The 55019-nt window shown below is 69.4% G+C and carries 62 protein-coding genes (2 of these 62 only partly in view); 23 read left to right on the plus strand and 39 right to left on the minus strand.

The window, feature by feature from the left end:
• Positions 1-644, minus strand: the start of a protein-coding gene (locus tag BJ964_RS07395) for a sensor histidine kinase (protein WP_188119984.1). 682 nt of this gene lie to the left of the window's left edge; the window shows 644 of its 1326 coding nt (coding positions 1-644); the start codon lies at positions 642-644; its stop codon lies off the left edge, out of view.
• 182 nt (positions 645-826) lie between these two features.
• Between BJ964_RS07395 and phoU the strand changes: the two genes are divergently transcribed.
• Positions 827-1465, plus strand: a complete 639-nt coding sequence (gene phoU / locus BJ964_RS07400; RefSeq protein WP_188119985.1) for a phosphate signaling complex protein PhoU — start codon at positions 827-829, stop codon at positions 1463-1465.
• A 254-nt stretch (positions 1466-1719) separates the two neighbouring features.
• Here the strand turns inward: phoU and BJ964_RS07405 are convergent, their stop codons facing one another.
• Positions 1720-2469, minus strand: coding sequence for a phosphoglyceromutase (locus BJ964_RS07405; RefSeq protein ID WP_188119986.1), 750 nt, complete (start codon positions 2467-2469; stop codon positions 1720-1722).
• Between the two features lie 136 nt (positions 2470-2605).
• Here BJ964_RS07405 and BJ964_RS07410 point away from each other — a divergent pair, with 136 nt between their 5' ends.
• Positions 2606-3847 (plus strand): MDR family MFS transporter, encoded by a 1242-nt coding sequence (locus BJ964_RS07410; RefSeq protein WP_188119987.1) that lies wholly within the window; start codon positions 2606-2608, stop codon positions 3845-3847.
• A gap of 490 nt (positions 3848-4337) precedes the next feature.
• Here the strand turns inward: BJ964_RS07410 and BJ964_RS07415 are convergent, their stop codons facing one another.
• A complete protein-coding gene (locus BJ964_RS07415) occupies positions 4338-4820 on the minus strand; it encodes a type III secretion system chaperone family protein (protein ID WP_188119988.1) in 483 nt (160 codons plus the stop codon).
• Positions 4814-6115 carry a D-inositol-3-phosphate glycosyltransferase gene (gene mshA / locus BJ964_RS07420; protein ID WP_229807094.1) on the minus strand — a complete coding sequence of 434 codons (1302 nt, stop codon included), beginning with the start codon at positions 6113-6115 and terminating at the stop codon, positions 4814-4816. The genes BJ964_RS07415 and mshA overlap by 7 nt, the downstream gene beginning before the upstream one ends.
• Positions 6116-6266: 151 nt before the next feature.
• Between mshA and BJ964_RS07425 the strand changes: the two genes are divergently transcribed.
• Both BJ964_RS07425 and BJ964_RS07430 read left to right on the plus strand, forming a co-directional pair.
• Positions 6267-7022 carry an SDR family oxidoreductase gene (locus BJ964_RS07425; protein ID WP_188126833.1) on the plus strand — a complete coding sequence of 252 codons (756 nt, stop codon included), beginning with the start codon at positions 6267-6269 and terminating at the stop codon, positions 7020-7022.
• Positions 7022-7777, plus strand: a complete 756-nt coding sequence (locus BJ964_RS07430) for a class I SAM-dependent methyltransferase (protein WP_188119990.1) — start codon at positions 7022-7024, stop codon at positions 7775-7777. Before BJ964_RS07425 ends, BJ964_RS07430 begins: the two co-directional genes overlap by 1 nt.
• On the opposite strand, the gene BJ964_RS07435 is transcribed toward BJ964_RS07430, so the two are convergent.
• Together BJ964_RS07435 and BJ964_RS07440 are read right to left on the minus strand one after the other, a co-directional pair.
• Positions 7774-8169 (minus strand): response regulator, encoded by a 396-nt coding sequence (locus BJ964_RS07435; protein ID WP_188119991.1) that lies wholly within the window; start codon positions 8167-8169, stop codon positions 7774-7776. The two genes, BJ964_RS07430 and BJ964_RS07435, sit on opposite strands and share 4 nt — an antisense overlap.
• A gap of 119 nt (positions 8170-8288) precedes the next feature.
• On the minus strand, positions 8289-9533 hold the full coding sequence (locus tag BJ964_RS07440) for a S8 family peptidase (protein ID WP_188119992.1): 1245 nt from the start codon (positions 9531-9533) through the stop codon (positions 8289-8291).
• A 252-nt stretch (positions 9534-9785) separates the two neighbouring features.
• Between BJ964_RS07440 and BJ964_RS07445 the strand changes: the two genes are divergently transcribed.
• Both BJ964_RS07445 and BJ964_RS07450 read left to right on the plus strand, forming a co-directional pair.
• Positions 9786-9998, plus strand: coding sequence for a DUF7455 domain-containing protein (locus BJ964_RS07445; protein WP_188119993.1), 213 nt, complete (start codon positions 9786-9788; stop codon positions 9996-9998).
• A 75-nt stretch (positions 9999-10073) separates the two neighbouring features.
• Positions 10074-11846, plus strand: coding sequence for a sensor histidine kinase (locus BJ964_RS07450; protein WP_229807093.1), 1773 nt, complete (start codon positions 10074-10076; stop codon positions 11844-11846).
• 66 nt (positions 11847-11912) lie between these two features.
• Here the strand turns inward: BJ964_RS07450 and BJ964_RS07455 are convergent, their stop codons facing one another.
• The 7 genes from BJ964_RS07455 to BJ964_RS07485 form a co-directional block, all read right to left on the minus strand.
• Positions 11913-12629: an SRPBCC family protein gene (locus BJ964_RS07455; RefSeq protein WP_316253891.1), complete on the minus strand. Its 717-nt coding sequence runs from the start codon at positions 12627-12629 to the stop codon at positions 11913-11915.
• A gap of 58 nt (positions 12630-12687) precedes the next feature.
• Complete coding sequence (locus BJ964_RS07460; protein WP_229807091.1) at positions 12688-13434, minus strand: hydrolase; 747 nt, start codon at positions 13432-13434, stop codon at positions 12688-12690.
• 159 nt (positions 13435-13593) lie between these two features.
• Positions 13594-13836 carry a carbon storage regulator CsrA gene (gene csrA / locus BJ964_RS07465; RefSeq protein WP_188119995.1) on the minus strand — a complete coding sequence of 81 codons (243 nt, stop codon included), beginning with the start codon at positions 13834-13836 and terminating at the stop codon, positions 13594-13596.
• Between the two features lie 84 nt (positions 13837-13920).
• Positions 13921-14319, minus strand: a complete 399-nt coding sequence (gene fliW / locus BJ964_RS07470) for a flagellar assembly protein FliW (protein ID WP_229807090.1) — start codon at positions 14317-14319, stop codon at positions 13921-13923.
• A gap of 41 nt (positions 14320-14360) precedes the next feature.
• Positions 14361-15263 carry a flagellin N-terminal helical domain-containing protein gene (locus tag BJ964_RS07475; protein ID WP_188119997.1) on the minus strand — a complete coding sequence of 301 codons (903 nt, stop codon included), beginning with the start codon at positions 15261-15263 and terminating at the stop codon, positions 14361-14363.
• A gap of 13 nt (positions 15264-15276) precedes the next feature.
• A complete protein-coding gene (gene flgK, locus BJ964_RS07480; RefSeq protein WP_188119998.1) occupies positions 15277-16713 on the minus strand; it encodes a flagellar hook-associated protein FlgK in 1437 nt (478 codons plus the stop codon).
• Positions 16713-17198 carry a flagellar protein FlgN gene (locus BJ964_RS07485; protein WP_188119999.1) on the minus strand — a complete coding sequence of 162 codons (486 nt, stop codon included), beginning with the start codon at positions 17196-17198 and terminating at the stop codon, positions 16713-16715. Before BJ964_RS07485 ends, flgK begins: the two co-directional genes overlap by 1 nt.
• 245 nt (positions 17199-17443) lie before the next feature.
• Between BJ964_RS07485 and BJ964_RS07490 the strand changes: the two genes are divergently transcribed.
• The 14 genes from BJ964_RS07490 to BJ964_RS07555 all read left to right on the plus strand — a co-directional run bounded on the left by BJ964_RS07490 (position 17444) and on the right by BJ964_RS07555 (position 29820).
• The gene (locus BJ964_RS07490; protein WP_188120000.1) at positions 17444-18265 is read left to right on the plus strand and encodes a flagellin N-terminal helical domain-containing protein; all 822 of its coding nucleotides are present in this window, start codon (positions 17444-17446) and stop codon (positions 18263-18265) included.
• 127 nt (positions 18266-18392) lie between these two features.
• Entirely contained in the window at positions 18393-19778 is a 1386-nt protein-coding gene (gene fliD / locus BJ964_RS07495) for a flagellar filament capping protein FliD (protein ID WP_188120001.1), read from the plus strand.
• Positions 19779-19829: 51 nt separating this feature from the next.
• Complete coding sequence (fliS, locus tag BJ964_RS07500) at positions 19830-20204, plus strand: flagellar export chaperone FliS (RefSeq protein ID WP_188120002.1); 375 nt, start codon at positions 19830-19832, stop codon at positions 20202-20204.
• On the plus strand, positions 20201-20536 hold the full coding sequence (locus BJ964_RS07505) for a hypothetical protein (protein WP_229807089.1): 336 nt from the start codon (positions 20201-20203) through the stop codon (positions 20534-20536). The genes fliS and BJ964_RS07505 overlap by 4 nt, the downstream gene beginning before the upstream one ends.
• A gap of 182 nt (positions 20537-20718) precedes the next feature.
• Complete coding sequence (gene flgB, locus BJ964_RS07510) at positions 20719-21066, plus strand: flagellar basal body rod protein FlgB (RefSeq protein ID WP_188120003.1); 348 nt, start codon at positions 20719-20721, stop codon at positions 21064-21066.
• Positions 21067-21068: 2 nt separating this feature from the next.
• The gene (locus tag BJ964_RS07515) at positions 21069-21461 is read left to right on the plus strand and encodes a flagellar basal body rod protein FlgC (RefSeq protein ID WP_188120004.1); all 393 of its coding nucleotides are present in this window, start codon (positions 21069-21071) and stop codon (positions 21459-21461) included.
• Between the two features lie 5 nt (positions 21462-21466).
• On the plus strand, positions 21467-21829 hold the full coding sequence (fliE, locus tag BJ964_RS49050; protein WP_188120005.1) for a flagellar hook-basal body complex protein FliE: 363 nt from the start codon (positions 21467-21469) through the stop codon (positions 21827-21829).
• A gap of 1 nt (position 21830) precedes the next feature.
• A complete protein-coding gene (fliF, locus tag BJ964_RS07525) occupies positions 21831-23438 on the plus strand; it encodes a flagellar basal-body MS-ring/collar protein FliF (protein ID WP_188120006.1) in 1608 nt (535 codons plus the stop codon).
• A 52-nt stretch (positions 23439-23490) separates the two neighbouring features.
• Positions 23491-24486 (plus strand): flagellar motor switch protein FliG, encoded by a 996-nt coding sequence (gene fliG, locus BJ964_RS07530; protein ID WP_229807088.1) that lies wholly within the window; start codon positions 23491-23493, stop codon positions 24484-24486.
• Positions 24470-25138, plus strand: a complete 669-nt coding sequence (locus BJ964_RS07535; protein ID WP_223149501.1) for a FliH/SctL family protein — start codon at positions 24470-24472, stop codon at positions 25136-25138. The genes fliG and BJ964_RS07535 overlap by 17 nt, the downstream gene beginning before the upstream one ends.
• Before the next feature lie 11 nt (positions 25139-25149).
• Positions 25150-26457: a FliI/YscN family ATPase gene (locus tag BJ964_RS07540; protein ID WP_188120008.1), complete on the plus strand. Its 1308-nt coding sequence runs from the start codon at positions 25150-25152 to the stop codon at positions 26455-26457.
• Positions 26458-26610: 153 nt separating this feature from the next.
• The gene (locus BJ964_RS07545) at positions 26611-27069 is read left to right on the plus strand and encodes a flagellar export protein FliJ (RefSeq protein ID WP_188120009.1); all 459 of its coding nucleotides are present in this window, start codon (positions 26611-26613) and stop codon (positions 27067-27069) included.
• A gap of 2 nt (positions 27070-27071) precedes the next feature.
• Positions 27072-28043 (plus strand): transglycosylase SLT domain-containing protein, encoded by a 972-nt coding sequence (locus tag BJ964_RS07550; RefSeq protein WP_188126838.1) that lies wholly within the window; start codon positions 27072-27074, stop codon positions 28041-28043.
• A 37-nt stretch (positions 28044-28080) separates the two neighbouring features.
• Positions 28081-29820: a flagellar hook-length control protein FliK gene (locus BJ964_RS07555; protein ID WP_188120010.1), complete on the plus strand. Its 1740-nt coding sequence runs from the start codon at positions 28081-28083 to the stop codon at positions 29818-29820.
• A gap of 62 nt (positions 29821-29882) precedes the next feature.
• Here the strand turns inward: BJ964_RS07555 and BJ964_RS07560 are convergent, their stop codons facing one another.
• From BJ964_RS07560 to BJ964_RS07680, 25 genes are all read right to left on the minus strand, one after another.
• Positions 29883-30134, minus strand: coding sequence for a hypothetical protein (locus BJ964_RS07560; RefSeq protein ID WP_188120011.1), 252 nt, complete (start codon positions 30132-30134; stop codon positions 29883-29885).
• Positions 30135-30146: 12 nt separating this feature from the next.
• Positions 30147-31655, minus strand: a complete 1509-nt coding sequence (locus BJ964_RS07565) for a hypothetical protein (protein ID WP_188120012.1) — start codon at positions 31653-31655, stop codon at positions 30147-30149.
• Positions 31633-33684, minus strand: coding sequence for a flagellar biosynthesis protein FlhA (gene flhA, locus BJ964_RS07570; RefSeq protein ID WP_188120013.1), 2052 nt, complete (start codon positions 33682-33684; stop codon positions 31633-31635). Before flhA ends, BJ964_RS07565 begins: the two co-directional genes overlap by 23 nt.
• Positions 33685-33815: 131 nt before the next feature.
• Positions 33816-34907: an EscU/YscU/HrcU family type III secretion system export apparatus switch protein gene (locus tag BJ964_RS07575; RefSeq protein ID WP_188120014.1), complete on the minus strand. Its 1092-nt coding sequence runs from the start codon at positions 34905-34907 to the stop codon at positions 33816-33818.
• A gap of 58 nt (positions 34908-34965) precedes the next feature.
• Positions 34966-35730: a flagellar biosynthetic protein FliR gene (gene fliR, locus BJ964_RS07580; RefSeq protein WP_188120015.1), complete on the minus strand. Its 765-nt coding sequence runs from the start codon at positions 35728-35730 to the stop codon at positions 34966-34968.
• Between the two features lie 4 nt (positions 35731-35734).
• Positions 35735-36496, minus strand: a complete 762-nt coding sequence (fliP, locus tag BJ964_RS07585; protein ID WP_188120016.1) for a flagellar type III secretion system pore protein FliP — start codon at positions 36494-36496, stop codon at positions 35735-35737.
• 4 nt (positions 36497-36500) lie between these two features.
• On the minus strand, positions 36501-36923 hold the full coding sequence (locus BJ964_RS07590) for a flagellar biosynthetic protein FliO (RefSeq protein ID WP_229807087.1): 423 nt from the start codon (positions 36921-36923) through the stop codon (positions 36501-36503).
• A gap of 5 nt (positions 36924-36928) precedes the next feature.
• The gene (gene fliN / locus BJ964_RS07595; RefSeq protein ID WP_188120017.1) at positions 36929-37681 is read right to left on the minus strand and encodes a flagellar motor switch protein FliN; all 753 of its coding nucleotides are present in this window, start codon (positions 37679-37681) and stop codon (positions 36929-36931) included.
• Positions 37678-38628, minus strand: a complete 951-nt coding sequence (locus tag BJ964_RS07600) for a flagellar motor switch protein FliM (protein ID WP_229807086.1) — start codon at positions 38626-38628, stop codon at positions 37678-37680. Before BJ964_RS07600 ends, fliN begins: the two co-directional genes overlap by 4 nt.
• A 109-nt stretch (positions 38629-38737) precedes the next feature.
• Entirely contained in the window at positions 38738-39193 is a 456-nt protein-coding gene (locus BJ964_RS07605) for a flagellar basal body-associated FliL family protein (protein WP_188120018.1), read from the minus strand.
• A gap of 18 nt (positions 39194-39211) precedes the next feature.
• The gene (locus BJ964_RS07610) at positions 39212-40225 is read right to left on the minus strand and encodes a flagellar motor protein MotB (RefSeq protein ID WP_188120019.1); all 1014 of its coding nucleotides are present in this window, start codon (positions 40223-40225) and stop codon (positions 39212-39214) included.
• Between the two features lie 5 nt (positions 40226-40230).
• Complete coding sequence (locus tag BJ964_RS07615; RefSeq protein ID WP_188120020.1) at positions 40231-41022, minus strand: flagellar motor protein; 792 nt, start codon at positions 41020-41022, stop codon at positions 40231-40233.
• Entirely contained in the window at positions 41022-41303 is a 282-nt protein-coding gene (locus BJ964_RS07620) for a flagellar FlbD family protein (protein ID WP_188120021.1), read from the minus strand. Before BJ964_RS07620 ends, BJ964_RS07615 begins: the two co-directional genes overlap by 1 nt.
• A gap of 194 nt (positions 41304-41497) precedes the next feature.
• Entirely contained in the window at positions 41498-42751 is a 1254-nt protein-coding gene (locus BJ964_RS07625) for a flagellar hook protein FlgE (RefSeq protein WP_188120022.1), read from the minus strand.
• A 34-nt stretch (positions 42752-42785) separates the two neighbouring features.
• Complete coding sequence (locus BJ964_RS07630) at positions 42786-43217, minus strand: flagellar hook assembly protein FlgD (RefSeq protein ID WP_188120023.1); 432 nt, start codon at positions 43215-43217, stop codon at positions 42786-42788.
• A gap of 151 nt (positions 43218-43368) precedes the next feature.
• On the minus strand, positions 43369-43857 hold the full coding sequence (locus BJ964_RS07635; protein WP_188120024.1) for a hypothetical protein: 489 nt from the start codon (positions 43855-43857) through the stop codon (positions 43369-43371).
• A gap of 7 nt (positions 43858-43864) precedes the next feature.
• Positions 43865-44227 carry a response regulator gene (locus BJ964_RS07640; RefSeq protein WP_188120025.1) on the minus strand — a complete coding sequence of 121 codons (363 nt, stop codon included), beginning with the start codon at positions 44225-44227 and terminating at the stop codon, positions 43865-43867.
• The gene (locus BJ964_RS07645) at positions 44224-44709 is read right to left on the minus strand and encodes a chemotaxis protein CheX (RefSeq protein ID WP_188120026.1); all 486 of its coding nucleotides are present in this window, start codon (positions 44707-44709) and stop codon (positions 44224-44226) included. Before BJ964_RS07645 ends, BJ964_RS07640 begins: the two co-directional genes overlap by 4 nt.
• Entirely contained in the window at positions 44706-45092 is a 387-nt protein-coding gene (locus tag BJ964_RS07650) for a response regulator (protein WP_183222472.1), read from the minus strand. The genes BJ964_RS07645 and BJ964_RS07650 overlap by 4 nt, the downstream gene beginning before the upstream one ends.
• Before the next feature lie 5 nt (positions 45093-45097).
• On the minus strand, positions 45098-45943 hold the full coding sequence (locus tag BJ964_RS07655) for a CheR family methyltransferase (RefSeq protein ID WP_188120027.1): 846 nt from the start codon (positions 45941-45943) through the stop codon (positions 45098-45100).
• Positions 45940-47097, minus strand: a complete 1158-nt coding sequence (locus BJ964_RS07660) for a protein-glutamate methylesterase/protein-glutamine glutaminase (protein WP_188120028.1) — start codon at positions 47095-47097, stop codon at positions 45940-45942. Before BJ964_RS07660 ends, BJ964_RS07655 begins: the two co-directional genes overlap by 4 nt.
• A gap of 13 nt (positions 47098-47110) precedes the next feature.
• Positions 47111-47983, minus strand: coding sequence for a hypothetical protein (locus BJ964_RS07665; protein WP_188120029.1), 873 nt, complete (start codon positions 47981-47983; stop codon positions 47111-47113).
• Positions 47983-48420, minus strand: a complete 438-nt coding sequence (locus tag BJ964_RS07670; protein ID WP_183222468.1) for a chemotaxis protein CheW — start codon at positions 48418-48420, stop codon at positions 47983-47985. Before BJ964_RS07670 ends, BJ964_RS07665 begins: the two co-directional genes overlap by 1 nt.
• A 1-nt stretch (position 48421) precedes the next feature.
• The gene (locus BJ964_RS07675) at positions 48422-50776 is read right to left on the minus strand and encodes a chemotaxis protein CheA (RefSeq protein WP_188120030.1); all 2355 of its coding nucleotides are present in this window, start codon (positions 50774-50776) and stop codon (positions 48422-48424) included.
• Positions 50777-50862: 86 nt separating this feature from the next.
• The gene (locus BJ964_RS07680; protein ID WP_188120031.1) at positions 50863-51561 is read right to left on the minus strand and encodes a response regulator transcription factor; all 699 of its coding nucleotides are present in this window, start codon (positions 51559-51561) and stop codon (positions 50863-50865) included.
• A gap of 309 nt (positions 51562-51870) precedes the next feature.
• Here BJ964_RS07680 and BJ964_RS07685 point away from each other — a divergent pair, with 309 nt between their 5' ends.
• A complete protein-coding gene (locus tag BJ964_RS07685; RefSeq protein WP_223149503.1) occupies positions 51871-52527 on the plus strand; it encodes a CAP domain-containing protein in 657 nt (218 codons plus the stop codon).
• Positions 52528-52531: 4 nt separating this feature from the next.
• On the opposite strand, the gene BJ964_RS07690 is transcribed toward BJ964_RS07685, so the two are convergent.
• Positions 52532-53554, minus strand: a complete 1023-nt coding sequence (locus BJ964_RS07690; protein WP_268248033.1) for a UDP-N-acetylmuramate dehydrogenase — start codon at positions 53552-53554, stop codon at positions 52532-52534.
• Between the two features lie 68 nt (positions 53555-53622).
• Here BJ964_RS07690 and BJ964_RS07695 point away from each other — a divergent pair, with 68 nt between their 5' ends.
• Positions 53623-54384 (plus strand): maleylpyruvate isomerase family mycothiol-dependent enzyme, encoded by a 762-nt coding sequence (locus BJ964_RS07695; protein ID WP_188120033.1) that lies wholly within the window; start codon positions 53623-53625, stop codon positions 54382-54384.
• 89 nt (positions 54385-54473) lie between these two features.
• Positions 54474-55019, plus strand: the 5' portion of a protein-coding gene (locus BJ964_RS07700; RefSeq protein ID WP_188120034.1) for a GH1 family beta-glucosidase. 858 nt of this gene lie beyond the right edge of the window; the window shows 546 of its 1404 coding nt (coding positions 1-546); it begins with the start codon at positions 54474-54476; its stop codon lies off the right edge, out of view.

A 55019-nucleotide genomic window follows, 5' to 3' on the forward strand; every position in this document is an offset into this window, starting at 1 on the left:
TCGGACTGGGCCTCCGGCGCCGCCTCCTGCATCTGGGTGGCGTCGAGCAGCGCCTCGGCCAGGAGCTGAAGGGCCCCGATCGGCGTCTTGAGCTCGTGACTCACGTTGGCCACGAAGTCGCGGCGGACCCGGGCGAGACGGTGCGACTCGGTCACGTCGGCGGCCTCGACCGCGACGTGCGTCGAATTCAGCGCGACGGCCCGTAGGTGCAGGCCGAGCGGTGCGTGGTGCCCGCCTCCAGCCCGACCCCGCGGAAGATCAAGTTCAACCTCCCGGCGTACGCCCGTGCGCCGCACCTGCCCGGCCAGCGTACGCAGGATCGGATGAGCCGCGATCGTCCCGGGCGCCCCGCCGGACCGCAACAGCCCCATGGCCCGCGCCGCGGGGTTGACCAGGACCGGATGGTCCTCCGCGTCGAGCACCACGACCCCGACCCGTAACGAGTCGAGGCTCTTGCGGCCGAGCCCCTTGAGGCCGTGCTTGCCCGCCGGGCGATCGTCGTCCGGTTCGATGTCGGCTCTCCCCTCCGGTGCGCCGGGCCGGGCCGATCCACCCGACCGGCGCAACCGGGCGAGGGCAAGTCCCGCTCCCACACCGACGGCGAGCGCGGCTGAAATCAAGCCGGCGGCGTATTCCCACTCCACGCTGCGATCGTAGGGTCATTGTTCACCTGAACCACAGGGCCATTACGGCAAATCGGGCGTGCGTTGAACAATGTTCACCACTAGGCCCGGCGTCGTTCATCGGTGTTCATGTTGAGGCCGCCCCACCGACCTAGCGTGAGCAGGGCACACGGGGTGTCACCCAGCGAAAGAGGACTTGAGAAATGCGCGAGGAGTACCAGGCCGATCTCGTCGAGGTGAGCCGCCTGCTGGTGACGATGGCCGAGTCGGTCCGCGCCGCACTGCGCAAGGCGACCACCGCCCTGCTGACCGCCGACCTGAGCGCCGCCCAGGCGGTGATCAACCGGGATGCCGAGGTCGACGCCGTCTACGACCAGATCGAGCTGAAGGTCGCCGACACCATCGCCCGGCAGGCGCCGGTCGCGTCCGACCTGCGGCGGGTCATCACCGCCCTGCACATCGGCGCCGACCTGGAGCGGATGGGCGACCTGGCCGAGCACGTCGCCAAGACCGCGGCCCGGCGGCACCCGTCGCCGGCGGTTCCGGCCGAGCTGCGGCCCACCTTCAAGGGCATGGCCGAGGTCGCCGACCAGATGGCCGAGAAGATCACCGCACTGATCGCCAAGCCGAACGCCGAGGGCGCGGCCCAGCTGGAGAAGGACGACGACGCGATCGACGACCTCGAGCGCGCCCTGTTCAAGATCATGCTGGCCGACGACTGGCCGTACGGCGCCGAGACCGCCATCGACGGCGCCCTGCTGGGCCGCTTCTACGAGCGTTACGCCGACCACGCCGTCAACATCGGCGAGCACCTGATCTACCTGGTCACCGGAGAGAATTGAGTTTTAGTACACCGGCCCGCTGAGCTAGCTGGCTCCGCTTCGCTCCGCGGCAAAACGCCTTGTAACCGGTGACGAGTCAGGCGATTTCCCGCCGCCGCAAACCCCGCGGCGTCGGGAAATCGACTGCCTCGTCACCGGCGGCGTTTTGCGGGTCGCTCTGTGGCTACGCCCTCGCGTCGACTAGGGGGCACGGGGCGGATTGACGTAGGCCGGGACCCCTGGGGGTCCCGGCCTACGTCCTACGGCCTTCTTTCTTACTTCTTGCCCTGGTTGGCTACCGCCTCGGCGGCCTCCTTCGCGGCGACCGGGTCGAGGTAGGTGCCGCCCTTGGTGATCGGGCGCAGGTTCTCGTCCAGGTCGTAGCGCAGCGGGATGCCGGTCGGGATGTTCAGCTGGGCGATCGCCTCGTCGGAGATGTCGTCCAGGTGCTTGACGATGGCGCGCAGCGAGTTGCCGTGCGCCGCGACGAGCACGGTCTTGCCGGCGCGCAGGTCCGGGACGATGGCGTCGTACCAGTACGGCAGGGCCCGCTCCAGCACGTCCTTCAGGCACTCCGCCTTCGGCAGGATCTCCGGGGCGAGGTCCGCATACCGGGCGTCGCCGGCCTGGGAGAACTCGGAGTCGTCCTCGATCGGGGGCGGCGGCACGTCGTACGACCGGCGCCAGAGCATGAACTGCTCCTCGCCGTACGTCTCGAGGGTCTGCTTCTTGTCCTTGCCCTGCAGGGCGCCGTAGTGACGCTCGTTGAGCCGCCAGTGGCGCTTGACCGGGATCCAGTGCCGGTCGGTGAGGTGCAGTGCGATCTCGCTGGTCCGGATGGCGCGACGCAGAAGGCTGGTGTGCACCACGTCGGGCAGCACCCCCTGCTCCTTGAGAAGCTCGCCGCCGCGCCGGGCCTCGTCCTCCCCCTTGGCGTCGAGGTCCACGTCGACCCAGCCGGTGAAGAGGTTCTTGGCGTTCCACTCGCTGTTGCCGTGTCGCAGCAGCACCAGGGTTCCAGTCATGAACACATCTTCCCCCGAGGCCGGACCGCGTGTACGGGCCACCCGGCACGTGTCCGCCGCCACACCGAAACTCGGTTGCGCCGGCCTTCCATATGTAAGGGAATAAATGATGATCACGGCTTACTGAGGAGACTCTGTGCACGGTTGGCTACGACAGGCCGCGGGCGGGCTGCCGCGGCAGTTCTGGTTCCTGTGGACGGGAACCCTGATCAACCGGCTCGGTGCCTTCGTGGTGCTGTTCCTGAGCATCTACCTGACCGGGGAGCGCGGCTTCAGCCAGAGTCAGGCCGGCCTGGTCCTCGGCGTGTACGGGGTGGGCGGCGCGATCGGCACGATGACCGGCGGCGTGCTGGCCGACCGCTGGGGACGCCGGCCCACCATGCTGACCGCCCAGTTCGGCGCGTCCGCCCTGATGCTGACGCTCGGGTTCGCCCACACGTACCCGCAGATCCTGGCGGCGGCGTTCACCCTGGGCCTGTTCGCGGAGGGCGTGCGCCCGGCGTTCAGCGCCATGATGGTCGACATCGTCCCGGAGGCGGACCGGGTCCGCGCCTTCTCCCTGAACTACTGGGCGATCAACCTGGGCTTCGCGCTCTCCGCGGTCTGCGCCGGGCTGGCCGCCCAGGCCGACTATCTGCTGCTCTTCGTCGTGGACTCGGCCACCACCCTGCTCACCGCCCTGATCAGCCTGATCTTCCTGGCCGAGACCCGGCCGGCCCGGGTCGGGCCGCGCACGCACGCGGCGGCGCCGTCCGGTGGGCTCGGCACGGTTCTGCGGGACCGGACCTTCCTGATCTTCGTGAGCCTCAACTTCTGCGTCGTGCTGGTGATGTTCCAGCACCAGTCGACGCTGCCGATCACGATGCTCGCCGACGGGCTGTCCGCGGCCACGTACGGGCTGGTCGTCGCGGTGAACGGGGTGCTCATCGTGTTCGGCCAGCTCTTCGTCCCGCGGCTGATCGAGGGCCGGGACAGTGCCCGGGTGCTGGCCGTCGGCGCGCTGGTGATCGGCGCCGGGTTCGGTCTGGTCGGTCTGGCCGGGTCGGCGGTCGCCTACGCGCTGACGGTGGTGGTCTGGACGCTGGGCGAGATGATCCAGTCGCCGAGCAACGCGGCCACCATCGCGGCGCTCGCCCCGGCCGAGCTGCGTGGCCGTTACCAGGGGCTGAACTCGCTCTCCTGGCAGGCCGGTCTGGCGCTGGCCCCGATCGTCGGCGGCCTGACCCTGCAGAAGGCGGGCGGCGCGGCGCTGTGGGGCGGATGCTTCGTGCTCTGCGCGCTGGTGGCGGTGGGCCAGTGGCTGGCGGCTCCGGCGCGGGCCCGGCGGGCGGCGTGGTTGCGGGAGCGGCGGGCGGCCGACGCGGTGAGCGCGTTGTGATTCCGGGGGCCGCGGGAATCAGGAAATTCACAGCGCCATTCGCTGGAACATGTGTGAAGAAAGTGATCCGCCGGAAACAAAGCGCCGGCGGCGGCGGACGACACCCATCCCCATAGGCGCCGCCCGCACTAACCGCCGGTCTCGGGTCGCGCCGTCCCCCAACGGCTCATGCCACCCGTCCCCAAACGCCGATCCGCGGCGATCATTGCTGATCGACCCGTTCCCCGAACTGACGGCTCGGCGTCCATCGACCACGCTAGTTGGGGCAGTCAAGCTCGACAACCCGATTTCGTGTCGACCTCTGTTCCGACCGTCACATTCACCAACAACCAACCGATCGGATGATCCGCCAATCACTCGTATGGGTTCGCGCGCTGGAAAATATTACGACCTATACCCTTCCAGCGAGTGGCCCGCACCTTGCCATCCGTATGAATCGATCGCGATTCCCGCAGGGCTGACCACATTGGACTGCGGGTGATCGGAAAGGTCAGTCGGCCCGTTCCACCAGGTGCTTGAACGCGCGCAGGTTGGCGGTCGATTCACCACGTTTGACCCGCCAGTCCCATTCGCGGCGAATCGACGAGCTGAAGCCGATCTCCAGCATCGTGTCGAAGGACTCGTCGGCATAGGTCAGCACCGAACCCAGCAGACGGTCCAGCTCGTCCTCGTCGAGGCCCTTGAGCGAGACCCGGCCGGTCAGGTAGACGTCACCGACCGCGTCGATCGAGAAGGCGACGCCGTACATCCGGGCGTTGCGGCGCAGCAGCCAGGCCCAGAGCTCCTCGTGGCACTCGTCGGGGCGGCGCATCACGAACGCCTCGATCCGCAGCGAGTGCTCGCCGACGATCAGGTTGCAGGCGGTCTTCAGCTTGTGGGTGCCGGGCAGGCTGACCACGTACGAGCCCGCCCCGGTGGACTCCCAGTCCAGCTCGCGGTCGGTCAGGACCCGCTCGATCAACTCGGTCACCATGCGCAGGACGCCCCCTCGAGTCGCGCTCTGATCAGCGCCCGATGCTCGCTCACCGCGTCACGGTAGACCCGCAGCAGCGTCTCGGCGGTGCGATCCCAGGAGAACTGGGCCGCGTGCGCGACCGCGCCGGCGGCCAGCCGGTGCCGGAAGCCGGGAGCGCCGAGCAGCCGGTCCAGGACCTTGGCCCAGTCCGCCGGATCGTGCCCGTCGACCAGCACCCCGCTGATCCCGTCCCGGACCGCGGTGACCAGGCCGCCGACCGCGGCCGCGACCACCGGGGTGCCGCAGGCCTGGGCCTCCAGGGCGACCAGCCCGAACGACTCGTTGTAGGAGGGCACCGCGACCAGGTCGGCGGCCCGGTAGAGGGCGGCCAGGTCGGCGCCGGTCTGCGGGGGCAGGAACACCACCGAGTCGGCGACACCGAGGGAGGCGGCCAGCTCGATCAGGGCGGTGGGCCGGTCCAGGCCGCTGCCACTGGGGCCGCCGCAGATCACCAGGGTCACGTCCCGGGAACCGGCGGCGCGCATCTCGGCGAGCGCGGCGATCAGCACGTCGGGGGCCTTGAGCGGCTGGATCCGGCCGACGAAGGCGACGATCCGGCCGTCCTCCGGCAGGCCGAACCGGGCGCGGTCCCTCGTACCGGGACGGAACCGCCGCAGGTCGACGCCGGGCTGCACCACGCTCACCCGGGCCGGATCGGCGTCGTAGTGGGTGATCAGGTCCCGGGACTCGAAGTCGGTGTTCGCCACCAGCCGGTCCGACTCGGCGATGACCTGCTCCTCGCCGATCACCCGGGCCTTCGGCTCGGGCCGGTCACCGGCCGCGATGAAGCTGTTCTTGACCTTGGCGAGGGTGTGCGCGGTGTGCACGTGCGGCACTCCCCAGCGCTCCCGGGCCAGCCAGCCGACCTGCCCGGAGAGCCAGTAGTGGGAGTGGACCAGGTCGTAGTGGCCGGGCGGGTGCGCCGCCTCGGCCCGCAGCACGCCGTGCGTGAAGGCGCAGAGCTGGGAGGGCAGCTCCTCCTTCGACAGCCCCTCGAACGGGCCGGCGGTGATGTGGCGCACGTGCACGCCGGGCGACATCTCGACGACCGGTGGCAGGTCCCTGGCGGTGGCCCGGGTGAAGATCTCCACCTCGACGCCCCGCTCGGCGAGCCGCTTCGCGATCTCGACGATGTAGACGTTCATGCCGCCCGCGTCCCCGGTGCCCGGTTGCTCCAGGGGTGAGGTGTGCACGGAGAGGGTGGCGATCCTGCGGAGGGTGGGCCATCCACCGACGCCTCGAGGCTGGGCCACGCTGACTCCCATCCGTTACGAATACGTAAAACTTGTCGCGCCAACGTTCATCTTCCCCATCGCCGCCCCACGAACCACCATGCAGACGACGCGGGGTGATCCAGGTCATTGAGCGCGCGGCCCGATCCGGGTCATGGACAAGAATCAGGACATGCAGAACATCGCGGTGGTCACGGGGGCTTCGAGCGGGATCGGTGCGGCGACCGCCCGCCGGCTGGCCGATGAGGGTTTTCACGTCGTCGTGGCGGCACGCCGCGCGGACCGGCTGGACGCGCTGGTCAAGGAGATCGGCCCGAACGCGACCGCCGTCGAGTGCGATGTGACCTCGGACGGCTCGGTGGCCGCGCTGGCCGGGGCGGTGGCCGGGCTCGGCGCGCCGGTCACCCTGCTGGTGAACAACGCGGGCGGGGCCCGCGGCGTGGATCCGGTCGCCACCGGGTCCGTCGACGACTGGCAGTGGATGTACGACGTGAACGTCCTCGGCACGCTGCGGGTCACCAAGGCGCTGCTCCCGGCACTCGAGGCCAGTGGCCGCGGCACGATCGTGACGGTCGGGTCCACCGCGGCCTTCACCCCCTACGAGGGCGGTGGCGGTTACGTGGCGGCCAAGCACGCCGAGACCGCCCTGGTCGGCACACTGCGGCTGGAACTGTGCGGGAAGCCGGTCCGGGTGATCGAGGTCGACCCGGGCATGGTGCGCACCGACGAGTTCGCGCTCAACCGCTTCGGCGGCGACCAGGACCGCGCCGACTCGGTCTACGCCGGGGTGCGGGAGCCGCTGGTCGCCGACGACATCGCCGACTGCATCGCCTGGGCCGCCACCCGCCCGCAGCACGTGAACGTCGACCGCCTCGTGGTCCGGCCGGTCGCCCAGGCCGCCCAGCACAAGGTGCACCGGGAGCAGTAGTGCTCAAACCGGTCGGCGCGATCACCCGGGGGACCACCAATCCCAACCGGTTACGACGCGTCGACAACTTCATCGCGTACCGCTGTGGTGGGCTCTTGAAAGAAGCGGCGGAGCCGCTCGTCGTCGATCTCGGCTACGGCGCGTCGCCGGTGACCGCGGTGGAGTTGCGGGGCCGGCTGGCGGTCGCGGTCCGTGCGGACGTCACGGTGGTCGGTCTGGAGATCGATCCGGTACGGGTGAGCGACGCGCAGCCGTTCGCGGACCCGCCGTGGCTCGGCTTCCGCCGTGGCGGGTTCGAGCTGGCCGGGCTCGCGCCGGTGGTGGTGCGCGCGTTCAACGTGCTGCGCCAGTACTCCGAGGACGAGGTCGCGGCCGCCTGGCGGACGATGACCGCCACCGGCGCGCTGCTGGTCGAGGGCACCTGCGACGAGCTGGGCCGGATCGCCACCTGGACGGTCGTCGAGGAGGGTGTGCCGCGGACGCTGACCCTCTCGGCCCGGCTGCCGGTGCTGGAACACCCGGCGGTCTTCGCGGAACGGCTGCCGAAGGCCCTGATCCACCACAACGTTCCCGGCCACCCGGTGCACGAGCTGCTACGTGCGCTGGGCCGGGCCTGGGAGACCGAGGCCACCCCGTTCGGGCCGCGGCAGCGCTGGCTGGCCACGGTCCGCCGGATGCGGGCCGAGGGCTGGCCGGTGCTCGACGGCCCGGCCCGCTGGCGGCTCGGCGAGCTGACCCTGCCCTGGCCCCTCTAGTCCTTCCGCAGTGCCTCGCGGACCGCTTCGAGCAGGGGGTCGGCGGTGAACGGCTTCTTCACCAGCACGTCGCCCTCGTCGATCTCGCCCTTGCCGACCGCGATGTCCTTGGGCAGCCCGGAAACGAACACCACGCCGATACCGGGGCGCAGGTCGCGGATCGCCTTGGCCAGCTCGCCGCCGGACACGCCGGGCAGGGTGAGGTCGGTGATCAGCACGTCGATCTCGGTGGGGTGTTCCCGGCAGATCGCGATGGCCTCGTCCGGATCGCCGGCCGCCAGTGTCGCGTAGGAGCCACGCCGTTCCAGCATGCGCTGCATGATGTCGCGCAGATCCTCCTCGTCGTCGACGACCAGCACTGTCGGCTGCTCGGCGACCGGCGCCTCGGGCATCGGATCCTCCTCGGGCTGTGGTCGCTCCCAACGCTAATCGCCCCGGGGCCCGGTGTCTGGGAAAACGAACGCCGCGCGACGCACCGGGAGGCGTCGCGCGGCGTTCGGGGCACCGCCGGTCAGCGGGCCGTGTTCAGGTGACCGGTGTAGAGCAGGCGGTTCGGCGATCCCTTGCCCGGGTTGCGGACCAGGCCGGAGCCGGCGTGGGCGACCAGGTCGTCGCGCACCTGGCGGGGCGTCCAGTCCGGGTGGGCGCCGAGCACCAGGGCGGCCGCGCCAGCCACGTGCGGCGCCGCCATCGAGGTGCCGCTCATCGTCGCGGTGGCGGTGTTGGACGCCTTGCCGGCCGACTGGATGTTCACGCCCGGCGCGAAGAGGTCCAGGCAGGTGCCGTAGTTGGAGAACGAGGCGCGGGCGTCACGGCTGTCCACGGCGCCGACCGTGATCGCCTCCGGGGTGGCGGCCGGCGAGGCCTTGCAGGCGTTCTTGCCGTCGTTGCCACCGGCGATCGCGTAGGTCACCCCGCGGTCGATGGAGCGCTTGACCGCCGTGTCCAGCGCCTTGCTCAGCGGGCCGCCGAGGCTCATGTTGGCCACGGCCGGGAGCTGCGCGTTCTCGGTCACCCAGTCGACGGCCGCGAGGAAGTCGGCGTACGAGCCGGAGCCGTCGCAGCTGAGCACCTTGAGCGCGACCAGCTTGACGTCCTTCGCGACGCCGTAGGTGGCACCGCCGACCGTGCCGGCGACGTGCGTGCCGTGGCCGTTGCAGTCGTCGGCGATCTTGTCCTCGTTGACGAAGTCCCAGCCGTAGCTCGCCCGGCCGCCGAACTCCTTGTGCCCGACCCGGACGCCGGTGTCGATCACGTAGGCGGTGACGTTCGCGGCCGGCTTGTAGGTGTAGCTCTTCGACAGCGGCAGCTTCCGCTGGTCGAGCCGGTCGAGGCCCCAGGCCGTCGCCTTGCCGGACTGGGTGCGCGCGGCCGCGGTACGGCCCGCGGTGCTGATCTCGGCGTCCTGCTCGACGAACTCGACGGACGGGTCGGCGGCCAGACGGCGGGCCTCACCGGCGGTGGCCCGCAGGTGGAAGCCGCGGACCGAGGCGAGGTAGCCGCCCTCGACCCGGCCGCCGTACCGCTGGACCAGGTTCTGCGCGGCGGTGGCCCGGCCGGCCGCCTCGGCGCCGGCCTTCATGACGACGATGTAGCTGCCCGGGATGGCGCCCTCCACGCCGGTCCCGGAGATGGTGCCCGTCGCGGGCGCGGCCGGAGCGGCGGCGGCCGGTCCGGTCAGGCCCCAGACGACTGCGGTGGCGGCGCTCGTGGCAACGGTCAGTCGGATGGCCAGGCGGGCGTCGTTACCGAACATGCGGTGTATGTCCCTCTCGGTCGTCAGCACAGGTCGATGAAATTTCGGCCAGGGGGAATGCCGAAAGCGGCTGTGGGAAATGGTGGAACGGGGGAGTTGGTCCCCCGGGTTCCTCCGGGTTGCGTCCCGGTTGTCGGATCGGGGACGGCCCGATCGGGCGTGTCACACCCTGAACCCCTAAGCCGACCGGGCGGTGGGCCGAACTTCTCGCTGTCGGGACCGCTGCACCGCCACCGAAGCAAGGAGAGCGATATGAACACTCTGCTGTCGCCCGCGATCGACACCGTCGGCGAGCTGACCGAGCGCTGCGACCGTTGCGGTTCGGCCGCCAAGCTGGAGGTTGTCCTGACCAGCGGTGGAGACCTGGCGTTCTGTGGGCACCACGCCAACCGGCACAGGGCCGACATCACCCGCGTTGCCAGCAGGATCCGCCTGGAGGAGGGCTTCGAGTGGGCCGGTAGGTAACCGCTCCCGGGGGTAGCCCGCGTTATGCTCTTTCCCTCACGTATTGGGGGAATTGTGCATATCGCGGCGCGCGGCGTGGGCAGGCTGTCCCAGCTGACAGCCGCATGCGCCGGAGTGATGGTCGCCGTCTCCGGTGCGCTGCACACATTCGATGCGGGCGTTCCGCCGGAGGGCCTCATCGGCACTCCGGCGGCCGCCCTGATTCCGGCCGGCCTCGCCCTCCTGCTCCAGGTGACGCCCGTTCCCGATCCGGGGACGGGCCGTTTCCGCGTGGCCGCGGCGGTGTCGTTCGCCCTGATCGCGACCGGCGTGGGCGTCGCCTCCCTGGGCGGGCACCCGGCCGCGGGCGTCGCCACCACCCTCACCGGGCTGGCGCTCGCCTGCCTCGATCTGCGCGTGCCCCGGCGCACCGGTGGGATCGCGTTCCGGGTCGCCGACCCGCTCCTGCTGGGCGCCGCGATCATCGCGCTGGTCGCCCTGGTCCCCTGGCTGGTCGAGCCGGCCGGCCCGCCCGGAATCATGGACACCCACCTGGCCGTCGCCCTGCTCGTGCTGGTCGTCGGCGCCATCCTGGCCCGCCCCGAGACCGCACCGGAACCCTGCCCTCCGGACTCCGGGGCACGCGCCGCCGTACGCGGCCACGCGCCCGCCCTGGTCGCCGCGCCGATCGCCGTCGTCCTGGTCAGCGTGATGGTCTCGGGCCTCGGGATCGGCCCCGTCGCCGCGGCGGTGAGCATCGCCGTGATCCTCGCGGCGCTCGCCCTGCTGGCCCTGCTCGCCTACCTGGTGCGCACCCTCGGCGCCGGCGGGCGCCGCCGGCACATGGTCGACGATCTGCGCGAACGGCAGGACTTCTCGCAGACGCTGTTGCAGTCGATGAACGAGGCGGTCATGGTGATGGACGCCAACTACCGGGTGATCGACGTGAACCGGCGCTGGCGGGAACTCACCGGGCACGACGACACCCTGCCGGAATCACCACCGCTGCCCCCGCCCGGCACCGGCGGCGACTGGCTGCTCCCCCGCGCCGACGGCACCGACGTACCGGTGCTCGCCACCATGGCGGCCATCCCGGACGCGGCCGGCGCGACCCGCGGTTACGTCGCCACCTACGTCGACATCGCCGAGCGCAAGCAGGCCGAGGACAAACTCACCCGGCACGCCGCCGACCTGGAGCGCGGCAATGCCGAACTGGCCGCCGCCCTGGCCTTCAAGAACGACCTCACCTCGATGCTGACGCACGACGTGGCGCAGCCGATCAGCTCCATCGCGAGCCTCGCCGAACTGCTCTGCGCCGACTGGGCCGACCTGCCGGAGGACATCCGGCTGGAACTGGCCACCAAGATCGACAAGAACACCCGGCGGCTGATCAAGATGATGAACGACCTCCAGCTGCTGTTCCGGCTGGACACCGGAACGGTCACCGCCCGCCGGGTGCCGGTGCCGCTGCTCGAGGTGGTCGAGACGGTCAGCGCGGCGACGGCCGGCTCCGGCGACGTGGAGATCGCCATCGACGAGGACCTGGCCGCGCTGGCCGACCGCGGGCACCTCATCGTCATCGTGGAGAACCTGCTGAAGAACGCGCTCACGCACGGGGCGCCGCCGGTCCGCATCCGGGCCGAACGGGAGCCGGGCGCGGCCCTGCTCCTGAGCGTGCAGGACAGCGGCACCGGCATCCCGGAGGACGTGCTGCCCAACCTGTTCGGCCGGTTCATCCGGGGCGCCGGGCTCGGCCTCTTCATCGTCCGGCACCTGGTCGAGGCGAACGGCGGGTCGGTCCGCTACGAGCACGCCGAACCACGTGGCGCCCGTCTGCTGGTCACCCTGGAAGCGGCGCCGGCGCTCTAGGCGTACCCCGGAAAAGGGAAGGCCCGGAGACGCCGAGCGTCTCCGGGCCACTCAGGCCGGGAATCCCTAACCGCGTTCCTCTTCATTGATCATGCCGGTGCCCCACATGTCGCTCTGACCGGTACGGCCGCCCATGTTGGCGGATCCGGCGACGCCGCCCGAGTTCTCCGCGCCGGCTTTCGCAGCGGCAGCAGCGGCGGCGGCGTTGCGGTTACGGATGCGGGCGGCGACCGAGGCCGGTGAGGCCGGATCGGCGGCGACGCCGGGCAGCAGGGTGTGCGAGTGGCTTGCCATCCGCTTGGAGCTGACGCCGCTCTGCGGAATCGGGCTACCGCCGAGCACACCGCTCTCCACCAGGCCCTTGAAGGTGGTGAGGTCGTCCTTGAGCCGCCGGTTCAGCGACTCCTGCCCGTGCCGGTCACTGGGCATGAGGAAGGCGATGTCAGCCTCCAACTGGGCGACGATCTGCGTCTTGGTCTCCCCCATCGGGCGCAGCGTGATGGTCTCGGCGAGCAGCGGGCCCTCCATGGTGGACCAGGAGACCCGCTCGTCCGGCGACCGCTCGATGATCTGGGCGTCGAACTCGCGGCGCTTCCCGTCGACATCCATGATCCAGTGGGTCTGGTCGGACCCCACCGCGGTCACCTGTCGCACGCCGGTCATGAAACGGGGGTAGTTCTCGAACGCCGCGAGCTGCTCGTACACCGTGTGAAGCGGTGCGCTCACCTCGATAGCCTGCTGAACCATGCTCATCGCAACTCTCCCATGCTGAAGTGCTGGCATCACAGAGAGTACGGAGACTACTGCGAAACGTGTTCGATTTGGCGGTTCCTCGTCGCTCTCACACGCGGCGCAGGTATTGCCAGCGACCCACCTCGGCGGCGTACCGGGCGTCGCTGGCCGGCACCACCGTCACGGCGGCGTCCAGCAGCATCTGCACCACCCGCGAGGACGGGCTGCGCCATGCCTCGCTGACCTCCACCACGGCGCCCGCGGCCCGGCAGGCCGTCGCCAGCTCGGCGACCAGCGCCGCCGTGACCACGGAGTCGTCCAGGCCCACCTGCCCGAGCAGGGCGAGCGGGCGGGCCAGCTGGGTGGGCACGTACCGGGAGGCCCGCTCCATGCCCCTCACAGCCGCCGCCACCAGCAGCTCCGCCACCTGACCGGGGACCATCAGGCCGCCGTCCAGCCGGGCGCGGACCTCGCGCGGGGCGAGCACGTCGTCGCCGATCGGCAGGCCGGAGACGGCCACCGACAGAGCGTCCAGCGGGGCGAGGTCGGCCGGCAGGGCCAGCCAGCCGTCCGCGCTGACCACCTCGACCTCGACCGCGACCCGCAGGGTCATCTCGGTACGGTGCCGGGCCCGCCGGACCGCGGCCGCGTACGCCGGGAGCCAGGTGGTGTCCGGCCCGGCCTGATCGGCGAAGGTGATCGCGGTCAGGCCGGCCTGGTCGGCAGCCGACACCACCACACCCACCGCGTCCCGGCCGGCCGCGAATCCGGTGTGTACGTGCGCGTCCACCGCCAGATTCAGCGCGCGGGCAGTACCGACCGCACCGCCACCGATGACCTCGCGCTCTGTGCCCACACTTGCTCCCTGGCTCGACGAGCGGGTTTCTCCCGCCGAGAGAAGAGTGCGGGGCCGACGTTGTCCGCCGGGGTCAACGACCGGTGCAGGTCAGGAGCGGCAGGGCCGGTGACGCGAGAACGCCCGCCACGTGATCGCGGCGGGCGTTCCCGGCATTCGTCATTCGGCCGATTCCGGCTTCTCGAACATCTCGGCGAGCGCCTTCACAGCGCTGTCGGTGGGCGAGACGGCCGCCCGGTTGGCCTCCTGTAGTTCGCGGTAGACCTCCTCGCGGTGCACCTGCACGTCGCGGGGTGCCTGGATGCCCAGCCGGATGACGTCACCGCGGGCTTCGAGAACCGTGACGACGACGTCGTCGCCGATCATGACGCTCTCCCCGGCCCGCCTGGTCAGCACAAGCATCGGTGCCCTCCTCCATCCATGGAACGGACAGCATGGCAAAGGGCGCGGCCGCGACGAAACGCGACCGCGCCCACACTTCGAGGTCTAGAAGTTCTTGTTCATGATCGCCCGAACCGGGTAGTTCGAGCCGGTGAGGACGACCTGCATGGCGCGCATGCTGTCGCGGTCCAGAACGATGGGGGCGAGAAGGTTCGCCGTGGTGTCGTTCTCCCCCGCGGTGATGACCGTGAGCAGCAGCAGCCGGTCCGGGTCCTTGCAGTTCAGCGTGGCGAACACCGCGTTGTCGATCTCCGGGGCGTAATCCGGGAAGAACGGCTCCGGCGGGGCCACGAGGAACCGGAGCTCGGGATCCTCGATGGACGTCAGCGCGTAGAGCAGACCGTCGTCGTTGATTCGCACCAGGACGAATTCCCGGTGTCCCGGGAAGCCAGGCATGGGCGCCGCCATCATGATGGTCGGCAACCCCAGCGACGGGTCGGTCATCGTGGCCTCAATCGGACGGGATGCGGTACGGGTAGTCATGGTCACCTCAGGAAATCGATGAGCGAGGGCTGGACCACCTTGGCCGTGGCGGCCAAAGCGGCCTGATAGGAGTTCTGCTGAAGCTGCAAATCCATGATCGCCTTCGGCAGGTCGATGTCCTCGATATCGGAAAGCTGCGACGACACGGACATCAAGCGATCCTCGGCGGACTGCTTCATCTGGGTAACCCGATTGTATCGAGCACCTACCTCCGAAAGGGTGGATTTCAGGAGGTCAGACGCTTGATCGAGATTCTTCAGGCCGGCGGTGATAGCGGTGTGGTCATTCGCTCGGAGCGCCGTCGAGAGGTCGTCCAGGACAGTGAAGAGCTGGGCCGGGGAACCCTCGGCCCCGAAGACCTCGGGACCCCCCAGATCCACCCGGACCTTGGCGTTCGGGCCGATCGCCCGCAGCGTCTGAACCGTCGACTCGCCGACGTAGGCACCGGACGTGTCATAGGCCTCGGCGCCCACGGTGGCGCCGCCGAAGACCGGCCGGTCCAGATACTTGCTGTTCGCCTGCTGGAGCAGCGTGCCCTTGATCTGGTCGATCTCGGCGGCCCGGGCCGCGTTCGCCTCGGCTGAGGTGCCGCCCGTGCTGGACCCTTCCAGAGCGAGCTCGCGGACCCTGGACATCAGGCCGGTCATCGATTGCAGACTGTCCTGGAGCATGCCGAGGCGACCGAAGGCGTCGTCCGCGTTGAGCGAGTACTTCTGGTTCGCACGTACCTCGCCGCGCAGTTGGAGGGCGGTGACCGCCCCGGTCGGGGAATCCGAGGGCCGGTGCAGCTGCTTGCCGCTGGAGATCTGCTCCATGGCCGTGTGGGTCCGGCCCAGGCTGCGCTGGAGGTTTCCCATCACCCGGGTACGAACGCTGTTCTCGGTGACACGCGGGCTCATGCTCATGAAAGGGCTCCCCTTACCTACCGACGAGGCCGGTACGGTTGATCAATTGGTCAAGCATCGAGTCGATCGTGGTGAGGACGCGTGAGGCCGCCTCGTATCCGCGCTGGTAGGTCAGCAGGTTGGTCATCTCCTCATCGAGGTTGACCCCGGACTCCGCGTCACGTGCCGCGTCCACCTGCTCGGTCACCGAGACCTGAATGTCCCGCCGCCGCATCGACGACTGGGCGACCACACCGAGGTCGCCGATCAGCGACTGGTATTCGGCGTCGGCTCCGCTCTTGGAGGCGCCCAGATCGGAGAGGCTGTCCGCGATCGATCCGTCGAGCACCGGTGGCGTCCCGGTGGGATCCCCCGCGGAGACCGCCAGCTGCCTCGTGTCGGTGATGCCGACCGCGATGTTGGCCGCGGTGATCGGGGTGCCGGCCGGGACACCACCGCCCGCGATGAAGAGGTTCATCCCGGTCGTGCCGTCGATGCTGTACCCGGTGCTGTGCAGGTCGTTGACGGTCTTCGCCAGGGCGGCGGCCACCTTGTCCAGCCGCCCGGAGATCTCGTCCAGCGTGCCGCCCTTGCTGAGCAGCTCCATCTGGGCGCCCATGGTCCCGCCGGCGTTCACCGGAAGTCCGGTGTCCACCCATCGCAGGTTGACCCCGGTGGTGGCGAGATCCTCGAGCCGCGTCGCGCTACCGGGCGCGACCTCGATCGCCTGGGAGGTGAACTCGCTGACCAGAGCGGCGTTACCGACGTAGACGTTCATCGAGCCGTTCGGCAGGGTCTGCGCCGTCGCACCGATCATGTCGGACAGTTTCAGCATCAGCTGCCCACGCTGGTCGGCCAGTTCGTTCGGCTGGAGGCCGGCCGCGGTGGCCACCACGATCTCCTTGTTCAGCTTCGCGATCTCCGCGGCGGTCTTGTTCACCTCAGCGGTACGGATGTCCAGCCCGGTCCGGTTGGTCGTGTACTGGTTGTTCAGCGAGGCGGCCGCGTCGTTGAGCGACGCCGCCGCGGTCGTGGCCTGTTCGAGCAGTGCCGCCTTGGGCGCGGCCTGGCCGGGGTTCATGGCGACGGCGTTCCAGCCGTCCCACAGGTCCTGGAGGCGAGCCTGGAGTGCGGTGTCGCTCGGCTCGGCGAAGACCTCCTCGATCAGTCCGTACGATCCGGCCCGCTCGGTGTGATAGGCCGAGGTCCCGTGTTCGATGTAGCTGCGCTGGTCCAGCCCCGCGCTGCGCAGCCGATCGACCGACGAGACCACGACACCGGCGCCGGCCTCATTCGACATGGAGTACATGCCGGGCACCGTGTTGGTGTTCAGCGAGCGCATCGTCACCCGCTGCCGGCTGTATCCCTCGGTATTCGCGTTCGCGATGTTCTGGCCGGTCACGTCCAGGCCGCGGCGCTGCGCGTAGAGCGACGTGAGCGCGGTGTTGATACCGCCGAAGGTGCTGCCCATCAGATCGCCTCATCTACCAGGGTGGGGCGGCGCACGCCGCCGGAGACTGTCTGTCCCTGTGGTCCATACGTTTCCACTGTCTCGGCGAACGCGAGCATGGTTTCGCGGGCCGCCCGCTGCCCGGCTGTGAGCAGGTCACGGTTGACGTCGGCCAGCGTCTGGATCTCCGAGGTCAGCAGCAGGAACGCCTTGCGGTGCTGGTGCAGGAGGTCGGACCAGGGGTCCGGGGCGGCGTCCGCGAGCTCGCCGAGCGAGGCCTCCGGGTCCAGACCCAGCTCGGTTGCCACCGCCTGGGCGTACGTCGCCCGGATGACCTCGGTCTGCCGGATCTGATCGAGCACCAGCTCCACCTCGCGGGTGGCGTGGCTGAGCCAGCGCGAACGGTTGGCGGCGAGCAGCAACTGCTCCTCCTCCAGCTTGAAGAGGAGCATCTCCAGCAGCTCACGTGAGCGCCACAGGACACTGGCCAGATCGGTCAGGCTCACGTGGTCCTCCGTCGTGTCGGTGGTCGGGCCACCCTTCGGGTGGACCGCTCATCCGGGCAGATCGGCACATCCGCCGTAACACTGAGCAGTTTCGCCGCTGATCGGCACTTCTCCGTTTCGCCCGATAAGCCGGAAGAATTTTCAGATAATCCTCATGGCCTCCCACCGCACCGCCGATGGGTAGGGCACAACACCACGGCTCACGGACGGGCCGGTTCAAGACCCCACTCAAGGAGGAATTACTCATGGGTCTTCGCATCAACCAGAACATCGCGGCGCAGAACGCCTACCGCAACCTCTCCGTCTCCGACGGTCAGATGTCGAAGCAGCTGGAGAAGCTGTCCAGCGGTTTCCGCATCAACCGCGCGGCGGACGACGCGGCCGGCCTCTCGATCTCCGAGGGTCTGCGCTCGCAGGTCGGTGGCCTCAAGGTCGCCACCCGCAACGCCCAGGACGCGATCAGCGTCGTACAGACCGCTGAGGGTGCCCTGAGCGAGGTCACCAGCATGGTTCAGCGTATGCGTGACCTGGCGGTCCAGTCGAACAGCGCGGCCATGGACCCCGCTGCCAAGGCGGCGTCGCAGGCCGAGGTCACCGAGCTCGCCAGCGAGATCACCCGAATCAGCCAGACCACGACGTTCGGCACGACGAAGCTGCTCGACGGGACGTTCAACGGCGACTTCCAGGTCGGCGCGAACACGAGCACGGATGACGTGCTCAACGTGACGATCGGCGCGATGGACTCGGCCACCCTGGGCATCGACGCCCTCCAGCTGGACACCGCGGCCAACTCGACGGCCGCCATCGACGCGCTGGACACCGCCCTCACGACGATCACCACCCAGCGTGCCAACCTCGGTGCGTCCCAGAACCGCTTCGAGCACACCATCAACAACCTCAACACGACCGTCGAGAACCTGTCGGCGTCGGAGTCCCGGATCCGTGACGCCGACATGGCCACGGAGATGGTCTCCTTCACCCGTAGCCAGATCCTGACCCAGGCCGGCACGGCCATGCTCTCGCAGGCCAACCAGTCCTCGCAGGGCGTGCTGTCGCTGCTCCGCTGACGTTCTAACCGGACGGCAACCGACAAGAACTGAATAAGCAAGGCGCGATACCGAAGATGGGGGTGGACCGGCAACGGCCACCCCCATCCGCATTCACACCCGGCTAGGCCCCTGAAGGTAGGTTCCCGTGGTCAGCTCCATCGACGGTCTCGTCAGTGGTCTCAGCACCTCCTCGATGATCTCGCAGTTGATGCAGGTCGAGGCCGCCCCGCAGGACAAGCTCAAAGCGAAGGCGCAGACCGCGCAGAGCGCGCAGAACGCCTACCAGTCGGTCAACACCAAGCTGAAGGCCATCAAGACGGCCGCGGACGCGATGCAGTCGCTCACCACCTGGCGGTCGCTCAAGACCGAGTCCACCTCGGCGAGCGTCACCGCCGCGTCCACCGGTGGCATGACCGGCATGACCGGCAGCATCACCTTCGACGTGGATCAGGTGGCCCGGGCACAGGTCAGCGTCGTCAAGAACATCGACACCACCGCTACCACCTATCCCCGCTCGTTCACGATCACGACCGGATCGTGGTCGGACAGCGACGCGGACGGGACGAACGACTCGTTCACCGCCGCCGGCGCCGCCACCACGATCACGATTCCCGACGATCAGGAGCCCACGGCCGCCAACATCGCCGCCGCCGTCAACGCGGCCGGGCTCAATGTCCGCGCGACCGTGGTCAACACCAACGGCACCGACGGCGTGCTCCAGTTCGCCGGCACCAAGACCGGCGCGGGCAACGGGTTCCAGGTGGATCTCAGCGCGGGTGGTCTCACCGCCGAGGACACGCCCTCCCAGAGCGCCCTCCTCCGGGTGAACCCGGGTACCACGGCGGAATACACGGTCACCAGCGACACGAACACGTTCAGCGGGCTGATGCCGGGCGTGGCGATCACGGCCACCAAGAAGGAGGCCGGCGTCACCGTCACGGCCACCTCGGACGCCGCCGCCGTCACCGCGAAGATGCAGGCGATGGTGGACGCCATGAACGCGGCGCTCACCGAGGTCAAGACGCAGACCGCGTACAACCTGGGGACGAAGAAGGGCTCGGCGCTGACCGGCGACTCCGCCGTCCGGGAGATGAGCCAGGCCATCCTGGGCACGGTGAGCCGGGGGCTGACCTACGACCGGACCCTGCCCGACCAGACCACCGAGACGGTCGACTTCGGCAGCCTCAGCCAGTTCGGCGTCGGGCTGAACCGGGACGGCCAGCTGACCTTCGACGCGGCCAAGTTCACCGCCGAATACAACAAGGACCCGCAGAAGATGCAGCAGGTCGGCAGCGCGTTCGCCGGCCAGGTGGAGGCTCTCGCCGACAAGCAGACCACGGTGATCACGAATGCCGTCACCGGCCGCAAGAACGAGATCGCCTCGCTGAACGACCAGATCAGCAGCTGGGACGTCCGGCTGGTGAACAAGCGTGAGGCGCTGCAGAAGCAGTACTCAGGCCTGGAAGTCGCACTCGGCAAGCTCCAGAACCAGTCGACCTGGCTGTCCGGGCAGTTGGCCGGCCTGATGTAGCACCCGTCCGCGACACCGACTCCCGCCCACAACCGACCGAGGGACTGACTGATGACCGTGACCAACCACCGCGACCGCTATCTTCAGGACTCGATCAACACGGCTTCGCCGGCGAAGCTGCTGATGATGCTCTACGACCGGCTCGTGCTGGACCTGATGCACGGCGAGGAGGCCCTCCGCGGCGGTGACCGGGAGTCGGCGAACAACCGGATCGGCCACGCGCAGGAGATCGTCCTGGAGCTGCACGCCAGCCTGAAGGTGGACGCGTGGGACGGCGCGCCGGGTCTGGCGAACCTCTACACCTTCCTGCTCACCGAGCTGATCAGCGCGAACGTCAAGCAGGACGCCGACCGGGTGGCCGGTTGCCGGAAGCTGGTGGAACCGCTGCGTGACGCGTGGCGCGAGGCCGCTCTGGCCCCGGCGTGACGACGGTGATGCCGTCCGCCGATTGGCGGGGGGCCTGGAGTGCGGCGCTGGACGAGCTCGAACTGGACGTGCTGACGGTCGAGACGCTGCTCGCCGACGAGCGGCGCCTCCTCGAGACGCCGCCGGCGAACCTGTGGCGTCCGCCGACCGAGCTGGGTGCGCTGCCGCTCGAACTCAAGCCGCGGGCGGACGGGATCCTCACCCGGCAGCTGGCGGTGGCCGCGGAGATCGCCCGGCGGATCACCGCGAACCGGCAGCAGGCGGCGATGACCGCCCGGATCGAGACCGGGGAGGCGGTCAAGCGCCCGGTCTACCTCGACTGCGCCATGTGATCACGACCGAAAAGGTCCCGGACCCCGCACGGGGTCCGGGACCTTTTCGTGTGCAACCGGCTGGCAACCGGTTGGGACTCAGCGGATCGGCGAGTGCGCCGAAGTGCAGGGTACGAGCGACGGATCGCTCGAACGAGAAGCCAAGGATCGGCGACAGAACCGGATCGACGGAGGGAGCCACCTTGTTCGACGACCGCTCGTCGTCCGCACTGCGGGTCGCGGTGACCGGACTGGCCGCACGCCAGCAGGCCATCGCCAACAACATCGCCAACATCGAGACCCCCGGGTACCAGGCCCGTAAGGTCAAATTCGAGGAGGCGCTGCAAAGCGCCGTCACCCAGGGCCGGTCACCGGCCGAGGTGACCCCGAGCGTGCTGAGGTCGCTGGAGCCCACCCGGCTGAACGGGAACAACGTCAACCTCGACGAGGAGACGTTGTCGCACATCGACACCACGATGCGTTACAACCTCGCCATCCGGGCGCTGGACGGCAAGTACAGCCTGCTGCGTGAAGCCATCAAGGGGGCCTGACGATGAGTACCTTCAACGCCATCGGGATCGCCAGCACTGGTGTCACGGTCTACCGGAAGTGGCTGGACGCCGTGGCCGACAACCTCGCCAACGCCAACACCACGACCCGGACCAGCGAGAACGCCTTCCAGGCCCGGTACGTCGCGGCCCGTGCCGCGCAGGACGGGAACGGGGTCGAAGTCGCCGGCGCCCACTTCGGCAGCGCGGAGGGGATCCTGGTCCACGAACCGGACAACCCGCTCGCCGACGCCGAGGGCTACGTCCGCCGGCCCGACATCAACATGGGCGACCAGATGGCCCAGATGATGATGGCCCAGCGCTCCTACCAGGCAAACCTTGCGGTCGTCGACCGGGCACGCGAAACGTACACCGCCGCGATCAACCTCGGGAAGTGATTGCCGTGACCTCACCGATCAGCCCCATCGGCGGCTTCTCCTCCGTCTCCGGCCTCAGCGGTCTCAGCGGCGTCACCGGCGGCTTCAAGCTCGGCGGCCTCGGCGGCGCCTCGGAGACCGGGTCCACGCCCTCCGCGGTCGGCCCGAACAGCGACTTCGCCAGCATGGTCGCCAAGGGTCTGGAGAACGTGCAAGCCGCCCAGACCAAGGCGAGCGACCTGGCCGTACAGGTCGCCGACGGCAGGTTGCAGGACCCGGCGCAGTACACGATGGCGGCCACCGAGGCGTCCCTCGGGCTGCAGCTGACCATGGCCGTCCGTAACAAGGCCGTCGAGGCCTTCCAAGAGATCATGAGGATGCAGGCCTGACATGACCGACCGCCTTCCCGCTCCCGTTCGCCGCGTTACGGACACCTTCAAGTCCTTCACACCGGGACAGAAGGCAGTCACCATCTTCGCGGTTCTGGCTCTCATCGTCGGTGGCTACTTCTTCGCCACCTGGGCGGCCAAGCCTTCGTACCAGACGCTCTTCAACAACCTCTCGACCAAGGACGCCGCCGCGATCGTCGAATCGCTGGAGAAGTCCGGCACCTCCTACGAGCTGACGAACGACGGCCAGACCGTCATGGTGCCGCAGGACCAGGTGAACGAGCTGCGGCTCCAGCTCTCCAGCGAGGGCCTGCCCGGCGACGAGGGCACCGGTTACTCGCTGCTGGACCAGCAGGGCATCACCACCAGCGACTTCATGCAGCACGCCAACTACCAGCGGGCGCTCGAGGGTGAGCTGGCCAGCACGATCAAATCCATCGACGGTGTCGAGGCCGCGACGGTTCACCTGGTGATGCCGAAGGAGGACATCTTCTCCGACGACGAGAAGAAGCCGACGGCGTCGGTGCTGGTCGCCTCGAAGCCGAACACGAAGCTCGACCAGCAGCAGGTGCAGTCGATCGTGCACCTGGTCGCGTCGAGCGTCGAGGGACTCGACCCCACCCAGGTCACGGTCGCCGGCTCGGACGGGCAGATGCTCTCCACAGGCGGCGGCAACACGGTCGGCGCCGGCGGCGCCGACAGCGGCACCGAGCAGCAGACGGTCGCCTTCCAGAACCGGATGAACTCGTCCCTGCAGCGGATGCTCGACAACCTGGTCGGCCCCGGCAACGCGGTGGTCACCACCAGCCCGGTCCTGGACTTCGACCAGACCGAGACGCGCAGCAAGAACTACAGCACCGACCCGTCGATGCCCGCCGAGCAGGAGAACATCAAGAGCGAGACCTACGCCGGGACCGGCACCGGTACGGGTGGCGTGCTCGGCCCGGACAACATCCAGGTGCCCAACGGCGCCGGCGGCACCGGCCAGTACCAGCAGAAGGACGAGACCCGTACCCGCCGCTTCAACGAGGTGGAGGAGGTGCGCCGGAACGCTCCGGGCAGCATCGAGCGGCTCAACGTGTCGGTTCTGCTGAACAGCGCGGCCGCCGGTGCGGTCAACAAGGAAGAGATCCAGCAGGTGCTCAGCGCGGCGGCCGGCGTCGACCCGACCCGGGGCGACACCATCGCGGTGGCCGCCATGCCGTTCGACGACACCCAGGCGAAGGCGGCCCAGGAAGAGCTCGCGGCAGTGGCCGCGGAGGAGGAGTCCGACAAGCGGACCAAGCTGATCCAGACGGCGGTCCTGCTGTTCGTGGTGCTGGCCCTGATCTTCCTGGCCTGGCGGGCCCACCGGCGTGCCAAGAAGCGCCAGCAGCAGCTGACCGACGAGGAGCGCCGTCTTCTCGAGGACATGCAGGCCGCGCTGGAGGCTCAACGGGCGGCGGAGCTGGCCATCGAAACGCCGCAGCCGCTGGAGCTGCCGGACACGACTGAGCAGATCGACGAGGCCCGGGAGGAACGTCGCCGGGAGATCGAGGAACTGGTCCGGGAGAAGCCCGACGAGACGGCGGCGCTGATCCGCAGCTGGATCTCCTCTGACCCGGTCTAGCACTGAACGGCAGGAGTACCCGTTGACTACACCGCAGCTATCCACGATGTCCATGACGGGCGCCCGTAAGGCCGCGATCATGCTCGTCCAGTTCGGTAAGGAACACGCCTCCCAGGTGATGGCGAACCTGACCGAGAAAGAGGTCGAGATGGTGTCCGCCGAGGTGGCTCGGCTGGGCAAGCTCCAACCCGCGCAGGTCGACGACGTGATGGACGAGTTCTACGTCATGGCGACCACCCGGTACGCCGGGGCGGGCGGCATGGATTACGCCCGGGAGCTTCTGGAGGCGTCGCTCGGTTCGGAGCGGGCGGCGCTGATCCTGGACCGGCTCGAGGCGTCGATGGACGACATCCCGTTCAACTTCCTCAGCAACGCGGACCCACGGCAGCTGCTGTCCTATGTTCAGTACGAACACCCGCAGACGATCGCCCTGGTGCTGGCGCACATCCCGTCGGCGCTGGCCTCGTCGATCCTGGCCAACCTGCCGTTGGAGGTGCAGACCGAGGTCGCGCACCGTATCGCGATCATGGACCGGACCTCGCCGGACATCATCCGGCAGGTGGAGAGCGCCCTGCAGCGCAAGCTCTCCAGCGTGCTGCAACCGGACGAGCTCTCCACGGTCGGTGGTCTGCAACCGCTGGTCGACATCATCAACCGCGCCGACCGCACCACCGAGCGGCTCATCCTGGAGGCCCTCGAGACGCGCAGCCCGGAGCTGGCCGAGGAGATCCGCCGGCGGATGTTCATGTTCGAGGACATCGTGAACCTGGACGACCGCGCGGTGCAGCTGATCCTGCGGCAGGTGGAGCCGGCCGACCTGGCCACCGCCCTCAAGGGTGTGCCGGTGAGCGTGCGGGACAAGGTCACCGGCAACCTGTCCGAACGGGGCCGGGAGAACCTGCTGGAGGAGATGGACCTGCTGGGCCCGGTCAAGGTCAAGATGGTCGAGGAGTCCCAGGCCAAGATCGTCGGTGTCATCCGCTCGCTGGAGGACTCCGGCCAGATCGAGATCCAGCGTGGCGGCGAGGCCGATGAGCTCATCGCCTGACCGGGTGATCCGCGGGGCGATGGCCGAGAACGCCGCCGCCGCGCGGTTCGCCGTCGACCTACGGCCCGACACCCCCGTCGACAACGAAGCCGTCGAGAAGGCCAAGCAGCAGGCCCGGACCACCGGCTACGCCGAAGGATGGGCGGCGGGCAAACGCGACGCCGCGGTGGCCAACGAGGCCGCCGCGGCTCGCGCCGTGGTCGCCGAGGAGGAGCACGAGCACCGCCGCGCCATGGCCCTGGCCCAGGCGGTGAACGCCCTCGGCCGTGCCGTCACCGACATGGAGGACCAGCTCAGGCCGACCTACACCGACGTGCAAGAGATGATCATGGCGAGCGCCTGGGAACTGGCCGAGGGCATCATCGGCCGGGTGCTGCGGGAGGACCCGGAACGCGGGGCGGACGCCCTGCGCCGGGTCATGACCGCCGCCCCGCAACACGCCGACGTGGTCGTCAGCCTGCACCCGGACGACCTCCAGAGCCTGACCGGCGAGGGCTCCGGGGGCGATTTCGACTATCAGGGGCGACGGATCGTGCTGCGCCCCGATCCCGGGCTCCGACCCGGTGACGCCGTCGCCGAGACGGGTACCGCGACCGTCGACGCGACCGTCGCCACCGCGATGGACCGTGCCCGGGAGGCCCTGCGGATGTAGAGGATCCGGCGATGACCGATCTGTTCCAGCACCGGTTGCACAGTGCCGTCGAGGCGGCCCGCCCCCTGGTCAGTGGGCGGGTCACCGGAGCGGTCGGGTTGCGCATCACGGTCAGCGGGCTCGAGGCGAACGTCGGTGACCTGCTGCGGCTCGGCGTCGGCAAGGACATCGTGCTGGCCGAGGTGGCGGCGCTGGACGGAGAGCGGCTCTCCTGCATGCCGCTCGGCCCGATCGCCGGGATCGGCGCCGGCACCCCGGCGGTGAGCACCGGCGGGCCGCTGCGCGTCGCGGTCGGGCCCGATCTGCGCGGCCGGATCCTGGACGGGCTGGGCCGGCCGATGGACGGTGGTCCGCCGCTGCGCGGGCACCTGGTGCCGATCGACTCGGCGCCGCCCTCGGCCATGGAACGGCAGCTCGTCGACGCGCCGATGTCCCTCGGGGTACGCGTCCTGGACACCCTCGTACCGTGCGGCCGGGGCCAGCGCATCGGCATCTTCGCCGGCTCCGGGGTCGGCAAGTCCACCCTGATGAGCATGATCACGCGCGGCACCTCGGCGGAGCTGAACGTGGTCGCCCTGGTCGGCGAGCGTGGCCGCGAGGTACGCGAGTTCATCGAATACGACCTCGGCCCGGAAGGGCTGGCCCGTTCGGTGCTGGTGATCGCAACCTCGGACACCCCGCCGCTGGTCCGGCTCCGGGCCGGCGCGGTGGCCACCCGGATCGCCGAGTACTACCGGGACGACGGCGCCGACGTGCTGCTGATGATGGACAGCGTGACCCGTGCGGCGATGGCGCAGCGTGAGGTCGGCCTCTCGGTCGGCGAGCCGCCGGCCACCCGCGGATATCCGCCGTCCGTCTTCGCGATGCTCGCCTCCCTGCTGGAACGGGCCGGGCCGGGCGCCCGGGGCAGCATCACCGGCCTCTACACGGTGCTGGTCGAGGGCGACGACCACAACGAGCCGATCGCCGACGCCGCCCGCTCGATCCTGGACGGGCACATCGTGCTGGACCGTAAGCTCGCCACCGCCGGGCACTTCCCGGCGATCCAGGCGCTGGACTCGATCTCCCGGGTCGCCAACAAGATCACGACACCGCAGCAGCGGTCCGACGCCACCGAGCTGCGCCGGCTGATGGCCGCGCACCGGGACGTCCGCGAACTCGTCGAGATCGGCGCCTACGTACCCGGCACCAATCCGGACGCGGACCGGGCCAACGCGGCCTGGCCGCAGATCAGCGCGTTCCTCCGCCAGGGCCTCGACGACCGCACCACCGCCGAGTCCGGCTGGGCCGAACTGCGCGCCCTGATCGCCACCACCTGAGGCCGGTCCACAGATCCGGACATCGGGGCGGGTCCCGGGTTGAGGTGAGCGGGTGGGGCAGGTCGGGAGCGAAGCGGGTGCAGGACCTCAGCGGAGCGGCTGTCTGACCGAAGCGGCATGTGAAGGCCCACCCGTCCCGCTTGGAGGCCAACGTTGAATCGTCTGTTCCGGCTGGCGCCGGTGCTCCGTGCCCGCAAGGCCCAGGAGGACGCCGCTCGCGGCGCCGTGATCCAGTCCCGGGCCGATGTCCGGGATGCCGAGGCCATGGTCCGGCGCCGCAAGCTCGAACTCGTCGGTGCGGACGCGCCGTCCGAGGGCACCGCGCGTGCCATGGTGGCGTCACTGGTCGCCCGGCAGTCCCTCGCCGCCGGCCTCTTCGACGCACAGCGGATGGTGACCGCCGCCGAGGAGATCGAGCAGGAGAGACTCGCCGCTCTCGCGGACGCCGCCAAGCGGCACCGAGCGGTGGAGATGATGGGCGACCGCCACGCGGCCATGCTCAGGGCCCACGACCTGCGGACCGATCAGGCCGTCCTGGACGAGCTCGCGGTGACCGCCAAGGCGCGCAACGCCGCCGGAGACGTCAACGACCCGAACCGGAGCGGAGCGTGACGATGCTGGGTGTCAGCGGGATCCTCTCCCGTGTCGCGGAACTGCAGAATCAGCTGGGCATGAACCCGGCCCAGGCCACCGCCGGCAGCGCCTCCAGCACGAAGTTCGCATCGGCGCTGGCCAGCGCCACCGGCACCCTCGGCGGGACGGCCGTCACCGGCGGACCGAGCGGTGACGACATCGTCGCGGCGGCCAAGAAGTATCTGGGTACGCCGTACGTCTTCGGCGGCACCGACCCGGACAAGGGCCTGGACTGCTCCGCCCTGGTCCAGCGGGCCTACCAGGATCTCGGTGTCGAACTGCCGCGCAACTCGTGGCAGCAGGCCCGCGCCGGGCGCCCGGTGGCGAGCCTGTCCGAGGCGAAGCCGGGCGACATCCTGGCGTTCAACTCGCCGGTCGACCATGTGGCGATCTACCTGGGCGACAACCGGATGATCGCGGCGCCGAAGCCCGGCGACCACGTCAAGATCCAGACTGTGTACGAGACGCCCAGCGCCATCCGCCGGGTCCTCGACACCGTCCCCACCGCCGCGGTGCAGGACATGTCGTCGCTGCGCCCGGCCGGGCTGCGGACCGGCGACGGGCTCGGCGGAGTGCCGTACGCCGACCTGTTCCTGAAGGCCGGCGCGAAGTATGACGTCTCGCCGAAGCTGCTGGCCGCGGTTGCCAAGGTGGAATCCGGGTACGACTCCAGAGCGGTCAGCAAAGCCGGCGCCCAGGGTCTGATGCAGCTGATGCCGTCCACCGCCCGTGGCCTCGGGGTGCACGACGCCTTCGACCCCGCCCAGGCGGTGAACGGGGCCGCCAAGCTGTTGTCCCAGCACCTGCGCGAGTTCAAGTCGGTACCGCTGGCCCTGGCCGCGTACAACGCGGGTGGCGGAGCGGTGCACAAGCACAACGGCATCCCTCCGTACGCGGAGACCCAGGCATACGTCCCGAAGGTACAGAAGGCACTGGCCGCGCTCGGCGCCTGAGTCGATCCGAGCAGTTATCGAGAGACAGGGAGACCCGATGACCATGCCGACTTCAGTGACCGGCCCCGACCGCCGGCTCGCTACCGAGAGCGGACGCCAGCCGACCGGGTCCCGCAGTGACAGCGGACCGGACTTCGGGTCGGCGCTCTCGAACGAACTGGACCGATCGACCGACGACCAAAATCGTGCCGGCAGTCGGGCCGGTTCCGGCTCGACCGACTACCAGGCCCTCATGTCCCGCGCCGCGATGTCGCGGGCGGCCACCGAACGGGCCGCCGCCGCCACCCGGGCGGCCGCCGCCCGCATGACCGACAGCCGGGAAGCCGCTCAGCGGGCCGCCGTCACGCGAGCAGCCGAGCGGGCCGCCGACACCCGGGAAGCCGCTCAGCGGGCCCGCACAGCCGACAGCCGGGAGGCCGCTCAGCGGAACGCCGTCACGCGAGCGACGGACCGGGCCACCGATCGACGGCCGGTCGCGGACCGGGGATCGCCCGGCCGCACCACGTCGGAACGGACCTCGCCGAACCGCACCGCCGATGACCGGGACACCGCCGAGCAGGTGACCGAGCAGGCCGCCACGGCGTCCCCGGACCCGGACCAGACCCGCGCCGAGGAGAAGCCGGATGCCGGTGAGACCGGTTCCGTGGCGGCGACGGCCGTCGTTCCGGTGCCGGTCGCGGTCCAGGCCATGACCACCGTGCCGCCGCAGGCCGACCTGACCTCGGCCGGCACGGACCAGGTGTCGGCGCTGACGACCGGATCGGTTCCGGTGGGTCAAGCCGGCCCGCCCGTGCCCGAAACCACCGCCGGCGCCGACCAGGTCGTCGCTCCGGGCCAGCCGACCGCCGGTCAGGCCGCCGGTCAGGCCATCGGGCAGGCCGCCGGTCAGGCCGTCGATCAGGCCGCCGATCCGGCGAAGAGCCTCACCGGGACGGCCGTGGGCGCCCAGGCGCCCGCCCCACCGCGGCCGGAGAGCCTACGCGCCGGCGAGGCCGCCATCCAGGCGACCGCGCCCGGTACGGAATCCGCCGGCACCGACCTCGGCACCACCGCGGACGCCCCCGCCCCGACGGCGCCCACCGGTGACACCGCGCCCGAGCAGGGTTCCGCCGGACAGGGTGACCAGCAGCCCGGAACGGGCGGCGGGGCCGGCGCGCCCACCACCGGACGTGCCGCCGCGGAGTCCGCGACCGCGTTCTCCACGGTTCTTCCCCCGGCCGCCGGACCGGCCGAGGCCGGTGCTCCGCCGCATCCGGGCGTCGCCGGGCTGCCGGGGATGACCGGCCCGCAGGCCACCGCGCAGACCGCCCCGGCCCCGGCCCCGCAGGCACCGGCACCGGCGCCGGCCACTCCGTCTCCCTACGCGGCACAGCTCGCCACCCGGATCATCCCGCTGCGGCTGGACGCGGACGGCGTGCACCGGCTGACCGTGCACCTGCACCCGGCCGACCTGGGCCCGGTCCAGGTGGTGGCGGAGATCCGCAACGGCGACATCAGCGTGCAGCTGGCCGGCCGGACCGAGGCCGGCAACGAGGCGCTACGGCAGTCCCTTGACGACCTGCGCCGCCAGCTGAACGACGCCGGCTTCACCAACTGCTCGCTCGACCTGCGGCAGGGCAACGCCGAGCAGCAGGCCCGGCAGCAGTTCGGCGAGATGTTCGGCCGGCGCGCCGACGGCGGATCGCGGGGCGGCCCGGACACCGGCGCCGAACAACCGGTCCCGGCCACCACCCGCCGGGCCGACCTGGGCAGTGGACGGCTGGACACCCACGCCTAGCGACGTGACCGGAGCCGGCCCGCGGATTCGCGGGCCGGCTCCGGTTTGTTCACAGCGGGTGGTCAGCGTGACTCATCGGGCGCGGAGTCGTACCGCTCGGGTGTCACCACGACGGATGCCGGCGCCTCTTCCTCCTCGACCTTCCGGTAACCGGCGAGGAGGAACCGGAGTCCGGCCAGCAGCACGGCGGCGACCGGCACCGCGACCAGGAACCGGACCAGCACCTGGCGGAGCTCCAGCTCGTCGAGGAGCAGGCGGTACCAGGCCGGCGCGCTGATGAGCAGCGCGAACAGCAGAACCGACGGCCTGATCATCGCGGCGCCCGCTCAACGGCGGCCGGAACGGGTCAGCCGGCGCTGGGCCGCGGACGGCGTCACGTCGGCCGCGATCCGGGCGCAGAGCAGCGCCGCCCAGGCGTGCGGGGTGGCCGGCTTGCCGTCCAGCGAGAAGATCGGCACGTCCAGGCCCAGCACCGAACCCGGATCCGAGGTGAGCTCCACGCCGTGCACCACGAGGGCCTCGACCTCGCCGAGCCCGCGCAGATGACGGGCGGTGTCCGCGGTCTTGCGGGTGGCGTCGACGACGGCCCAGAGCGCGGTGGCCCCGAGCGCCTCGCACATGTCGTTGACCCAGAACGCGTCGGTCCCGCCGACCGGGGCATCGATCACGACCACCCATGGATTGTCGGAGCTCTGGAGCTTCTCGGCCCGTGCCCTGGCCGCGTTGTGGCTGGAGATGAGCCGGGACGAGTGCAGCCCGGTACCCGCCGTGGAGGGCGCCGCCAGCAGCAGATGGGTCTGGTCCACGTGCACCTGGTCGAGGAGCTGCTTGGCGATCGGCACCGCGGTGTGCACCTCACCGGCCAGCACCAGGATCTCGCCGCCGCCGTCCGGGATACCGGGTGCGGCCGGGCGGGCGGCCAGGACGCTGAGCACACCGGCGTACGTGTCCCCGCCCGTGATCTTGCGAGCCATCGACTCCGGCATCCCGACCGACATCAGGTTGCGCTGGACCGCGTCCAGTTCGCCGCGGTCGACCGCGACCGGGGCCGCGACCGGGCCCGGTGACGCCGGGACCGGGGAGAGCGGCATCGACTCCTCCAGGCCGTACACCTCGGCGGCCGACCGCATCGGGGCCGGAACCGGGCCGAACGCGGCCTGCGGAGGCGCCGGCTCCGGCGTGCGCACCGGCGACACGGCTGCCGCGGCGCCGGGTGCCACGGCGCGCGGTGCCGCCGCGGCCGCCCGGATCGGTGTCATGGTCCCGCGCGGCTCGGCGGACTCCCGATCCCGTCCGGTGGGCCATTCCCCGAAATTCGGCATGGCGGGCAGCTCGGCCGGCGCCGGCCGGAACGGTCGTACGGCGGCGGGTTTGTCCTCGCCGGCCTCGGCATGCCGGGGCTTGGCCGACCGGGGACTGCCCGGCGCCCGGCCCTCGCCCAGGTGACCGGCGACGTCCAGCCCGGCCATCAGCTCGGCGAACGCCGCACCGGTGTCACCCATTCCGGCCTGCCGGCCTTCCTGGCGCGCGGGCGGGTCGGGGACGGCCGCCCTCTCGGTGTTCACCCGGTCCTGGGCTTCGGCCTGTTCGAGCAGGCGCTCGAAGCTGGGTGTGCCTGTGTCGGCAACGGGCTGTTGCGCCATGTCCTCACTGTCCTCGTTCGGATCCGGTACCTCGACGGAGAGCTCGAAGTGCTGTTTCGCGAAGAAACCCCCGATGCCACCACTTCGTACCTTGTCGGCGGAGATGATCCGCACGGCTGAGCCGTACTCGTCACGAATCTGAGCCAGCAGTGGCTCGATGGCCGGCCCCTCAAGAAGCACCCGCGTAGGCACCGTTCACCACCCCTATCGTCTCGATCTGTGCGGTGGAACCAGAGATTTCGCTGTACGACAGCACCTGGACCCGGCGCGAGCCGGCCCGCAGCAGTCGCATCAGCGGCAGCCTCAGCTGTGGTGAGCACGCCAGGACCGGATTCAGGCCCTGCTGCTCGGCGGCCTCGGTGAGCCGGCCCGCCTCACTGACGATCGCCTCGGCACGCATGCCGTCGATCGCCATGAAGGCGCCGGTGTCGCTGGGCCGCAGGGACTCGAGCAGGCTCTGCTCGAGCATCGGGTCGAGTGTGATCACGGTGAGCCGGCCGGCGGTCGCGTACTGGGCGGCGATGGCCGGGCCGAGGGCCGCACGCGCCGCCTCGACCAGGCCGTCGTGGTCGACGGAGACCTTGGCCCGCAGCGAGAGCGCCTCGAAGATGCGGACCAGGTCGCGAATCGGCACGCCCTCGTCGAGCAGCGCCTGCAGCACCTTCTGGATCTGGCCGAGGCTGAGCAGCGCCGGGGTCAGCTCCTCCACCACGACCGGGTGGGTGCGCTTGACCATGTCGCTGAGCGCGCGGACGTCCTCACGGCCGAGCAGGCGGCTGGCGTTGGTCCGGACGATCTCGGCGAGATGCGTGATGATCACCGAGGCCCGGTCCACGACGGTCGCCCCGGAGATCTCGGCCTGGTAGTGCAGCTCGGCGGGGACCCACTTGCCGGCCAGCCCGAAGACCGGTTCGACCCCGGCGCGGCCGGGCAGCGCCTGGAGGCCCTCGCCGATGGCGAGCACCGTGCCCGGCGGCGCCTGGCCGGCGCCGGCGTCCACCCCGGAGATCCGGATCGCGTACGAGGAGAGGGGCAGGTCCAGGTCGTCCCGGGTGCGGACCGGCGGCATGATCACGCCGAGCTCCATGGCCATCTTGCGGCGCAGGGCGCGGACCCGGTCGAGCAGGTCGCCGCTGTTGACGTCGACGAGGTCGACCAGGTCCGGGGCGAGCGCCAGTTCCAGCGGGTCGATCCGCATCTCGCCGAGCAGCTGTTCCGGGCTGTCCGGTGCGGGCAGATCGGCGGCCTCCGCCGCGGCCCCGTGGGCGTCGGCCACCTCCGGCTCGGGGTCCTTCACCCGCTGGGCGATCAACAGCACCGTCGCACCGACCAGCAGAAAGGGAAGTTTCGGCAGGCCGGGGATGATGCACAGGGCGATCGCGGCGCCGCCGCCGATGCGCAGCGCGAGCTTGTTCTGGCTGAGCTGGGTGGTGACGCTCTGCCCCATGTCCCCGGTGGTGGCCGAACGGGTCACGATCAGACCGGTGGCGACCGACAGCAGCAGTGCCGGGATCTGTGAGACCAGGCCGTCGCCGATGCTCAGCATGCTGTAGTGGTTCATCGCGTCGGCCGGGGACATGCCGGCCTGCATGATGCCGACCGCGAAACCGCCGACCAGGTTGATCACCGTGATGATGATGGCCGCGATCGCGTCGCCCTTGACGAACTTGGACCCACCGTCCATGGCGCCGTAGAAGTCGGCCTCGGCGGCCACCTCGGCGCGGCGCCTCCTGGCCTCGGAGTCGTCGATCAGACCGGCGTTGAGGTCGGCGTCGATGGCCATCTGCTTGCCGGGCATGGCGTCGAGGGTGAACCGGGCGCCCACCTCGGCCACCCGCTCGGCGCCCTTGGTGACCACGATCATCTGGACGATCACCAGGATCGAGAAGATGACCAGGCCGATGACCAGGTTGCCACCGACGACGAAGCTGCCGAACGCGTGGATCACCTTGCCGGCGTCGCCGTCGCGCAGCACCAGGCGGGTCGCGCTGATGTTGAGGGCGAGCCGGAACAGTGTCAGGACGAGCAGCAGCGCGGGGAAGATGGCGAAGTCGAGCGGCCTCTGCACGAACATCGAGATCAGCAGCACGAGCAGCGCGGTCGTGATGTTCACGGCGATCAGCAGGTCCAGCAGGAAGGTCGGCAGCGGGACGACCATCATGATGATGATGCCGACGACCCCCACGGGTACGGCGAATCTGCCAAGCTGCTTCGTCTTCACGGCACCTTCCGAGCGTGGGCAGTCCGGCCCGATCAGCGTGTCGCGCCGTCACGGAGGCCGCTGTGGCACCGCCACGCACCGATCTTCCCTGCTCTTGCACCGCGTTGTGAGGAAATCTCCGGATTTGGTAGTTATGCCGCAGCTGGGGTGGGGTTCGGGTTGCGGTGGAAACCAGCGGCCGCACCACGTGCCTTCAGGCTCATCACGAACGCCAGCACCTTCGCCACGGCGCCGTAGAACTCCGCCGGGATCTCCTGACCGATCTCGCAGTCCTTGTTCAGCGCCCGGGCCAGCGGGACGTCCTGCACCATCGGGATCCGGTTCTCGGTCGCGAGGTCGCGGATCTTCGCGGCCAGCGGGCCCTGCCCCTTCGCCACCACCCGGGGCGCGCCCTTCTCCGGCTCGTACCGCAGCGCCACCGCGATGTGCACCGGGTTGACCACCACCACATCCGCGGTCGGCACGTCGGCCATCTGCCGGTTCCGGGCCATGGCGTGCTGCTTGGCCCGGATCTGGGCCTTGATCAGCGGATCGCCCTCGGTGTTCTTGTGCTCCTGTTTGACCTCTTCCTTGCTCATCTTCAGCTGCTTCCTGGTACGGCGCCGCACCACGAAGTAGTCGGCCGCGGCCATCACCAGGCCGACCGCCGCGGCGGCCCGGATGAGCTGGACCGCGGCGTCGTTGATGACGCCGATCAGGGAGCGCAGCGGCAGTTGGCCGGCGGTCATCAGCGTCGGGATGATGTCCTTCATGGTCAGGTAGAGGACGACCCCGAGCACCGTCGTCTTGATCAGCGCCTTGGCGCCCTCCCAGAGCCCCTGCGGGCCGACCATCCGCTTGATCCCGGTGAACGGGTTGAGCCGGTTGAACTTGGGTTTGAACAGCTTGGTGGCGACCCGGATGCCGCCCTGCGCACCGGCCGCCACGATGCCGACCGCCATCATGGTCAGCGCCAGCGGCAGCACCGTCCAGGCCGCGCCCATCAGCCCTTCCTTCAGGATGCCGAGGGCCTTGGCGGGGTCCGGATCGGCGATCGTCTCCGGGACCTTCGCCATCAGCTCTTCGGCGTGCTCCATGGCCTTGGCCAGGGTGCGAGGGAGGATGATGCTGGCGGCGAGCATGCCGGCCCAGGCGCCGAGGTCCTGGGTGCGGCCGATCTGCCCCTCCTGCTTGGCCTTCTTCAGCTTTTGGGCAGTGGGTTCCTCGGTCTTCTCGCCGGACACGTCTCACCTCCTCGGCGCCGGGGCGCCGCGCGCCTGTCAAAGGCCTCTTCGGCGCACCTCAGCCGCCACTGAGCCGCACCACCATCGTGACCGCCTGGTCGACCAGTTTGTCCAGCACCTCCGGCAGCATCATGATGGCGATGCCGGAGAGGGTGACGACCAGGAAGATCTTGATCGGGAACCCGAGCTGGAACACGTTCAGTGCGGGCGCCACCCGGTTCAGCAGGCCCAGTGCGACGTCGGCCAGGAACAGCACCGCGATCAGCGGCCCGGCGATCTGGACCGCGGCCAGGAACATCTCACCGATTCCCTCGATCAGCACCTGACTGAACGTCTCCAACGAGAAGACGGTGTCCAGGGGCAGGGTCTCGAAGCTCTGCAGGAAGCCCCGCAGGATGATCTGGTGCGCGTCGCTGGCGAACAGGAGAGTGAGCGCCACCAGGTTGTAGAGCCGGCCGAAGATCGAGCTGCTGCTCTGCGAGAACGGGTCGTAGGTCGACGCCAGGGTGAAGCCGGAGAAGAGGTCGAGCAGGTCACCGGCGGCCTGCAAGGCGGCGAAGAACAACGCGGTGATGAAGCCGAGCGCGGCGCCGATGAAGACCTGGAGAATCGCGCTGGCGATCAGATCCGCCGTCTCCAGCGACGGGACGGTCTGCCGCAGGTACGGCGCCATCGGCAGGGTCAGGCCGACGGAGAGCAGGGCCTTCACCGGTCCCGGGATGAACCGCGAGTTGAACGGTGGGCACACCATCAACCACGCGCTGGTTCGCACGACCCCCAGCATGAAGGCCATGAACTCCCCGATCGGGATGTTGAAGTTCATCGCCTCAATACGACCCCACCAGCGCCGTGATGATCAGGGCCCACCCGTTGACCAGCACGAACAGCAGCAGTTTGAACGGCAGCGCCACCGTGACAGGGGGCAGCATCATCATGCCCAGCGACATCAGCGACGCCGATATCACGAGGTCGATGATCAGGAACGGGATGAAGATGACGAACCCGATGATGAACGCGGCACGCAGCTCGGACAGCACGAAGGCCGGGATCAGGGTGACCAGCGGAACCTCGTCGATGTTGGCCGGCTTCTCCTGACCGGCCGCCTTGGTCAGCAGGGCGATCTCTTCCGGCCGGGTCACCTGGTACATGAACTCGCGCAGCGGCTGGACCCCGTCCTCGAACGCCTCGGACTGGGTCTTCTCACCGCTGAGATAGGGCTGGATGCCCTCCTGGTTGATGGCCGAGAGGGTCGGGCCCATGATGAACATGCTCAGGAACAGCGCCAGCCCGGCGAGTACCTGGTTCGGCGGCATGCTGGTCAGGCCGAGCGCGTTGCGGGTGATGCCGAGCACCATGAACACCTTGGTGAACGACGTGCAGAGCAGCAGCAGGGCCGGCGCCACCGAGAGCACGGTCAGCGCGAGGACGATCACCAGGGACGCGGGTGGGCCGCCGTCGGGATTCGTACCGTTGATCTGGATGTCGACGCTCGGTGGCGACGGAGTCGGCGCGGGAGCCGCCGCGGCGACCTCCGGCAGCAGCACCAGGGTGGCCACCATCAGCAGCAACGGGATCGCGCGCCGGCTCATCGGATCATCGCCTCGTCGTTCGATCGCGCAGGAACTCGATCGCCGAACCCCAGGTCCGCCGGGAGAGCACCGAACCCTCCAGCCGGCCGTGCCGGCCGTGGTGGCTCGCCGGATGCCGCCCGGGCAGCTCCTCCGGCTCCACCTCGAGAACGTCCTGGTGTTCCTCGTCCGGCTCGGTCTCGAAGGCGTGTATGTCGGCCTCGCCGAGGAGACTCACCTGCTGTTCGGTGATCCCCACCACCAGCGCCCGGTCCGCCACCCGGATCACCGCCACCGCCGCGCCCCGGCTGAGCGGCTGGCGGTTGAGCACCGTCAGCGAGCCGCCGCGGCGGGCGGTGTACGGCCTGCGCATCACCCTGGCCAGCAGCCACATCAGCAACAGGACGACCAGCAGGGCCAGGATCATCCGGACGGCGGAGGGGATCAAGGCGGCTACTCCGTACCGGGGGAGACGATCTCGGTGATCCGGATGCCGAAGTTCTCGTCCACCACGACGACCTCGCCGCGGGCGATCAGCCGGCCGTTGACCAGCAGGTCGGCCGGGCTTCCGGCGGCCCGGTCCAGCTCGACGATCGCGCCCGGGGTGAGCGACAGCAGCTCCCGCACACTCATCCGGGTCCGGCCCAGCTCGGCCGAGACCTCCATCTCGACGTCGTAGAGCATGTCCAGCCCGCGCCGGCCGCCGGACCCCTGGACCGGTGCCGCACGCTGGGCGACGTCCACCGCGCCGGGGTCGTCGCCGGGCCACTGGCTCAGGGCGAGAGCGACGACCGCGCGTACCTCGGACTCGTCGCGCAGCGGCACCGCGACGGCGCCCTCCTTCACGGCGAGCGCGCTGAGCGCGACCTCGGGCTCCATCAGCTGACCGGGATCCAGGACCACCGGGCCGAACACCCGGGCCGCCGCCTCCAGGGCCGGGCGGACCGCCGCGGTCAGGTCCAGCTCACCGAGCGGGCTCTCCCGCAGGGCGGTCGCCAGGTCCTGGCCGACCACCACCACGACCTCACCTGAGGCCGCGCCGGTGAACCGGGCCGTGATCGCCTGCCCCTCGATCGCCGTCCCCGCGCCCGGCGCCACCGGGTCGGCGACCGTCAGGGTGTAGCTGGTGGGCAGGACGGCCAGTGCGGCTTCGGCGGCGTTCCGGGCAAGACCGAGCTGGGAAACAGACATGGTGGGCGCTGTCATGGGCGGCCAGACTCCTTGGACGGGCTCTCGTTGGACGACGGCACGACGAGACAGGCGAGCCGGGTGCCCTGGTTACCGGGAACCGCATGAGCGAAGACGATGTCGGCGGTGGTCACCTCGAGCGGCCGGCTGGTCGGGTGTCCCAGCGGGACGACGTCACCGGGACGTAGATCCACGATGTCATCGGTACGCATCCGAATGGGGTGGAATCGCACTGCTACGTCGATCGGAGCGGCGGAAAGTCCGGCGGTCAGGTTGCGCCGGGCCCGATCCCGCACCTCCCGCTCGGCGGCGCTGAGCACCACCGCCTCGGTCCGCTCCAGCACCGACAGCATGGCGTTGAACGGCAGGCAGATGGTGGAGAGGCACTCCTCCGCGCCGACCTTGGTCTCGAACGACGCCACCACCACGGCGTCACCGGGCGCATGGGCACGCAGGAACTGCGCGTTGTACTCGATCTCCTTGAGCTTCGGCCGGAGGTCGACCATGCTCTCGAAGCCGTACCGCAGCTCGCCCAGCATCCGGTCGAGCAGGCCGCGCAGCAGCGGCATCTCCACCTCGGTCAGCGGCCGCTCCGGTTGGGTGCCACCGGGACCGCCGAGCATGTGGTCGATCGCGGTCATCACCGTGGGCTGTGCTATCTCCAGCAGGCCCGTGCCGGGCAGCGGGTCGAGGGCCACCACCGCGATGATCGTCGGGGTGACGAGCGAGGAGACGTACTCCTCGTAGGTCAGCTGCTCGATGGAGATCAACGAGACATTGCTGACCGCCCGGAGCCGGGTGGTCAGCAGGGTGCCACAGCTGCGCGCGTACGTCTCGAAGGCGATCTGCAGCGTGCGGACGTGGTCACGGGAGAGCTTGATCGGGCGCCGGAAGTCGTACGCGGTCGGGCCTCCGCCCTGGCCGCGACGTGACATCCTGCCGGGGGTACGGGAAGCGGTCGTCACGTCGTCCTCATCGGCTCACTTACCGATCCGCTGAGCCGTGGCGGCGCTTTCCGCCGTTCTTGGCACCGATGGGCGGGTCGCACACGGCGACCCGCCCATCGGCCCGCGGTCACTGGGTCACGAAGGAGGTGAAGTAGATGTCCATGACCATCTGCTTGTCGTCCTTCTCGTAGGCCTTCTCGACCTTCTCCAGCAGCTCGCCCTTGAGCTTGACGCGCCCCGCCTCGGTGGAGAGCTCAGCGACGGTGCGGCCGGTGTACTGCTCGATCGCGAGGTTCAGCGCCTCGCTGGTGTCGATCTCCTCCTCGCCGGCCTTCTTGGTCATCTGGAGGGCGAACCCGACCTTCAGGTAGTGCCCGTCCGCGAGGTTCACCGTGAGCGGGTTCTCGATCGCGAACACCACGCCCTTCTCCGGCTTCTCCTCGGCCGAGGCCGAGTCGCTGCGGAGCATGAAGAACGCCCCGACGCCGCCGCCACCCAGCAGGACCATCACGAGGGCGATGACGATCATCATCATCTTGTTCGACTTCGGCTCCTGAGCAGCCGTTTCCATCTCGTCAGACATCAGAAGAATCCCTCGGAATCAGTCGTGGGTGGTGGTGCTGGTGGCCGGGGTGGCGGTCTTCGCCTGCTCGGCCTTGATCTCGGCCAGGTACTCGGCCGTGGTCTGCCCGGTGTGCAGCTTGCCGTCGGTGCCGGCCGCGGAGGGCAGCAGCGCCGCCTGCTCGGGCGTGAGCTGGGTCAGGACGACGACGTCCACCCGGCGGTTCTGGGTGATCGAGCGGGGGTCCTTCGGGTCGATGAGCGGCTTGGTGTCGGAGAAGCCCACCGCGGTGAGCCGCTTCTTCGCCACGCCGTGGTCGGTGAGGAACCGGACCGTGGTCGAGGCGCGGGCCGCGGAGAGCTCCCAGCCGCTCGGGTAGAAGGTGGTCTTCGACTTGAGCTGGTTGGTGTGGCCGTCCACCTCGATGTTGTTCGGCAGCTTCACCAGCGTCGGGGCGATCGCGTTCAGGATCTTCTCGCCGCCCTTCTGCAGCTCGGCGCGGTTGCCGGCGAAGACCACCTCGTTGGTGACGATGGTGACCACCAGGCCGCGCTGGTCGATGGTGAACTTCGCGCTGTTGAGCAGCTTCTGCGCCACGAGCGCGTCGGCGATCTTCCGCTCGATCGCCTTCAGGTTCTCGACCTCCCCGGCCGCCTTCTGAGCGTCGGCCGAGGCCCGCTTGCGATCCTCGGCCTTGACGGCCCGCTCGACCGCTTCCTTCTGCTTCTTGGTCATGCCATCGGTGCCGGAGGTGCCGTCGTCCGGGTTGGAACCCGGTTCGATCTGCACCAGCTGCGCGCTGTTGGCCGAACCGTCGAGCGGAGCCTTGTTGCCCTGGAAGGCGACGGTCGGGGCACCGAATCCGGCCGACAGACCGGACGCCAGCTGGGCGAACTTCTTCTGGTCTACGCTGCTCATCGAGAAGAGCACCACGAAGAGGACGAACAGCAGGGTCAACATGTCCGCGTACGACACGAGCCAGCGCTCGTGGTTGACGTGCTCCTCGTGTTCCTCGTGCTTCTGCTTGCGCTTACGGCCCCCGCCGGAACTCATCTAGATCAGGCCGCCTTCCTGCTCGATGCCGCGGCTTCGGCCTTCTTCATCTCGTCCGGCGGCAGCAGGCTGCGCAGCTTCTGGGCAACCAGACGCGGGTTCGAGCCGGACTGGATGGCCAGGACTCCGTCGATCACCAGCTCCATCTCCTCGGCCTCGATCGCGCTCAGCCGGCCGAGACGGGAGGCCATCGGAAGGAAGATCATGTTGGCGCTCAGCACGCCCCAGAGGGTCGCGACGAACGCGGCAGCGATCGAGTGGCCGAGGGTCTCCGGCTTGTCCAGGTTCTCCAGGACGTGGACCAGGCCCATCACCGTGCCGATGATGCCGATCGTCGGGGCGTAGCCACCCATGCCCTCGAAGAACTTCACACCGGCCTTGTCGGCCTTCTTCTTCGCGGCGACCTCGGCGTGCAGGATGTCGTGCAGCTCGTCCGGGTCGGTGCCGTCGATGGCCAGCTGCAGGCCCCGCTTGAGGAACGGGTGCTTGACCGTCTTGACCGCGTCCTCGAGAGCCAGCAGGCCCTCACGACGGGCCCGCTCGGCCAGCTTCACCACGCTGTCGAGCAGCTCGGCGGGCGGGGTGACCTTGCTGGTGAAGGCCTTCTTGAGCTGGTTGATGAAACCGCCGGCGTCCTTCATGACGCCGCCGGCCATGGCTGCCGCGAAGGCGCCGCCGAAGACCAGCAGCATTGCCGGGAACAGCAGGATGGAGACGGGCGAGCCGCCTTCCAGGATCTGGACGGTGAAAACGATCGCCAATCCGGCGACGATACCGACGATGCTAGCGAGGTCCATCAGCGTTCCTTCCGGTGCATCGGGAGCACCTTGGCTTCGAGTTCGCTGTCCAGGGCAGAGGAGGAGCTGGTCGCGGGCTCCGGCTCCAGGCGGCTGGCCTGGGCGATCAGAGAAGCGCGGTAGTGACGGACCGAGTCGATGAATTCGGGCACGGACTCGGCGACGATGTACTTGGTGCCGTCCACCAGGGTGACGACCGTGTCGGGCGTGCACTCGACGCGCTCGACCAGGTCCGGGTTCAGTGCGAACACGGCTCCATTGATACGGGTTACGAGGATCACGACATCCGTCCTTGGTACGTCTTCGGCTGGTTGGACCGTCCGTGGCCCGACACTGGTCAATTCGGCTGACCGCCGGTTGCCTATGAGTTAAAGGCGGTCGCTATCCGGGTGCGAACAGCGGCCCGGAGGCGCGCACGGAAACGGCCGGGACGGGCACGAATGCCCATCCCGGCCGACCTGGCTCGGGTGCCGGTTTAACGCTTCATGCTGACGAGCTCCTGTAGGAGTTCGTCGGAGGTGGTGATGATGCGGGAGTTCGCCTGGAAGCCGCGCTGGGCGACGACCAGATTGGTGAACTCCTGTGCGAGGTCGACGTTCGACATCTCCAGCGCACCGCCGACGAGTTGGCCCATGCCGCCCGAACCCGCCTCGCCGACCTGGGCGTACCCGGAGTTGACAGTGCTCCGGAATTGCGAGTTGCCGACCTTCTCCAGACCGTTGGGGTTGGTGAAGGTGGCCACGGCGACCTGACCGAGCACCTGCTTGAGGCCGTTGCTGAAGACACCGACGATCTCACCGGTGTTGGAGACCGTGAACCCGGTCGACGTCAGCGTGCCGGCCGTCTGGCCGTCGGTGCTGAACACCCGGGCGTCGGACTGGCCCGAATACATGGTCATGTCGGAGACGTTGACCTTGTATTCGTCGGGGCCGCCGAGGTCGAAGGTGATGTTGCCGTCGGTGTCCATGGGCGGCGCGGTGCCCGCGCCGGGCCTGCCGGTCGCCATGTCGAGGGTCACCGGCATGCCCACCACGGTGCCGTCCGCCTTGGTGAGGGTCACCGTCCAGTCCGTCGATGCCGGGGCGGGGCTGGTGTTCCGTTTGAACTCGACGGTGGCGGTGCTGGTCGCACCACTGTTGTCGTAGACCCTGACCGGGATGGTGACCGTGTCGTCGACCGCCGGGGCAGGCGGCACGTCACTGCTCAGATTGCCCTTGAGCCCCATCTGGCTGGTCCTCGCCGGCGGGATGGAGGCACCTACCGGCATCCGGATGTCGCCCGGCTGCCCCGCCGAGTTGACCACGCCGTTCACCCCGGTCCAACCCTGGATCGGCTCACCGCTGCTGGTGACCAGCGTTCCGTTCGCGTCGACGGAGAACGAGCCGGCCCGGGTGTAGAGCATCTCGTTCCCGCTACGGGTGACGAAGAAGCCGTCGCCCTGGATCAGCATGTCGCCGGCTCGGCCGGTGGTCTGCGTCGAACCCTGGGCGAAGTTCGTGTTGATGGCGCTGACCTTGACGCCGAGACCGACCTGGGCGGGGTTGGTGCCACCCTGACCGCCCTGTGGGGAGCCGGCCGCGTACATCATCTGGCTCAGCGTGTCGGTGAACTGGATCTGGGACGACTTGTAGCCGGCCGTGTTGACGTTCGCGATGTTGTTGCCGGTCACGTCGATCATTCGCTGGTGGGCGTTGAGACCGCTGATGCCGGAATAGAGGGAACGCAGCATGTAAGACGTCCTTAGAAGAGCTGGGAAAGACGGACTAGGCGGTCTTTGCGTCGGTCATGATTTCCGTGACCTTGGACAGCTGTACATCCGTGTTCCCGACCCTGAGCGTCGGTTCGCTGTCTCCGTTGAGCTTCGCCGAGCTGATCACACCGGTCTGTAGCGCACCGAACTCGTCCATGTACGTGACCGTCTTGCCGACCAGCGAACTAGCACCGATCATGCGCTGCGACTGCAGCATCTCGACCATGTCCTCGAGCTTCTCGACCTGGGTGAACTGGGCGGTCTGCGCCATGAAGGCGGTCGAGTCGGCGGGCTTGGTGGGATCCTGGTACTTCAACTGCGCGACGAGGAGCTTCATGAACGTGTCCTTGTCGGCGAGCGTCTTGCTCCTGGCCGAGGCCGCGTTGGCCGCGGCCACTCCCTGATAGGCATCGGCGCCGGTGGGTCCGGACATCGGTGAGGTCATCGACTTCTCCTGTCCCGTAGCTGGCTCAACCTAAGCTTCGGCCCGGCCCCGGCTTTGCTTAGTTGCAAATCAGGTCCCGAACACAAATTTGCGGGCCCGCCGATCGGCGGGCCCGCAATGTCAGGTTCTTCAGTTCTGTACGCCTTGTGGGTCAGGGTGCGAGAGCCAGGCTGAGCTTTCCCTTTCCGTACCGGGTGACCTCGACCGTGAGGTCCAGCCGGCGGCCGAGGGCAAGAAGGACCTGACGGACGTCGGCCGGGAGATCCTGCTTCGGGTAGATCACCTGGTAGAGCTTGATGTGCTTGGCGCCCTCCTTGTTGAGGAGGCTGGTGAAGATGTTGCACAGCTCGAAGACGTTCTCCGCGAGGTTGGGGAAGAGTTCCTTCTCGTCGACCGCGTCCTCGGCGGCGCCGGCCGGCAGCAGGCCGAGGGCGGCTCCGGCGTTGGCGGCGAGGCTGAGATCCAGGGCGAGCGCCGCGTACATCTGATTGCGGTTGTCGGTGAAGACCGCCACCGACGACGTCGGCACTTCCTCAGCGCCGATCGGTTCGCCGGGGCCGACTACCACCTCTCGCCCGAGAAGGTCCTCGAACAGATTGCGTACGGCTAGAGAGCCGGGAAGAACGTATACGTCTGACATGTCGTGATTATCCCAGGATAGGAGCGAACACTTCGTCGAATCGCTCAGCCGTAAAAGGTTTGATGATGAAGAAGTCCGCGCCCGCATCCTCGGCGGCCGTCTTCATCTCAGGGGTCGACTCCGAGGTGACGAAGCCGAACTTGACCTTGTTGCCGGCGCCACGAAGGCGACGCAGCACATCGATGCCGGTCAGGTGCGGCATGTTCCAATCGGAAATGATCAGATCGGGCTGCTCCTTGGTGGCCAGCTCGAGCGCCTGCTGGCCGTCGGCCGCCTCGATCAGGTCGTGATCGCCGAACCCGGCCTGGCGCAGGGTCCGAACGACGATCTGCCGCATGACCCGGCTGTCATCAGCGACAAGGATCTTCATGCGCCCTCCTCCTTGTTGTCGATGCGGCTGTGCCACATCGAAATGGACACGGGTTCGCCTTCCCACACCCCGTAGACACCACCGATGCGCTCGGTGTTGGGGAACCGCGCAGAGGATTCCGGCGTGAGGTTCACCTGTGGGAGCGACAACTGCGACCCCGGCGGCAACATCGCCTTGACGTTGCCACCGACGATGTTGGCCAGTTCGCCGAGCGTGTCGGACACGTCCTCCTCGCTCACCTCGTCGGGATCCATGGCGAGGAAGGCGGCCGCGGCACGCACGGCGGCCGCACGGGAGGACGCGTAGACGACATGCCCGGTCCAGGACCCGGTGATCGAGACCGAGGAGTGCACCTCGGACGGCTGGTTCTCGTCGTACGTCGGAACCAGAGGACTGACACCCTCCGGATCCAGGTACGACTCCCAGACCTGTTCCACCATCTCGGCGAGGTCGCTCTCATCGACCTCGACTTCGGTGCTCATGAGTTCGCTCCGGTCGGGACGAGGCCCAGCAGGGCCAGCTTTTCGATCATGGCCCCTTCGGTGAAGGGCTTGATCACGTATTCGTGGGCGCCCGCGGCGAGCGCCCGGACGATCTGGCTTTGCTCACTCTCGGTGGTGACCATCACGAGGGTCATCTCCCGGAGCCGCGGATCGGCCCGGACCTTGGTGACGAACTCCAGCCCGTTCATGTTGGGCATGTTCCAGTCGATGAGGGCCAGATCCGGCACCTCCGTCATATCGGCCAGGAGATCCAGCGCTTCCTTGCCGTCCCCCGCCTCCACCGCCTCGAAGTTGAGCTTCGTGACGATGCGCTTGAGAATCATGCGCATCGCGCGTGAGTCGTCGATCACCATGGCGCGCATCGGCGTCATCCCCTTCTCGCGGCACCGACGGGCGCCGCAGTACGAGTCCGGTAGGCAGAGGTGCGGCCGGCGGCCACTCGCTCGTAGTTGTCGTCGATTCCGATAGTGGTCTCGGCCGCGCCGAGGAAGAGCAGGCCGTCCGGGCGCAGGATCTTCGCGGCATTCCGCAGTACCTGGCGCTTGGTGGCCACATCGAAGTAGATGAGGACGTTGCGCAGGAAGATCACGTCGAACGGCTGCATCGGGGGAAACGGTGCGGTGAGACTCATGTGTTTGAACGAGACGTTCTTGCGCAGTGCCGGGATGACCCGCCAGTGTGCGCCGGCCCGTTCGAAGTACTGCACCAGCTGGGTGGCCGCCAAGCCGCGGTTCACCTCGACCTGGCTGTACTCGGCCTTGTTGGCGCGGTCCACCATCGCGGTGGAGATGTCGGTCCCGAGGATCTCGTAGGTCCAGCCGGTCGGCAGCGTCTCCTGCAGCGTGATGGCCAGGCTGTACGCCTCCTGTCCACTGGAGCTGGCGGCCGACCAGAAGCGGAGCTTGCGCACCGCCGACCGGGACTTGATCAGCTCGGGCAGAACCACGTCGGTGAGCGCCGAGAACGGCTCCCGGTCCCGGAAGAACGACGTCTCGTTGGTGGTCAGAGCGTCGATGATCTTGATCTGATGCGCCGGGTCGGGCCGCTTCTGCAGGTCGCCGATGAAGTCGTTGACGTTCGCCGCCCCGACCGCCCGGGCCACCGGGATGAGCCGGGCCTCGACCAGGTACTCCTTCCCCGGCGCCAGGACGATCGATGCCTCCTTGCGCACCAGGTTGGAGACGAAGGCGAACTCCGCTTGGGAAAGTGTCATCGGGCCACCGCCGCCGTCCGGCCCACCCGGACCCGGTTGAGCAGCGCGCTCGCGATCCGGTCCAGGGGCAGGATCTCGTCCGCCAGTCCCGCGCCGACCACGGCGCCGGGCATGCCCCAGACCACCGAACTCGCCTCGTCCTGTGCCAGCACCTCGGCACCCGAGTCACGTAGCACTTTCGCACCACTCCGTCCGTCTTGTCCCATTCCGGTAAGCACGGCCGCGTACGCCAAGCCGCCGTACAGCGCCGCCACCGAGCGGAACATCACGTCCACGGCCGGGCGGCACGAGTTCTCCGGTGGCGCCCCGCTGAGCCGGGTGACGGTGGCGGTGCCGCGACGCTCGAAGACCAGATGACGGTCGCCCGGGGCGATGTAGACGGTGCCGGCCGCGAGTTCCATGCCCTCACCGGCCTCCAGCACCCGGAGCGGGGTGCTCCGGTCCAGGCGTTCGGCGAACATCTTGGTGAAGACCGGCGGCATGTGCTGCGTGATCACGATCGGGACCGGCAGATCTGTCGGCAGCCCGAGAAGGACCTTGGTGAGCGCGTCCGGCCCACCGGTGGAGGAGCCGATCGCCAGGATGTCGATCTTCCCGCCGGGGGCGCGACGGACGGCCGGGCGAGCCGGCACGGGCCCGTTGGCGGGCCGTCCGGCCACGGCCGGTAGACCACCGGGCCGCAGCGGCGTGGCGCCGGGACGGAGGCCCGCCGCCGGCGACGGACCCCGCAGGGGTGGCCCGGCCGGCGGGCGGCGACGCCCGCTGAGCACCTGGATCTTGGGTACGAGCTGCTGGCGCACCGCCGCGATGGACTCCGCCACCGAGCCCACGTTGCTGGGCTTGGTGACGTAGTCGGTCGCACCGGCGGCCAGTGCCTCCAGGGTGGCGTTCGCGCCCGCGGCGGAGAGCGTACTGAACATGATCACCGGCGTGTTGTGCCGTTTGCGCAGTTCACGGACCGCTTCGATGCCGTCCATCTGCGGCATCTCGATGTCCATGGTGATCACGTCGGGTTTGAGCTGGTCGATCTTCGCCTGGGCGAGCAGACCGTTCGCGGCCGTACCGACCACCTGGATGCCCGGCGCTTCCCCGAGAGCGTCGACGATCAGTCGACGAACCACGACGGAATCGTCGACGACGAGAACCGAGATCATTCGACCACTCCCTTCAACCGAGCCAGGCCGGACCGAGCGCGGCCACGACCGGTGCAAGCAACCGGTGTGCCGTTGCGGTGTCCAGCAGATCGCGGACCACCAGCGCCTGAACGGCGCCGCTGAGCATGTTCCAGACCCCGCCGGCCCGGTCGGCCAGCGGAATCCCGGCCGTATCCACCGCCTGTACCAGCAGCATCTGTGCCGCGGCGGCGGTTCGGACCCGATCGGAGAGGTACGCCGCCCACGACGCCGAATGCACGGCGGGCGACCAGCCGGCGGTGTTCCGCCGGGCGTCGTCGGCCGCGGTCGAGACCCGTTGCCGGTCCTCGGTCCGCAGCGTGCGCAACCGGTCGAGCAGGGCCGACACCGTGTAGTGGTGCGGGCCCAGGTCGATCGGGGCGCCGGTCGGCAGCTTCCGCACCGCCGCCACCCAGCCCGCGCCCAGCCGTCGCCGGGTGTCGTCGTCCAGCACCTCACGCAGGTAGCTGGCGACCGCCGCGTCACACAGCAGGGCGGTGGCCGCGGATGCGTCCTCGCTCTGCCGGGCGTCCCGGCCGGCGCCCTCCCAGGTCCACGACATCACGTCGTAGCGCAGGCAGGTCAGAAGGGCGTCGACCGTGCCTATCGGCGCGCGCTCGACCAATGCGAGGTTTCCGGCCGGGTCGTCCTTCGACATTGCCTTGAGCGACGGCATGCGGCGCGCGGCGCTCTCCACCTCCACCCAGAGCGGTCCGCGGACCTCCTCGTCGGGCAGCCGCCCGGCGAGCACCGGCAGGTCCCCGGCCTGCAGGCGCAACGCGCGCAGCAGGACCTCGGCCGCGGCCGGCCCGCCTTCGAGGCGGGTCAGATCGAAGCCCAGGACGGGGGCGCTGACCAGGCTGTACATCAGTGGGTGGCGCGGTATGTGTCGACGGCCTGATTGACGTCGAGAGCCAGCATCAGCCGCCCGTCCAGCTTGAACGTGCCGACCACGAGCTCCCGCGTGGGGCCGCTCAGCGTGTCCGGTGGCGGCTCGAACGTCTCGTCGTCGAGATCCACCACTTCGCCGATCTTGTCCACCAGCAGGGACACCGGTTCACCGTCACCGCGCAGGATGACGTTCATGACCGGGCCCTGCAGGGCCTGGCGGGCCAGCCCGAGCTGCACCCGAAGGTCCACCGCGGCGATCACCTGGCCGCGCAGGTTGAAGAGTCCACCCACGGCCGGCGGAGCGAGTGGCACCGGGGTGTACTCGTTGTACGAGAGCACCTCCTGCACGGTGTGCACCTCGACCCCGAAGAGCTGGCCGTCCACCTCGAAGGTGGCGAACTGACGGCTCGCCATGTCAGACCTCAACCATCATCTCGTCCATGGAATCGCTGTAGAAGTTCGGATCCGCGGCGAGGATGGCCCGGCGCACATCGAGCAGCTCGGTGACCCGCTGCTGGATCACCGCGGTGCCGACCAGGCCGTCCTCCTCCGCGTCGCGGCGCGCGGTGGTCGAGTTCTCGGCGATGTCCACGATTCGGTCCACGACCAGTGCCACGCTCTTTCCGCCCTCGCTGTAGACGACCACCGAGACGGTGTCGCCCTCCAACTCCTCGCCGTACGCCCCGAGCAGGTGGGACAACCGCACCAGCGGCAGGATCTGCCCCCGGTACTGAACCACCTCACGGGACCCGGCATGTTCGATGCGATCCCGGGGGAACTCCTCCAACCGGGTCACCGTGTCCAGCGGGATCGCCACGCGGCGTTCGCCGACCGCGGTCACCAGCAGGCGCTCGGTGCCGACGGCGGCCTGGCCGCGCTTCTCGGCGACGCTCTCCCGCTCCGAGTCGACCGCGAGGTGCGAGCGCCGGGCCAGCGAGGAGACGTCCAGGATGAGACCCACCTTGCCGTCGCCCAGGATCGTCGCTCCGGCGTACAGTCCGATGTCCTTGAATCTGGTGTTGAGGGCTTTGACGACGACCTCTTCGGTGTTCAGCACCCGGTCCACGACCAGGCCGAACCGCCGGCCGTCGGCCTGCAGCACCATGATGTAGACGCCCTGGTCGCCGCCGACCTCGAGGCCGAGCGCGCGGTCCAGGCGGACCAGCGGCAGCAGTTTGCCGCGCAACCGGTAGACGGGCGCGCCGGACGCGTACTCCACCTTGGTGTTGTTGCCGTCGATGAAGACCAGCTCGAGCACCGCGACCTGGGGCACGACGTAACGCTGGTCGCCGCAGTCGACGGTGAGCGCCTGGATGATCGCGAGCGTCAGCGGGATGGTGAGCCGCCAGACCGTACCCTCGCCGGCTGTCGAGTCGACGCTGACCGCGCCGCCGATGTTCTCGATGTTGGTCTTCACGACGTCCATACCGACGCCGCGGCCGGACACGTTGGTGACCTTCGCGGCGGTGGAGAAGCCCGGCTGGAAAACCATCGCCATGATGTCGCGCTTGTCCATGTTCGGGATCTGCTCCGGGCGGAGCAGGCCCTTCTGCACGGCCTTCTCCGCGATCCGGTCGACGTCCAGGCCCGCTCCGTCGTCGGCAACCTCGACCGCGACGTGGCCACCCTCGTGGTAGGCGCGGAGCGTGAGCGTGCCCTCCGGGCCCTTGCCCGCGGCGATCCGGCGTTCCGGATCCTCGATGCCGTGGTCCACCGCGTTGCGCACGAGGTGGGTCAGCGGGTCCTTGACCGCCTCCAGCAGGCTCCGGTCGAGCTCGGTCTCCTTGCCCTCCATGACCAGCGCGACCTGCTTGCCCATCGAGTTGCTCAGGTCCCGGATGACTCGGGGCAGCTTGGACCAGATGTGCTCGATGGGCTGCATCCGGGTCTTCATGATGCCCTCTTGCAGCTCACTGGTGATCATGCCGAGCCGCTGGGCGCTGCGGACCAGGCCGGAGTCACCGGTCTCCATCACGCCGCGGACCAGCTGGTTCCGGGCGAGCACCAGCTCACCGACCATGTTCATCAGGGTGTCGAGCAGGTCGACGTCGACCCGGATCGCGCTGTCCGCGATGCTCCGCTTCGGGGCCTGGGACTGCAGCGCCTCGCTGACCGCGGCCGGCTGGGCCTTGCCCTCCTCGAGCAGGATGGTGCCGAGTCTGCGCTCGTCACCCTCGATCTGCTGCTGGAGCGCCGAGGACACATCGGTGGCCTGCGCCGCGCCGGCGTCGACCAGGATCTGGCCGAGCGGCTGACGCTGCTCGGCGACCGGGTCGGGGACCGGGCGGGGGGCCGTCGGGGTCTCCTGCTCGACGCTCACCGGCGCCTCGGCGGCCGGAGCGGCGGAGGCGGCCGTGGGAGCAGCCGCGGGAGCGCCGTCCGAGGGCGCGTTCATCTGCGCCTGGATCTTGACGATCATGCTGTCGATGTCGACCTCGGCCTCGGTCCCGTTCTCCTCGATGGAGGCGAGGATGGACCGGACGCCGTCGATGCAGACCAGCAGAACGGTAATGGTCTCCGGGGTGACCGGCTGCACGCCGTCCCGGAGCCGGGACAACAGTGACTCACCCGCATGCGCGAGCTTCTCCAGACGGGAGAACGCCAGGAACCCACTGGTGCCCTTGATCGTGTGGATCGCCCGGAAGATGCGGGAGATCAGGTCACGCGAGTCCGGTTCCTGTTCGAGGCTAACGAGATCCCGGTCGATTTGGTCCAGGTTCTCGTGGCTCTCCATGAGGAATTCGCCGACGATCTCGCCAAGGTCTTCCACGGCTTACCTACCTCCCTGCTCGGCTTCACTGCCCTCATCGACTCGAGCGGGCGTCAACTGAGAAGACTCGACCGGTACGGCGTTGGTCAGACCTCTCCACCCGGACGCCGGTAGCGGTAGCCAAAGCCCCGGACGGACTCGATGGGAGAGTCGTCGGGATCGGACCAGCCCAGTTTCCGGCGCAGACGGAGCACCGCGAACTTGACCCGCTCCTGGCCGATGCCGGTCGGGTCGTCCCACGCCTGGGTGAGTAGCTGGTTCGGACTGAGGACCGCGCCGGCATGCCGAACCAGCGCGTTGAGCAGGCGGAACTCGGTGGGCGTGAGACGCTTCTCGTCGCCTTTGACGTAGACCCGGCGCTTGGTCGGGTCCAGGTGCACGAGGCCGTCGTCGTAGATCTGGCTGGCCCAGGTGTTCTGTCCGGAGTTGGAACGCCGCAGCAGCGCCTCGACCCGGGCCAGCAGTTCGTTGTTGGCGAACGGCTTGGTCAGGTAGTCGTCGGCGCCGCCGCGCAGGCCGCGCACCTTCTCCGCCTCCTGGCCGTGGGCCGTGAGGACCAGCACCGGCACGTCCGAGACGTCCCGCAGCCGCTCCAGCACCTGCCAGCCGTCCATCTCCGGCAGGCCGACGTCGAGCACCACCAGGTCAGGGTGTTCGGCGTAGGCCTCCTTCAGCCCGGAGCGGCCGTCGGCGGCATGCGCCACCTCGTATCCGGCCCGGCTGAACAACATCCGGAGAGCGAGTGCGATGTCCGGGTCGTCCTCGACCACGAGAAGGCGACTCATCGTTTGCTCACCCTGCCCCCAACTCGCGCTCGTGCCCCGTAAAGGCACGGCCGATCTCCGCCGCGTGAACGCGAGCGGGAAGAAAAGTCCGGCGCAAACACACCATAGCGTGATGTGTTCACCTATTTACGGACAGTGACAGTCTAGCGCCGAGGGGCGGGGCCGGAGCCGGTCCGCGAGGATCCGGCCGGTGGACCTGAACGGGCTAGGCCGTATGTCCGATCGGGACATCCCTACAGCCTGACATTTCTCGGACGGCTTACCGCCCATTCCCCGAAAGATGTGACACGCCGCGTGTAAAGGGGTGCGATGAGCAGTAACGGGGCGATCAGCGCCCATACCTGCATCCGGGAGGCATTCGTGTTCGACCTGGTACTTCGACGCGTCGGCACGCTCGTGGCAGCACCCGTGCTGTTCGCTCTCACCGCACCGGCGCTGGCCCAGGGGCCGACCGTCCCGCAACGACCGCAGGCCGTCCCGCCACGGGCCAGCGCTCCCGCACCCCTCACGCCGAGCCCGGCGGAAGAGGCCCCGGCGACCACCGTCCGGGTCCGGTCGGCGCCGATCCGCACCCCGCTCCGGGCCCGCGCCGTGATGGCCCAGGTGGTCCGCCTCACCAACGAGACCCGCCGCGACGCCGGCTGTCCCAACCTCACGGTCGACGACCACCTGGTCGCCGCGTCCCTGCGGCAGAGCAACTACATGGCCCGGACCCGGCTCTTCAGTCACGTCTGGCGGGACGGCTCGACCTTCGTGGACCGCACCGCGGAAGCCGGGTACCAGCAGCCCGCCGGGGAGAACATCGCCTGGGGCTACCGCACCGTGCCCGAGGTGATCGCGGCGTGGATGTCCAGCCCGGGCCACCGGCGGAACATCCTCAACTGCAAGGCACGCTCGGTCGGGGCCGGCGTGGCCTACGCGGCCGACGGCACTCCGTACTACACGCAGGTGTTCGGCTGGCGTTAGGCGGTCAGAGGGCGCAGTTGATCAGAACCGGCTCCGGGTGCAGTTCGACACCGAACCGGGCACGGACCCCGTCACGGATCGTCCGGGCCAGGTCGAGCAGCGCCGCCGTGGTGCCGTCACCGCGGTTGGTCAGCGCCAGCGTGTGCTTGCCGGAGATCGCCACGCCGTCCCCGGCGTACCCCTTCGGAAAGCCGGACTGCTCGATCAGCCACGCCGCCGGGATCTTCACGGTCCCGTCCGCGCCCGGCCAGTGCGGCATCTCGCCAAGCGTCGCGAAGAACTCCGCGGGCACCACCGGATTGGTGAAGAACGACCCGACCGACCAGGTGTCCCGGTCCTCCGGATCGAGCACCATCCCCTTGCCGGCCCGCAGCTTGAGCACCGTGTCGCGGGCCTGCCGCAGCGGCACCCGGTCGCCGGCCGACCCGCCGAGGGTACGGGCGAGTTCCGCGTACCGGATCGGGGCCGACTCCGCCGAGCGGGCGAGCCGGAAGTCGACGGCGGTGACCAGATGCCGGTCGTCGTGCTTGAACACGCTGGACCGGTAGCCGAAACGGCAGTCGGCCGGGGACATGACGCGGGTCTCGTCGGCGATCCGGTCGTACGCGTGCACCGCCTCGATGGTGTGCGCGACCTCCTGGCCGTACGCCCCGACGTTCTGGATCGGGGTCGACCCGGCCGCGCCCGGGATCCCGGACAGGCACTCGACGCCGGACCATCCGTTCGCCACGGCGTACGCCACGAAGTCGTCCCAGGGCTCGCCGGCCGACACCCGCACCAGGACACCGGAGGCGTCCTCGCCGACCACCTCGACGCCCCGGTCCCGCAGCAGCAGCACCTCGCCGTCGAAGCCGGAGTCGCCGATCACGACGTTGCTGCCGCCGGCCAGCACCAGCAACGACCGCCCCTCCGCGGTGGCCTTACGGACCGCGGCGACCGCCTCGTCCGTATGGACCGCGTTGGTCACTGTGCCGGCGTGCCCGCCGAGGCGTAGCGTCGTGTACGCCGCCAGGGAAGTGTCAGTCACGACGCTCACCCTAAGCTCACACTGCGGGGGGTTTCACCGGCGGTCCGGCCGAGCGGGAGACGACTGCGATGAACAGGCTGCACGCGACGAAGGATTTCTGGCTGGCCGCGCTGCGTGCCGACGGCCCGGCGCTCTGGGACGCCGTCGCCGAGAGTGGGCCGGACGCGGTGGTCCCGGGCTGCCCGGACTGGACCGTCGCCGACCTCACCCACCATGTGACCACGGTGCTGAACTGGGTGCGCGGCACGGTGCCCCGCGGCGTGACCGTGCGCCATGAGGGGTTCGTCCATCCGGAGCGCCCGGCCGAGTGGTCCGAGGCGCTCGATCACCTGCGACGTGAGATCACCGGCACCGTGGAGACGCTGGAGGCCCTGGACCCGGACTTCCCGGCGTGGAACTGGGCGCCGCAGCCGAAGCGGGCCGTCTTCTGGCATCGCCGGATGGCCCACGAGATCTCGGTGCACCGGTGGGACGCCGAGTCGGCCGCCGGGCGGGCCACCCCGATCGAGACGAAGCTCGCCTCCGACGGCGTGAGCGAGATCCTGGACACCTGGCTGCCGGCCGGCAAGCGCAAGGGCCCGACCGACATGCACGGCGTCGTGCATCTGGTCGGGACGGACGCGGCGCAGGAGTGGTTCGTCCGGCTGCGCGGCACCGGCATCGCCCTGCTGGACACCGGCACGATCCTGGACGGCGACGATCACCACCCGCGGGCGCGGATCACCGGCACGGCCAGCGACCTGCAACTGGCCCTGATGGGCCGGAAACGGGCCGACCAGCTCGCCCTCACCGGCGATCCGCGGCTGGTGCAGGCCCTGCACACCGGCTGAGGTTGGGTGTCAAGATCCGTTGTCACCGCGTCGCCAGGCCGTAAGATGAACCGGTTAAGTTCAGCGGATCATCAGGAAGCGGAGAAGACATGACGGCAACCGTCACGTCCACGTCGGCGCAGCCGGCCCCCGCGGGGATCACCTTCCCCGACGGTTTCGTCTGGGGAGCGGCCACGGCCTCGTACCAGATCGAGGGCGCCGCGAGGGAGGACGGCCGTGGCCCGTCCATCTGGGACACCTTCAGCCGTACACCGGGCAGGGTCTTCGCCGGCCACACCGGCGACATCGCGTGCGACCACTACCACCGGTACGCCGATGACGTCGCGCTCATGGCCGATCTGGGCCTGGCCTCGTACCGCTTCTCGATCGCCTGGCCGCGGGTCCGCCCGGACGGCACCGGCCCGGTCAACGTCCGCGGCCTGGACTTCTACGACCGGCTCACCGACGAACTGCTCGGCAAGGGCATCGACCCGGTGGTCACCCTCTATCACTGGGACCTGCCGCAGACGCTGGAGGACCGGGGCGGCTGGACCAACCGGGAGACCGCCGAGGCGTTCGCCGACTACGCCGAGATCGTCCACCGCCGTCTCGGTGACCGGGTCGCCACCTGGACCACGCTGAACGAGCCGTGGTGC

This window comes from Actinoplanes lobatus (assembly GCF_014205215.1).
GTDB classification, from domain to species: Bacteria; Actinomycetota; Actinomycetes; order Mycobacteriales; family Micromonosporaceae; genus Actinoplanes; species Actinoplanes lobatus.

What these genes read in the sequence shown, in the direction of transcription:
- phoU (WP_188119985.1), top strand. Translation starts at nt 827, where the DNA reads ATGCGCGAGGAGTACCAGGCCGATCTCGTCGAGGTGAGCCGCCTGCTG.
- BJ964_RS07405 (WP_188119986.1), bottom strand. Translation starts at nt 2,469, where the DNA reads ATGACTGGAACCCTGGTGCTGCTGCGACACGGCAACAGCGAGTGGAAC.
- BJ964_RS07415 (WP_188119988.1), bottom strand. Translation starts at nt 4,820, where the DNA reads ATGGTGACCGAGTTGATCGAGCGGGTCCTGACCGACCGCGAGCTGGAC.
- BJ964_RS07425 (WP_188126833.1), top strand. Translation starts at nt 6,267, where the DNA reads ATGCAGAACATCGCGGTGGTCACGGGGGCTTCGAGCGGGATCGGTGCG.
- BJ964_RS07435 (WP_188119991.1), bottom strand. Translation starts at nt 8,169, where the DNA reads ATGCCCGAGGCGCCGGTCGCCGAGCAGCCGACAGTGCTGGTCGTCGAC.
- BJ964_RS07440 (WP_188119992.1), bottom strand. Translation starts at nt 9,533, where the DNA reads ATGTTCGGTAACGACGCCCGCCTGGCCATCCGACTGACCGTTGCCACG.
- BJ964_RS07445 (WP_188119993.1), top strand. Translation starts at nt 9,786, where the DNA reads ATGAACACTCTGCTGTCGCCCGCGATCGACACCGTCGGCGAGCTGACC.
- BJ964_RS07455 (WP_316253891.1), bottom strand. Translation starts at nt 12,629, where the DNA reads ATGCCAGCACTTCAGCATGGGAGAGTTGCGATGAGCATGGTTCAGCAG.
- csrA (WP_188119995.1), bottom strand. Translation starts at nt 13,836, where the DNA reads ATGCTTGTGCTGACCAGGCGGGCCGGGGAGAGCGTCATGATCGGCGAC.
- fliW (WP_229807090.1), bottom strand. Translation starts at nt 14,319, where the DNA reads ATGACCGACCCGTCGCTGGGGTTGCCGACCATCATGATGGCGGCGCCC.
- BJ964_RS07475 (WP_188119997.1), bottom strand. Translation starts at nt 15,263, where the DNA reads ATGAGCATGAGCCCGCGTGTCACCGAGAACAGCGTTCGTACCCGGGTG.
- flgK (WP_188119998.1), bottom strand. Translation starts at nt 16,713, where the DNA reads ATGGGCAGCACCTTCGGCGGTATCAACACCGCGCTCACGTCGCTCTAC.
- BJ964_RS07490 (WP_188120000.1), top strand. Translation starts at nt 17,444, where the DNA reads ATGGGTCTTCGCATCAACCAGAACATCGCGGCGCAGAACGCCTACCGC.
- fliS (WP_188120002.1), top strand. Translation starts at nt 19,830, where the DNA reads ATGACCGTGACCAACCACCGCGACCGCTATCTTCAGGACTCGATCAAC.
- BJ964_RS07515 (WP_188120004.1), top strand. Translation starts at nt 21,069, where the DNA reads ATGAGTACCTTCAACGCCATCGGGATCGCCAGCACTGGTGTCACGGTC.
- fliF (WP_188120006.1), top strand. Translation starts at nt 21,831, where the DNA reads ATGACCGACCGCCTTCCCGCTCCCGTTCGCCGCGTTACGGACACCTTC.
- fliG (WP_229807088.1), top strand. Translation starts at nt 23,491, where the DNA reads ATGACGGGCGCCCGTAAGGCCGCGATCATGCTCGTCCAGTTCGGTAAG.
- BJ964_RS07535 (WP_223149501.1), top strand. Translation starts at nt 24,470, where the DNA reads ATGAGCTCATCGCCTGACCGGGTGATCCGCGGGGCGATGGCCGAGAAC.
- BJ964_RS07540 (WP_188120008.1), top strand. Translation starts at nt 25,150, where the DNA reads ATGACCGATCTGTTCCAGCACCGGTTGCACAGTGCCGTCGAGGCGGCC.
- BJ964_RS07550 (WP_188126838.1), top strand. Translation starts at nt 27,072, where the DNA reads ATGCTGGGTGTCAGCGGGATCCTCTCCCGTGTCGCGGAACTGCAGAAT.
- BJ964_RS07555 (WP_188120010.1), top strand. Translation starts at nt 28,081, where the DNA reads ATGACCATGCCGACTTCAGTGACCGGCCCCGACCGCCGGCTCGCTACC.
- BJ964_RS07560 (WP_188120011.1), bottom strand. Translation starts at nt 30,134, where the DNA reads ATGATCAGGCCGTCGGTTCTGCTGTTCGCGCTGCTCATCAGCGCGCCG.
- fliR (WP_188120015.1), bottom strand. Translation starts at nt 35,730, where the DNA reads ATGAACTTCAACATCCCGATCGGGGAGTTCATGGCCTTCATGCTGGGG.
- fliP (WP_188120016.1), bottom strand. Translation starts at nt 36,496, where the DNA reads ATGAGCCGGCGCGCGATCCCGTTGCTGCTGATGGTGGCCACCCTGGTG.
- fliN (WP_188120017.1), bottom strand. Translation starts at nt 37,681, where the DNA reads ATGACAGCGCCCACCATGTCTGTTTCCCAGCTCGGTCTTGCCCGGAAC.
- BJ964_RS07605 (WP_188120018.1), bottom strand. Translation starts at nt 39,193, where the DNA reads ATGTCTGACGAGATGGAAACGGCTGCTCAGGAGCCGAAGTCGAACAAG.
- BJ964_RS07610 (WP_188120019.1), bottom strand. Translation starts at nt 40,225, where the DNA reads ATGAGTTCCGGCGGGGGCCGTAAGCGCAAGCAGAAGCACGAGGAACAC.
- BJ964_RS07615 (WP_188120020.1), bottom strand. Translation starts at nt 41,022, where the DNA reads ATGGACCTCGCTAGCATCGTCGGTATCGTCGCCGGATTGGCGATCGTT.
- BJ964_RS07625 (WP_188120022.1), bottom strand. Translation starts at nt 42,751, where the DNA reads ATGCTGCGTTCCCTCTATTCCGGCATCAGCGGTCTCAACGCCCACCAG.
- BJ964_RS07630 (WP_188120023.1), bottom strand. Translation starts at nt 43,217, where the DNA reads ATGACCTCACCGATGTCCGGACCCACCGGCGCCGATGCCTATCAGGGA.
- BJ964_RS07635 (WP_188120024.1), bottom strand. Translation starts at nt 43,857, where the DNA reads ATGTCAGACGTATACGTTCTTCCCGGCTCTCTAGCCGTACGCAATCTG.
- BJ964_RS07640 (WP_188120025.1), bottom strand. Translation starts at nt 44,227, where the DNA reads ATGAAGATCCTTGTCGCTGATGACAGCCGGGTCATGCGGCAGATCGTC.
- BJ964_RS07645 (WP_188120026.1), bottom strand. Translation starts at nt 44,709, where the DNA reads ATGAGCACCGAAGTCGAGGTCGATGAGAGCGACCTCGCCGAGATGGTG.
- BJ964_RS07650 (WP_183222472.1), bottom strand. Translation starts at nt 45,092, where the DNA reads ATGCGCGCCATGGTGATCGACGACTCACGCGCGATGCGCATGATTCTC.
- BJ964_RS07655 (WP_188120027.1), bottom strand. Translation starts at nt 45,943, where the DNA reads ATGACACTTTCCCAAGCGGAGTTCGCCTTCGTCTCCAACCTGGTGCGC.
- BJ964_RS07660 (WP_188120028.1), bottom strand. Translation starts at nt 47,097, where the DNA reads ATGATCTCGGTTCTCGTCGTCGACGATTCCGTCGTGGTTCGTCGACTG.
- BJ964_RS07665 (WP_188120029.1), bottom strand. Translation starts at nt 47,983, where the DNA reads ATGTACAGCCTGGTCAGCGCCCCCGTCCTGGGCTTCGATCTGACCCGC.
- BJ964_RS07670 (WP_183222468.1), bottom strand. Translation starts at nt 48,420, where the DNA reads ATGGCGAGCCGTCAGTTCGCCACCTTCGAGGTGGACGGCCAGCTCTTC.
- BJ964_RS07680 (WP_188120031.1), bottom strand. Translation starts at nt 51,561, where the DNA reads ATGAGTCGCCTTCTCGTGGTCGAGGACGACCCGGACATCGCACTCGCT.
- BJ964_RS07685 (WP_223149503.1), top strand. Translation starts at nt 51,871, where the DNA reads ATGAGCAGTAACGGGGCGATCAGCGCCCATACCTGCATCCGGGAGGCA.
- BJ964_RS07695 (WP_188120033.1), top strand. Translation starts at nt 53,623, where the DNA reads ATGAACAGGCTGCACGCGACGAAGGATTTCTGGCTGGCCGCGCTGCGT.